Source organism: Deinococcus aerophilus (assembly GCF_014647075.1).
GTDB lineage: Bacteria > Deinococcota > Deinococci > Deinococcales > Deinococcaceae > Deinococcus > Deinococcus aerophilus.
In genome coordinates this window covers 109,371-165,162 of the sequence record NZ_BMOM01000006.1, presented here as the reverse complement: position 1 = coordinate 165,162, position 55,792 = coordinate 109,371, and the positions used below count along the sequence as shown (strand labels likewise).

The following is a 55,792-nucleotide window of genomic DNA, read 5'->3' as shown; positions in this document are numbered from 1 at the left end:
GCCGTGCGGCCGGCCAGAATGTCCCCGGCAGCATAGCGGACCGGTGGCCCGGCAGGGCAGCCCTACGCGGGGGGGGAGGCGGGCCGCACCTGGGGACGCTGCGCCGCATCGTGCAGCGCACTCCACACCTCGGCCCGCAGCCGGGCGAGGTCTACCCCCGCGTACTCGGCGGGCAGGCGGTCCAGATACACCTCGGCCTTGTAGAAGTTGCGGTGCGTCAGGCTGCCGTGGTGCCAGCGTTTGTGCAGCGCCGCCGCGAGCAGGATCAGGGCCTGAAGAAAGTCACGCTCCTGCCCGTGCGCCGTCCTCCACGGGTCCTCCCAGGCCTCGTGGGCTTCCCACCACTGTCCGGCGCCAAACCGGCGCACCCCCTCCTCAAATTCCTCTGAAAACCGCTGATCTGCGCCGCCTAGACCCATGCCCCCACCCTACTCCCACACTGCGGCCACACGATTGAAACGCAGGCCACCACGAATGAATGACGCGTTAGCCCCTGCCCATGCGCGGCATATCTACCCCCGGCGGGACGAGGCGTATAGTTCTGGACATGAAGCCTCTGGAACTGACCGACACCAACTTTAACGACGAGATCAGCACCGGCCTGACGCTGGTGGACTTCTGGGCTCCGTGGTGCGGACCCTGCCGCATCATTGCGCCCGTGATCGAGGAACTCGCCGGACAGTACGAGGGCCGCGTCAAGATCGGCAAGGTCAACGTAGACGAGAACCCCGTGACGCAGGGCCAGTACCGCGTGATGAGCATTCCCACGCTGATCCTGTTCAAGGACGGCCAGCCGGTAGAGGGCGTGGTGGGCGCACAGCCCAAGCGTGCCTTTGAAACCCTGCTCGACAAGTACGCCGGCGCGGCGTCCGCCGCCGATAACGGCAGCGCCGTCAGCGCCAACTAAAGCTCCCCTCTTCCCCATTCAGTTTGGGCCACCCGATTGGACGTGGGTGGCCCTTCCTGTAGGTCGTGCTAGAAGCGCACGATGTCCGGGGGGGTCCAGGCGTGCAGGGCCTCACCCAGCAGCACCTCACCGTCGGGCCAGTCGCCGTGTCCGCTGGCAATATTGATGTGCCCGACCTCGCCGGCCGAGACGAGTTCGGCTTCCCAGGCAGCGGCGAAAGTCTCGGCCCGTTCGTAGCGGGCGTAGGGATCATTCTCGCTGGCAACCACCAGCGCCGGAAAGGGCAGCGGGCGCAGGGGCACTGGAGCCAGCGCGCACACCGCCGGGGCCAGCTGAGGCATGTCGGGCTGCTCCGGGTCGGTCGGGGACACGAGCAGCGCTCCACGCACCCGTTCATGTCCGCCGGTCCGCGCCGCCCAGTGAACGATGTTCAGCACGCCGCAGGAATGCCCCACGAGCACCAGGTCGCCGGGAGTCGCCTCCACCACGGTTTGTAGGCGGTCGGACCACGCCGCGACCTCGGGCCGGTCCGGGTCATCCTGCCGCACACGCGCCGCGCCGAATTTGTGCTGCCACAGCGTCTGCCAGTGCTGCGGGCCGCTGTCGCCCAGGCCGGGCACGATGATCAGGGTGGGGGTCATGGGGGCAGGGTAGCAGGGACAGCAGAGCGACCGTGAGCTTAGACATCTCCTGGGTCTGCCCGACAGCGACCCCACCCGCTCCAAAAGCAAAACCCCCGCACAGGGCGGGGGGTTTTCACAACAGGTCTGAGATCAGACCAGTTCGATCAGGGCCATCGTCACACCGTCGCCGCGGCGGGTGCCGATGCGCAGGATGCGGGTGTAGCCGCCGGGACGCTCGGCGTACTTGGGGGCCACTTCATCCATCATCTTGCGGACAACGTCGTTGTCGTGGATGTCGCGGGCCACCAGACGGCGGGCGTGCAGGTCGCCGCCCTTGGCGGTGGTGATCAGTTTCTCGACGTAAGGACGCAGCTCTTTGGCCTTCGTGAGGGTCGTCTGGATGCGGCCCTCGCGCAGCAGCGCCGTCGCCTGGGCACGGGCCAGGGCGGTGCGGGCGCTGCTGTTGCGGTTGAGCTTGCGACCGGCTTTACCGTGACGCATGAGGATTCTCCTTGAAAACGCGGCCCCTTTGAAAAACGGGGGCCGGAAAGTGGCTTAGTCGCGCAGCGCCAGCCCAAACTGGGCCAGTTGCTGCTTGATCTCATCCAGGCTGCGCTCGCCGATGCCGGGCACCTTTTTCAGGTCGCGGTCGGACAGGGCGCACAGGGCGTCCACACTGTCGATGCCTTCTTCCTTGAGGGAATGCAGCACGCGGGTGGTCAGACCCAGGCCTTCCAGGGTCACGCGCGGCGAATCCATCTCGGCGGGGTAATCGCCGGGATTCAGGTTCAGCGCAGCGGGAGTGGGGGGCAGGTCATACGCGCCGGGTTGCGGCGTGCTGGGCGCGGGCGTGAACACCGGGGCCTGATACTCAGGCGCCGCGGCGGGCAGGCTCTCGACGTTGCCAAACACGTTCAGCTCGTCACGCAGAATTTCCACGGCCTTGTCCAGCGTGTCCTGAGGACCGGTGGAGCCGTCGGTCCAGACGCGCAGGATCAGACGGTCCAGGTCGGTCTGCTGACCCACGCGGGTGTTTTCCACGTGGTAGGCCACGCGGCGCACCGGCGAGAACACCGCGTCCACCGGAATGGAGTTGATGCGGTCCTTGGTGGCGTGCTTGTCGGCGGGCACGTAGCCTTCGCCTTCTTCCACGCGCACTTCCATGACCAGCTTGCCGTCCTCGGCCAGGGTGGCAATCACCAGGTCGGGGTTGACAATTTCGGCGTCCGAGGGCACCTCGAAGGCGCTGGCCTTGACCACCCCTTCGCCCTGCGCACGCAGGGTCAGGGTCTTGGGGCCGGAAGCATGGAACTTCACAACCATTTCCTTGAGGTTCAGGATCAGTTGGATAACGTCTTCCTTGACTCCAGGAATGGTCGAGAACTCGTGCAGCACGTCTTCGATGTACACGCTGGTAACGGCAGTACCGGGGATCGAGGACATCAGGATGCGCCGGATGGGGTTCCCGATGGTGACGCCGTAACCGCGCGTGAGCGGTTCCAGGACGAACTCGCCGTAATCGCCGTCCACGCGGGCTTTAAGTTGAGGGCGCTTTTGATCCACTGGGGCCTCCGTTAGCGCGAGTAATACTCGATGATGAAGTTCTCGTTGATCGGCAGCGCCAGATCTTCGCGCGCGGGCAGGCGGGCGAAGGTGCCGGTGAAGGTTTCGGGGTTCAGCTCGACCCAGGGGCTGACGCGGCGGCGCTTTTGCGCTTCCATGTTTTCCTGGATAAAGCCCATCGAGCGGCTGCCCTCGGCGACGGTAATTTCATCGCCGACCTTGACGCGGTAGCTGGGCACGTCCACTTTCTGGCCGTTCACGAGAATGTGCCCGTGGCCCACGAACTGGCGGGCCTGACGGCGGGTGCTGGCGAAGCCCATGCGGAACACGACGTTGTCCAGGCGGCGCTCGAGGAGCTGCAGGAACACCGTGCCGGTCACGCCGGGAACGTTGGAGGCTTCCGTAAACAGGTTGCGGAACTGCTTCTCGCCCATGCCGTACAGGCGGGCCAGTTTCTGCTTTTCACGCAACCGGACGCTGTAGTCGCTGGGACGGCCGCGACCACGGCGCTGGCCGTGCTGGCCGGGCGCATAGGGGCGCTTGTCCAGGTACTTCTGGACTTTCTCGGTTTCCGCGAGGTTGATGCCCTCACGGCGACTTTGTTTGGTAATCGATCCACGGAAACGACCCATTTCTTGATCTCCTCGGTACGGCGCTCCCCCTTCATGGGGTCAGCCGGGTCTGCGGCCCTCTGGCAGCCCGCCGCCATTGCTGGTGGTTGCAGCTTCAGCCTCCAGACAGGAGGCAGCGGCGGCGGGACAGGTGGGCGCGCGCGAAGTGGCGCTAAAGCCCGCGCTTAAGCGCGGAACTTCTTCTTGGGGCGGCAGCCGTTGTGAGGCACGGGGGTGTCGTCCATGATGGACTTCACTTCAATGCCGCTGGCCTGAATGGCGCGGATGGCCTGTTCACGGCCCGAGCCGCTGCCACGCACGATCACGTCAACGATGTTCATGCCGAAGGTCTGTTGGGCCTTCTTCACGGCGTCGGCGGCGGCCAGCTGGGCCGCGTAGGGCGTGCCCTTCTTGCTGCCTTTGTAGCCGATGGTGCCGCCACTCGACCACGCGACGGAGTTGCCGTCGAGGTCGGTGATGGTGACAATCGTGTTGTTGTAGCTGGCGTGCACGTAAGCACGGCCTGCACTGATGTTGCGCCGGGCGCGGCGCGGGGTCTTGCCCTTGGTGCTTTTCGCCATGGCTTACTTCCTCGCGGCCTTTTTCTTGCCGGCGACGGTCTTGCGCGGTCCCTTGCGGGTCCGGGCGTTGGTCTTGGTGCGCTGGCCGCGCACGGGCAGGCCGCGGCGGTGACGCAGGCCACGGTAAGCGCCGATGTCCATCAGACGCTTGATGTTCTGGCCCACTTCACTGCGCAGGTCGCCCTCGACCTTGTAGGTCTTCTCGACGGCTTCACGCAGGGTGGACTGGTCGGCCTCGCTCAGGCTCTTGACGCGCGTGTCGGGGTTGATGCCGGTGCGCTCCAGGATTTCCTTGCTGCGGGTCAGGCCAATGCCGTAGATGTAGGTCAGCGCAATCTCGATGCGCTTTTCGCGGGGCAGGTCAACGCCGGCAATACGCGCCATATTAACCCTGCCTCTGCTTGTGCTTGACGTTGGTGCAGATGACCAGTACGCGCCCGTGGCGGCGGATCACCTTGCAGTTGTCGCACATTCTCTTGACACTGCTGCGAACTTTCATGCTTCCTCCTCGCGCCGCCTCTTGCCGTGGCCGTCTCACGGCCCGCCCTCAGCAGCGCTCGACCCCCTGCCCGCTGTATGCAGTGCGGGGAATCTGTGGTGTTGCTCAGACGCCTTTCAGCGGCGGTAGACGATGCGCCCGCGCGACGTGTCGTACGGGCTGATTTCCAGAACCACGCGGTCACCTGGCAGGATACGGATGTAGTGAATCCGCATCTTCCCGCTGATGTAAGCCAGAATATCGTGCCCCGTATCGAGTTTGACCCGGAAGGTCGTGTTGGGCAACGCCTCTTCCACGACGCCTTCGGCCCGTACGGTATCCGACTCTTCCTTCTTCTTCTTTTCCCGCTGTTCCGGCATTCTTCGTCTCGCCACGCAACCTCCAGGCCTGATACAAGCCAAACGTAAAGCTATCATGACGTGTTCCCGGCTGGCAAGCACCCGCCCCCCCGAAATCTGACAGTTCGCCGCTGCGTCCTGATTTACTGGACATTAGCCTTGCGAACGCCAGGTTCTTTGGTGATGGAGCTCCCTTTCACAGCAGGAGCGCTTGTGGCCCGAGGCTGATGACAAGCGCCCCGAACCTCCAGACCACGCCGGACGTCTGGAACCGCTGCCTGGCCTGAAGTTCCAGCGAGGGCTCTTCTCTTCCGTTCAGCCTTTTCATGGTTTTCGCGCCGGCCGGACTCTACACTTCCGGCCATGAGCCAGACCTTTACTCCCGAACGTCCGCTGCGCGTCGCCGTGATCGGCAGCGGCCCCAGCGGCGTGTACTCCGCCGAAGCTCTGATCAAGCAGGGTGCATTGCCCGTCGAGGTCGACGTGTTTGACCGCCTGCCGACCCCCTACGGACTGGTCCGTTACGGCGTTGCGCCCGACCATCTGACCATTAAGAGCGTGACGCGCGGCTTCGAGAAGACCTTCAGCGATCCGCGCGTGCGCTTTCTGGGCAACGTGGAGTTCGGGCGCGACCTGACCCACGGGGACGTCCGCGCCCACTACGACGCCGTGATCTACACCGTGGGGGCAAGCAGCGACCGCCGCCTGGGCATTCCCGGCGAGGACCTGCAGGGCAGCATGAGCGCCACCGAATTCGTCGCGTGGTACAACGGCCACCCCGACGCCGCCGCCCGCGAACTGGTTCTCAGCGCCCACGGAGTGGCTGTGATCGGTGTGGGCAACGTGGCGCTGGACGTGAGCCGCATCCTGCTGAAAACGGTGGAGGAACTGCGGGCATCCGACATCGCTCCGCACGCGCTGGACGCCCTGGAACACAGCCCGGTGCGCGACGTGTGGATTCTGGGTCGGCGCGGCGCGGCGCAGGCCAAATTCACGACCAAGGAACTTCGCGAGTTCGGCGAACTGGCCGATGCCGACCCCGTCGTGAAACCGCAGGAAGTCGCCGTGGACGAGACGGCCGAGGCCAGTATCAGCGACAATGTGGTGAAGAAGAACCTGGAAGTCCTGCGCGATTTCGCGGGCCGTGCACCCGAGGCACAGGGCAAGTCCAGGCATGTTCATCTGCGGTTCCTGGTTTCGCCGGTGGAGATTCTGGACGACGGAAACGGCCACGTCGCGGGGCTGCGGGTCGAGCGCAATACGCTGGACGCCTCGGGCAATGCCGTGGGCACCGGCGAATATGAAACCCTGCCGGTACAGATGGTGCTGCGTTCGGTGGGCTACCGGGGAGTGGCGCTGCCCGACGTGCCCTTCAACGAGCGCGGTGGGGTGATTCCCAACGTTGAGGGCCGGGTAGAGGGCCGATCCGGCGAGTACACCTCCGGCTGGATCAAGCGCGGTCCCACCGGCGTGATCGGCACCAACCGCAAGGACGCCACCGACACCGTGGCCCATCTGCTCGCCGACGCCGGGGCCGGGCAGTTGACTCCCGCAAGCGGAGCGGGACGCACCGCCGTGGACGCCCTGCTGCGTGAACGCGGCGTGGATGTGTACACCTTCGAGGACTGGCAGGCCCTGGACGCCCACGAGGTGGCGCAGGGACAGGCCCAGGGCCGTCCGCGCGCCAAGGTGGTCCATAAACACGAGATGCTGGGCCACCGCAAGGGCTAGGCTGGGAATTCAATCAGAAATCGCTCCGGTAGGACGGCCTGCCCGTGACCTTGCCATACTTCAGGTCATGCAGGCCCCACATACAGACATTCTGGTGATCGGCGGTGGCCCGGCGGGGTTGCACGCCGCCTTCTATGCGGGCTGGCGCGGACTGTCGGTCCGGGTGCTGGAGGCGCGCGGGGAGATCGGCGGGCAACTGGCCGCGCTGTATCCCGACAAGCGGGTCTACGACGTGCCCGGCCTGCCCGCCACGCGGGCGGCGGAAGTGGTCACGCACCTGCAGCGGCAACTGGACGGGCTGGATGTCGACCTGCGTGTCCATACCCTGGCCCGGACGCTGGAGCGTGTGGGCGACGGCTGGCAGGTGGGCACGACCTCGGGGGTGTTCACGGCGGGCGCGGTGATTCTGGCGGCGGGCCTGGGAGCGCTGCGGCCCCGTGAGGCGCGGGTTCCAGGCGCTGACCTTCACCCGGACGTACGCACCGACCTGCCCGACCCCGACACGCTGCACGGGCGACGGGTTCTGGTCGTGGGAGGCGTGCCGCAGGCCACGCGGGCCGCGCTGGAACTCACGGCGGCGGGAGCGCGGGTCACCCTGACGCACCGCCGCGCCGGGTTCCGGGGTGACCCGGACGCGCTGGCCCGGCTGGAAGGTATGCAGACACAGGGACAGCTGACGGTGTGGGCCCCCGCCACCCTGCGGCGACTTACCGAATGGGGCGCGGAGTTGGAGGTCGACGGACACGAACAGAACGTCGAGGCCGACACCATTCTCGTGCTCAACGGTTACCTGCCCGACCTCTCCCCCGTTCAGAGCTGGCCCCTGAACTGGCAGGGGGACTACGTACCGGACGGCCCCGGTGGGCGCACGGCGCTGGAGGGGGTGTATGCGGTGGGGGACATGGCTCAGTCGAGCACCGACTTCAAGCTGATCTCGCTGGCCTTTGCCCAGGCGGCAGTGGCTGCCAACCACGCCGCACACCATGTCCGGCCGGAGCTGAGGATCAGGCCGGGCCACAGCAGCGAAAAACGGGCCTGAACCCGGCCTGCCAGGTCCGTTCCTCTTGCCCCCGACCTCGGTGCAATGTCAGGCGGGGCCTCAGCCCTGAGCGCTCACAGCTCACAGGAGGCCAGTGTGGGTCCGGGGCCGCAGCCCGTCGCGCCGGACGATCTGGCGCACCTCCTGACAGCGGCAGCCCCGGAACTGACACAGCAATGCCTCGGGGTTGCGGCGCAGCAGGTCTACGGTGCGGTCCACCAGATCCCGGACGCGGTACAGCCGCAGGGTGGAGCCCCCCACCCGCACCGAGCGCCCCAGAAACTCCAGCTCGGGCAGCAGGCGGTCAAAATCGGCCGAGCAGTTGGGAAAGGCCGTGGGCAACACCTGACCGTCCAGCGGGACATAACGTGTCAGCAGCGGCATGCCCGCCAGATGCTCACCGTAGTGGACGCTGGTGTTGCTGCCGAAGTCCACACCCATGAGCAGGGCATAGCCGTCCAGGTCATACAGAGCCCCAATGGGCTGGTACGGGCTGGACAGCGACTGCGCGGCGGTGATGCGCGCGGCTTCCTCCCCCAGCGCAATGAAGCTCAGGGTCGGATGAAAGGAGCGCAGGGCGTCGGCGCGGTCCACGAGTTCCTGCGAGACCCGCCCGATGTCGCGGCTGACCCGCGAGTCACGGTGAAAGCGCGAGTGGACCACGCTGCCGGGCCGGCCCAGCAGGGTGTTGTAGGTAAAGGCCGGCGCAACCAGCGTGGCCGCGCGGCGCTGCATGGTGTCCACCAGGGCCCTGGCTCCACCGTCCAGCGTGCCAAAGGACTTGAGGCTGGCGTGGACGATCATGTGCTGCGTGCCGTCCAGACCCAGTTGCGCCAGCCCGCCTTCGAGTTCGGCGGACGTTACAGCAGGCTTTCGCAGCAGGTTCAGCACAGCCCCCAGTGTATCCGCACGGCGCGGCCCAGGAATAGAGACCATGGCCCGAAATGCCCCCCCGGTTCCAGAAGCGCGAGGCAACGCAAGACAGTAAGGAGTCAGAGAGGTTCATCCGCAACGGACGGCTCTCTGACTCCCTGGCAGCACACGGTCCTGGCCCCTCCGGGCAACCGGGCCGGCGCTAGACCTTACTTCACGAACAGCATCTGGCGGTAGGTCGGCAACGGCCACAGCCGGCTGTCGATCAGGTTTTCCAGCTTGTCGGCGGCGCTGCGAACTTCACTCATGGCCGGCAGCACATGGTCGCGCATGTGGTGGGCCTTTTCATGCACCTCATCTCCGCCCAGCGCGGCATTCTGCTCACGCAACGCCTGCAGCGCGTCATACAGCTGATCAGCCACCGCACTGACTTCCTGGCTCACGCCGGCGGCGGCGCGGCTGCCCTCCGGCACCGCCTTGAGGGCCGCCAGATAGTTCAGCGCAGCGGGCAGGATCTGGCGCTGCGCCATGTACTCGGTGGTCTCCCCCTCGATGTTGACGGTCTTGAAGTAGATGTCGTACATGATTTCCTGACGGGCGGCCAGCTCACGTTCGTTCAGGATTTCCAGCTGGCCGAACAGGGCAATGTTCTTGGCGCTGCCCAGGTGCTCCACGGCGTCCAGGGTGGTCCGCAGATTCAGCAGGCCGCGCTGTTTCTCGGCCTCCTCGTGCCATTCGCTGCTGTAGCCGTCTCCATCGAAGACGATCCGCTGGTGCGCCGTGTAGGTTTCCCGAACCATCTCGGCCACCGCGGTATCCAGCGGCGTGCCGCCGTCGAGCTTGGCCTGCAACCTGGCCGTCAGCTGGCCCACCGAGTCGGCCACGATGGCGTTGAGAACCGTGATGGGAAAGGAGATGCTCTGCGAGCTGCCCACCGCACGGAACTCGAACTTGTTGCCGGTAAAGGCGAACGGACTGGTGCGGTTGCGGTCTCCGGCGTGTACCGGGATTTCCGGCAGCACCCGGCTGCCCAGACCCATCAGTCCGGCGGCCTTGCCCCGACCGCCCTGACCGCTGGCCAGACGCTCGAAGATGTCGCTGAGTTCGCTGCCCAGGAAGATGCTGATGATCGCGGGCGGGGCCTCGTTGGCTCCGAGGCGGTGGTCGTTGCTCGCACTTGCCACGCAGGCGCGCAGCAGGTCCTGATGCTCGTCAACGGCCTTGAGGACCGCCGAGGTGAAGAACAGGAACTGCATGTTCTCGTGGGGGGTGTCGCCGGGATCAAGCAGGTTCTCGCCCGCGTCGGTCGCCATGCTCCAGTTGCAGTGCTTGCCCGAGCCGTTGATGCCGGCAAAGGGTTTTTCGTGCATCAGGCAGACCAGGCCGTATTTGCGGGCGGTGCTCCGCAGCACCTGCATGATCAGCTGCTGGTGGTCGGCGGCAATGTTGCTGTTCTCAAAAATCGGGGCGATCTCGAACTGGCCGGGGGCGACCTCGTTGTGGCGGGTCTTGACCGGAATGCCCAGAGCGTACAGCTGCATCTCGGCGTCGGTCATGAAGCTCAGCACGCGGTCAGGAATCGCGCCGAAGTAGTGGTCCTCCAGCTCCTGTCCGCGCGGAGGCTTGGCCCCGAACAGGGTGCGCCCACTCATCACCAGATCCGGGCGGCGGTAGTAGTACTCCTCGGCCACCAGGAAATATTCCTGCTCGGCCCCCAGGCTGCTCGTCACCCGGGTGCCCTCGGACGCGCCGAACAGCTTGAGCGCCGGGGACACGGCCTTGTTCAGCGCCTCGATGGAGCGCAGCAGCGGGGTCTTGAGGTCCAGCGCCTCGCCCTTCCACGACGCGAACACGCTGGGAATGCACAGCGTCGCGCCGTTGGCGTGGCGGACGATGAAGGCCGGGCTGCTGGGGTCCCAGGCGGTGTAGCCGCGTGCCTCGAAGGTGGCACGCAGGCCGCCCGAGGGAAAGCTGGAAGCGTCCGGCTCGGCCTGGATCAGTTCCTTGCCGGAAAACGACATGATTGCCACGCCGTCGCCGGAAGGGTTCAGGAAGGAATCGTGCTTCTCGGCGGTGCTGCCGGTCAGCGGCTGGAACCAGTGGGTGTAGTGGGTCGCGCCCTTTTCCATGGCCCAGGTCTTCATCGCCAGCGCCACGGTATCGGCGATGCTGGGATCCAGCGTCTCGCCGCGCTCGGCGGTGGCCTGCAGGCTCTTGTAGGCGCTCTTGCTCAGGCGGGTCTTGAGCTGATCGAGCGTGAGCACATCGCGGGCAAACTGCTCGTTCACCAGCTGGCTGGGGGTGGGCTGCGGCGTGGCTTCCACACGCCAGTTGCGGGCCGCCGAGTTCACATCGAAGTCCTGGTTCATGTCGCTCCCCTTGGTGCAGGCTGCCGCGCGGCGGACAGGAGGCCTGGTCGCATCCCGGCCTTTCCTGTTCCACCGCGCGCCTGTCATCACGGGCGAGTATAGGGGGGGTGCCGGCACGGGTCAACGCACTTCTCTGAACAAGTCGCTTATGGAAAGGCCAGATTGCCCGAGATATTTGCTTAATTCTGCAATCTGTCAGTGCTATGGGCTGCGGTGGCTCAGAATCTGATAAACAAATTGCACAGCCGCGGAGTCCCTGATCACCGGCAACCCCAGGCGGTCTGGGGCGTTTCCATCTCCGCCCCTGTATCCGTCGGGACGGCCCGGGTCCATCAGGTCCCCGTCGGTATTCTGTGAACCAGCCATCTGTGCCGGAGGTACCCCCCTATGACGCCTGCCCCACCCATCCCTGATTCCACCGAGATTCTCGCGCGTCTGCACGCGGCGGAAGTTAAATTCCTGCGCCTTCAGTTCACCGATATCCTGGGCACCACCAAGAATGTGGAAGTGCCCCGGTCGCAGTTCGAGAAGGCCCTGAACGGCGACGTGACCTTTGACGGCAGCGCCGTGGAGGGCTTCACGCGGGTGGAGGAATCCGACATGCTGCTGCGCCCGGATCTGGGCACCTTCCTGATCTACCCGCCGTTTTCCCGTGAGGAGGGCGAGCGCGGCGCGGTGGCGCGGCTGATCTGTGACGTGACGCTGCCCGACGGCACACCGTTCGAGGGTGATCCTCGTCTGGTGTTGCAGCGCCAGGTGGACCGCGCACGCGCGCTCGGCTTTGAAATGTTCGTGGGCACCGAACCGGAATTCTTCCTGTTCGAGCGCACCCCCGCCGGCCTGGGCAGCACCGTTACCCACGACAAGGCCGGCTATTTCGATCTTGCTCCCATCGACAAGGGCGAACGCATCCGGCGCGAGATTGCCAACAAGCTCGTCGAGATGGGCTTCGAGATCGAGGCCGCCCACCACGAGGTGGCTCCCGGCCAGCACGAGATTGACTTCCGCTACGCCCCGGCCCTGGAAACGGCAGACCGCATTGCCACCTTCAAGTTCGTGGTCAAGCGGGTGGCGCTGGAATACGGGCTGCTCGCCAGCTTTCTTCCCAAGCCCATTCCGGGCGTCAACGGCAGCGGAATGCACTGTCACCTCAGCCTGTTCAAGGGTGGTCAGAACGCCTTTGCCGACCCGGACGGCGAATACGGCCTCTCGAAAACCGCCGAGGGCTTCATCGCCGGTCTGCTGGACCACGCCGAGGGCATGGCCGCCATCACCAATCCGCTGGTGAACAGCTACAAGCGCCTGGTGCCCGGCTTTGAAGCCCCGGTGAACATCGCCTGGAGCACCAGCAACCGCAGCGCCCTGATCCGCATTCCGGCCAAACGCGGCAATTCCACGCGCGCCGAGTTGCGCATGCCCGATCCGAGCTGCAACCCCTACCTGGCCCTGGCCACCATGCTCGCTGCCGGGCTGGACGGTATCGAGCGTGGACTGGAACCCCCGCCCGCCATCGCCCGCAACATCTTCAAGATGACCGTGCGCGAAAAACGCCACCACCGCGTCAAGGAACTGCCCACCGACCTGCGCGAGGCCATTGACGAGCTGGGCAAGGACGATGTGCTCCGGCAGGCGCTGGGCGAACACGTCATGGATCATTTCATGGCCGCCAAACGCGCCGAGTGGCGTGAGTACAGCGCCGCCGTCCATGCCTGGGAACTCGAGCGCTATCTGGACCTGATCTGAGACGGGGGCAACGCGGGCGCCCGCCACACCGGCAACCTGCCCCACCCACTCCCCTCCGACATTAAGACAGGAGGCGCAGAAAGGTCTTGGGCGACTCCACCGAACAATTGTTGCCCAAATAAACCTGTTCGGCGCAATTATTTTTGTTGAAAGCCCCTCTCCGAGGGAATCTATTCCAAATCACAGATGAGTGACGCATTGACTTCACATAAACTCATCTCTAGAATCTAGCCATCGCAACCACAGCGTCGCAGGCTTTCAAGGGCCTGCGGAGCATCTATATCTGGAGGACATATGAAGAAAACCGCACTCAGCCTCTCTGTTCTTGCCGCACTGGCCCTCGGTACGGCCAGCGCCCAGACGACCATCAAGATTGCCAGCATCAGCCCGCTGTCGGGTGGCCAGAGCAACCTGGGCACCCAGATCCGCAACGGCGCGCAGCTCGCCGTTAACGAGTACGCTCCGCAGTTCAAGAAGCTGGGCTTTGACCTGAAGCTGATTCCCTACGACGATCAGGCCGACCCGGCCACCGGCACCGCCGCCGCCCGCAAGATCGCCGCCGACAACCAGATTCTCGCGGTCGTGGGCACCCTGAACAGCGGCGTGGCCATTCCCGCCAGCGCCGCTCTGGCCCCCAGCAACCTGGCGATGGTCAGCCCCGCCAACACCGCCAACCAGGTGACCGACCGCGGCCTCGCGAACATGAACCGCATCGTGGCCCGTGACGACTCGCAGGGTCCGGCGGGCGCGAACTTCATTGCCGGCAACCTCAAGGCCAAGAAGGCCTACGTCCTGAACGACAAGACCGCCTACGGCGAAGGTCTGGCCGGCGAGGTCGAGAAGGCGCTGAAGGCCAAGGGCGTCTCCATCGTGGGCAGCGAGGGCACCGAGGAAAAGAGCGACTTTTCCAGCATCATCGCCAAGATCAAGCTGACCCGCCCCGACGCGATCTACTTCGGCGGCATCTACAACCAGATCGGCGTGTTCATCAAGCAGCTGCGCGGCGCGGGCATCACCACACCTGTGGTCGGCGGCGACGGTCTGGACAGCAGCGAGCTGCCGGTGATCGTGGGCAAGGCCGGCGCCAACAACATCTACTTCACCACCGTGGCCGCTCCGCTGGAAGCCCTGCCGGCCGCCAAGGTGTTCGCCGCCAACTTCCAGAAGTCCTTCAACCTGGCTCCCCAGGGCTTCGGTGCATTCGGCTACGACGCTGCCAAGGTCACGCTGCAGGGCATCCTGGACGCCGCGCGCGCCAACAACAACAAGGCGCCCAGCCGCAAGCAGGTTCAGGACGCCATCCGCAAGGGCACCTTCAAGGGCCTGCTGTCGGGTGAGGTCAGCTTCAACAGCGTCGGGGACCGCAAGGCCGCCACGCTGTACGTGATGAACGTCAAGAACGGCGAATTCGTGCTGGAAACCAGCCTGCCGGTCAAGCCCCCCAAGAACTGAGCGTTTTCCCCGCAGTGTCGTGGGGCCGGGCCGCGTGCTCGGCCCCCTTCTGTTAGGAACGCGCCGTGTCCACAGGACGGGTCTGTCATCCCCCCGCTTTCCGGGCGTAAACTGGGGTGGTTTTTCACATTTCGCCCCATCGTCCACGGCCCCGCAGCGATGAGTTCGGAGCGATGAGTTGATCACGCATCGGCGGGGCCGTACCGCACCGGCACCTCAACGGGTCGGGTTTTTTGAAAGGAGCTGGTTGCTTTGGATCTTGCCACCCTGTTGCCGTTTATCGTGAACGTGATCGTCGGCGGTCTCGTGCTGGGTTTTGTGTACGCCATCATCGCGCTGGGCTACACCATGGTGTACGGCGTGCTGCAGCTGATCAACTTCGCGCACTCGGAAGTCTTCATCACCGGGGCGGTGGTGGGCTTTGAGGTGTTCCGGGTCCTGCAGAACTCGGAGCTCAACGGATACCTCAAGCTGCTGCTTGCCCTGGTCGCCGCCATGATCGTCTCGGGCCTGCTCAACGTGCTGATCGAGCGGCTGGCCTACCGGCCCCTGCGCAACGCGCCGCGGCTGGTGCCGCTGATCACGGCCATCGGCGTCTCGCTGATCCTGCAAGACGTCCTGCGGGTCATCGAGGGCCTGCAGGGCCGCTTCGACCTGACGTACACGCTGCCTGCGGGCTTCAGCGACAAGTTCTGCGCCGCCGAGGGCAGCAGCTGCGCGCCGCTGGGCAACTTCCTGCGGACCATCGGCGTGGACGTTCAGCTCAAGGACGTGATTCTGGTGGTCGTGGCGCTGGTCAGCCTGACGGCGCTGAACTACGTGGTCAACCGCACGCGGCTGGGCAAGGCCATCCGCGCCGTGGCGCAGGACCGCGTGACGGCCGGTCTGATGGGCATCGACTCGAACCTGATGATCAGCGCGACCTTCCTGATCGGCGGAGCGCTGGGCGGCATCAGCGGCGTGCTGTTCGGGATGAAGTTCGGTACGGTCAACGCCTACAGCGGCTTTGATCCCGGCATCATCGCCTTCACGGCGGCCGTGCTGGGCGGCATCGGCAGTATTCCCGGCGCCGTGCTGGGCGGACTGCTGCTGGGCGTGATCCAGAACCTGATCGGCGTGATGAACATCTTCGGCAACCTGATGGGCAGCGCCAACCTGGGCACCATTGACGCCAGCTACCAGCGCATCGGCGCCTTCCTCGTGCTCGTACTGATCCTGATCTTCAAACCCACCGGCCTGCTCGGCAAGAGCAACGTGGAGAAGGTATGACGGCCGTGAATCCTGCGGGACCGGCGCCGCGCCGCCCGGTGGTCCGCCCCGACCGCACCGTGCTGCTGCTGCTGGTCTTCATCATCACCAGCGGTCTGCTGCTGGTCTCGCACAACCGTGCGGTGCTGGGCAACATGGGCAGCCTGGGCACGCTGCTGCTCAATCCCATCGTCGAGGCGCTGGTGGTGTCGCTGTTCCTGGCCAACGTACTGTTCGCCTACATGTGGAAGGCGGCAAACTGGGCCAAGCTGATTGTGGGGGTGGGCAGCCTGCTCTTCGTGCTGCCGCTGGCCGGCCGGGCCGACTCCAGCCTGCTCGACCTGAGCATCCAGATCATGATCTTCGCCGCGCTGGCCCTGGGACTGAACATCGTGGTGGGTCTCGCAGGCCTGCTGGACCTGGGCTATGTGGCCTTCTTCGCAGTGGGGGCATACACCTGGAGCATCTTTGCCAGCCCGCGCTTCGGAGAGATTCTGCGCTACTACGGTGAAAACGCCGGAGCGACCGGAGCGGGGACCCTGGCCATCGGCCTGGTGCTGGTGGCCGTGACGGCCGGCAGCATGCTGTACATCCGGGGCCTGCACGCCCGCCTGGCCACGACCCGCCTGAGCACCTGGAGCTTCGGGCTCGCCGGCTTCGGGCTGGTTGCCGGCATCGTTCTGGTCGGCCGCTCGCTTCTGGTGCTGGCCTCGGGGTCCGCGGCGGCGGTGGCCGGTGGAATCGATCCCAGCTTCTTCTGGCTGTTCCTGGCCCTGAGCATCATGACCGCGGCCCTGGTGGGTGTGCTGATCGGTCTGCCGGTGCTGAAGCTTAAGGGCGACTACCTCGCCATCATCACGCTGGGACTGGGGGAAGTGATCCGCGTGCTGGCCAACAACCTCAGCCTGTACACGGCGGGGTCCCAGGGCATCACGCCCATCGGCAGCGCGTCTGTGCCGTGGTTTAACTCCTTTGCCGCAGCGCTGGGCTTCCGGCAGGATCAGTTCTACCTGTTGTTTCTCTATGCGCTGGTCCTGATCGTGATCGCCGTGATCCTGCTCGTGAACGTGCGCCTCGACCGCAGCCGCATCGGGCGGGCGTGGATTGCCATCCGTGACGACGAGATCGCTGCGCAGGCCATGGGCGTGCCACTGATGCAGACCAAGCTGATCGCCTTTGCCACCGGCGCGAGCTTTGCGGGCGTGATGGGCATGATCTTTGCGGCCAAGCAGACCTTCATCAGCCCCGAGAGCTTCAACCTGCTGCAAAGCATCGGCGTGCTGAGCATGGTGATTCTGGGCGGCATGGGGTCGTTCAGCGGCGTGATTCTGGGCGCGGCGGTGGTGACACTACTGAATCTGCGGATTCTGCCGGGTCTGGGCGAGGCCAGCGCCAACGTGCCGTGGATTCCCCAGCAGGCCAACCCCGGGCAGCTGCAACGGTTGATCTTCGGCTCCATTCTGGTGGCCATGATGTTGCTGCGCCCCGAGGGCCTGCTGCCCAACAAGCGCCGCACCCGTGAACTGCATTCCGAACACGATCAGGAAGACGAGAGTGGCGAGGGCAATGCCAGCGGCCTGAACGCCGGGGGCGATGTGTACAGCGCCGGAATGGCCACCATCAAAGAAAACGACCGACCCGGAGGAAGCAAATGACCCGGCCTGCCAGCAGCGCCCCCAGCAGCACCGCCAACATTCTGGAAGTGCAGGGGCTGACCAAGGAATTCGGCGGTCTGACCGCCGTGAACGAAGTCACCATGAACGTTCCCGAGCGCAGCATCGTCAGTGTGATCGGCCCCAACGGAGCGGGCAAGACCACCTTCTTCAACATGATCACCGGCATCTACGCGCCCACCCGCGGCAGCATCCGGCTGGCCGGGCGCAACCTCGTGGGCCTGCGCCCGGATCAGGTCACCGAGGCCGGCATTGCCCGCACCTTCCAGAACATCCGGCTGTTTTCCTCGATGACCAGCGAGGAGAACATCATGGTGGGCCGCAATGCCCGTCTGAAGAGCACCTTTGTGGACGCCGTGCTGCACACCCGCCGCTTTCATGAATCCGAACACGAGGCCCGGGAAGCCGCGCGCATCATGCTGGACTTCGTGGGCCTGAGCCAGTGGCGCAACGAGATCGCCACGAATCTGCCCTACGGCGACCAGCGCAAGCTGGAAATCGCCCGCGCCCTGGCCACCACCCCCAAACTGATCCTGCTGGACGAGCCCGCCGCCGGCATGAACCCGCGCGAGACCGAGGACCTCAAGGCCCTGATCCGCCGCATCCGCGACGAGCTGGGCGTGACCATCTGCCTGATCGAGCACGACATGCGGCTGGTCATGACCCTCAGCGAGTACATCACGGTGCTGGACTACGGCACCAAGATCAGCGAGGGCCTGCCGCACCAGGTGCGCAACGACCCCGCCGTGATGGAAGCGTACCTGGGCCGCGGGGCCGCCGCCGGGGAATACGGCAAGGAGGAGCGTCCCCATGTCTGATGTCCATTCCACGTCTACGGCCACCCGCACGGACACCGGCACCCACGCCACTGTGCTGGAACTGAACGAAATACATTCCTATTACGACCACATCCACGCCCTCAAGGGCATCAGCATGACGGTCGGCGAGGGCGAGATCGTGGCCCTGATCGGCGGCAACGGGGCGGGCAAGACCACCACCCTGCGGACCATCAGCGGCATGATGAAGCCCCGCACCGGCACCCTGACCTACCAGGGTCAGGACATCGCCGGCAAACCCCCGCACCAGACCATGCAGATGGGCATGAGCCACGTGCCCGAGGGGCGGCGCATCTTCCCGCAGCTCACCGTCCGCGAGAATCTGGAGGTCGGAGCGTACACCATTACCGACCGCCGGCTGATCGAGGAGCGCGTGCAGGAAGGTTTTGACTACTTCCCGCGCCTGCGGGAGCGCGAGAACCAGCTGGGCGGCACCATGTCGGGCGGCGAACAGCAGATGCTCGCGATTGCCCGCGCCCTGATGGTCAATCCCAAGCTGCTGCTGCTGGACGAGCCGAGCATGGGGCTCTCGCCGCTGTTCGTGGAGGCCATCTTCGACATCATCCAGAAGCTCAACCGCGAACACAACACCACCGTGTTGCTCGTCGAGCAGAACGCGAACATGGCCCTGGCAATTGCTCACCGCGCCTACGTGCTGCAGACCGGCGAGATGAAGCTCAGCGGCAAGGCCAGCGACATCGCCAAGGACGAGAGCGTGCGCAAGGCGTATCTGGGCGACGAATAGCGCGGCCAGAAGCATCAGGCGGCGGGGGCCGGGGCGCGGTGCTCCGGCCCCCGCCGCTTGGGGCTCTCCCGAGGCTGAAGCAGATGCCGCGTCTGGAGCAAATCTTGAGGTTGTTCCGGGAAGGGGCGGTTATGTTGGGGCATGAACCCCATGCGTTTTGCAGCGGCGCTCGTGTGCGGCAGTGTATTCCTGACCGCGTGTTTGCCCGCACCGCTGGCTTTCGATCCGGCGCAGCTTCCCGCCGCGAGTGACCTGGGGGCCAGGAACGCCGGAACCGAGTGGTGGTACGTCTCCGGCGTGCTGCCCGACTCCGGGCTGGCCTTTCACTGGGCACAGTTCAAGGTGAACTACCGGGGCCTTCCCTACCACGCCTCACACATCGCCGTGACCGACCTGCGAAACAACCGGCTGTATTTTGTGGAGAACGGCGATCAGAAGGCCACCTTCGGCTTTCCTCCCCTGAGCGTTTCCCAGGGCGAGTGGAAGCTGACGCAGAACGCCGGCCCCGACGCTCCCTTCCAGCTGAATGCCGGGCCGCTGAACCTGACCCTGACCCCCGCCAGGAACGCGGTGGTTCACCCACCCGGATACTCGGGGACCGTTGAAACCGGCCGCCTGTACTACCAGAGCATCACCCGCCTGGATGTGGGCGGAACCGTTCAGGTGGGCCAGGAGACCCGCCCGGCCACGGGACAGGCGTGGCTGGATCACCAGTGGGGCGACCAGCAGCCCGGCGCGGCGGCCCGGTGGGACTGGTTTGGCCTGCACCTTTCGAACGGCTCGGACCTGATGCTGTACCGCGTGAAAAACGCGGACAATGTGGTGGTTCAGGTGGCCGCCTCGCTGGTCGGCCCCGACGGGGTGGCGCACACGGTGGAGAACGTGACCATGACGCCGGGCCGGGTGTGGCGCAGTCCCAGTGGCCGTGACTACACCCTGGGCTGGCAGGTCAGTGGTGCTGGGCTGAATCTGACACTGGCCCCCCTGCGCGATGATCAGGAACTGCTCAGCACGACAACCTCGGTGGCGTACTGGGAAGGACCGGTAGCAGGCACAGGCACCGTGAACGGGCAGGCCGTGACCGCCTCAGGCATGGGGGAATTCGTGGGCGGCGTGCTGACGAGAGAAGAAGGCGGGCTGTTCGGGGTGCCAACCGCTCCGTAGACCGTGAAGGGCACGAATCTGGTCACCGGGACGGCAGGACCCTGTGGCAATTTCCGCAGGCCCGAACGGGCTGACGATCTAAAACCTCAATAAACTTGACATGACCACACTCAAGTTTCAGAATAGGGGCAGTTTGCACAACTGCCCACTTTCTCATTCTCCGGAGGTTTCCCTTGAATCCCGAACGCTTCACCGAGGCAAGTGCCACCGCCCTCAACGCGGCCCAGCAGCTCGCTCAGCAAAGTGGACACCAGACCCTCACCGTTCCCCATGTGCTGCGTACCCTGACCGACAATGACACCGCCGCCCGCGCCATTACCGGGGCGGGAGGGGACCTCAGCACCCTGCGAAGCGCGCTGGACACCGAGCTGAACAAGCTGCCGCGCGTGCAGGGCGGCGGCGAGAGCCTGTACCTTGATCCGGCCCTGAACCGCGCCTTCGGCAAGGCCGATACCCTGGCACAGCAACTGGGCGACAGCTTCGTGGCCGCCGACGTCCTGCTGCTCGCCCTGCGCGGCGAGTACCGGGGCCAGGCGCTGCCCAAAGAAGCCGAGCTGAACCGCGCCGTCACCGAGGGGCGCAAAGGAAAAACCGTGACCAACAAATCCAGTGAAGGCCAGTTTGACGCGCTGAACAAGTACGGCACCGACCTGACCCAGCGGGCCCGCGACGGCAAGTTCGATCCCGTGATTGGCCGCGATGAGGAGATCCGCCGCGCCATGCAGATTCTGCTGCGGCGCACCAAGAACAACCCGGTCCTGATCGGCGAACCCGGCGTGGGCAAGACCGCCATCGCCGAGGGGCTCGCCATCCGGATGGTCAGCGGCGACGTGCCCGAGGGCCTGAAGAACAAGCGCATCGTGAGCCTGGAAATGGGCAGCCTGCTCGCCGGGGCCAAATACCGCGGCGAGTTCGAGGAGCGCCTCAAGGGAGTGATCGACGAGGTGGTGCAGTCCGCCGGCGAGATCATCCTGTTCGTGGATGAGCTGCACACCATCGTCGGGGCGGGCAAGACCGAGGGCAGCCCGGACGCCGGCAACATGCTCAAGCCCGCACTGGCCCGCGGTGAACTGCACCTGATCGGCGCGACCACCCTGGACGAGTACCGTGAGATCGAGAAGGACGCCGCGCTGGAACGCCGCTTCCAGCCGGTGTTCGTGGACGAGCCGAGCGTGGAGGACACCATTTCCATCCTGCGCGGCATCAAGGAGCGTTATCAGGTCCACCACAACGTCGAGATCACCGACCCCGCGCTGGTCGCCGCCGCCAGCCTGAGCCACCGGTACATCACCGACCGCCAGCTGCCCGACAAGGCCATCGACCTGATCGACGAGTCCGCGGCCCGGCTGCGCATGGCCCTGGAGAGCAGCCCCGAGCGCATTGACCAGCTTTCCCGGCGCAAGCTGCAGCTGGAGATCGAACGCGAGGCCCTCAAGCGCGAGAAGGACCAGGACTCGCAGAACCGCCTGATGGACATCGAGGACAGCCTCAAGGCCATCACCGACGAGCTGACCGAGGTGCGCGGACGCTGGGAGGCCGAGCGCGGCGAGGTCGCCGTGCTGCGTGAGAAACGCGAGGCGCTGGACGCCGTGCGCACCGACATCGAGCGGGCGCGGCGCGACTATGACCTTCAGAAGGCCGCCGAGCTGGAATACGGCAAGCTGCCGCAGCTGGAAAAGGACGTGCAGGACCTGGAACGCAAGCTCAAGGACGCCGAGTTTGCCCACATGGAAGTCACCGAGGAGGACATCGCCTCGGTGGTGAGCCGCTGGACCGGCATTCCGGTGAGCAAGCTGATGGAAGGCGAGCGCGAGAAGCTGCTGCACCTCGAAGAGCAACTGCACGGACGCGTGATCGGGCAGGACCGCGCGATCACCTCGGTGGCCGACACCATCCGCCGGGCCCGCGCGGGCCTGAACGACCCCAACCGTCCGCTGGGCAGCTTCATGTTCCTGGGACCCACCGGCGTGGGCAAGACCGAGCTCGCCAAGGCCCTGGCCGAGGACCTGTTCGACAGCTCAGACGCCATGGTGCGGCTGGACATGTCCGAGTACATGGAAAAGCACACCGTCGCCCGCCTGATCGGCGCTCCTCCCGGATATGTGGGCTACGAGGAGGGCGGCCAGCTGACCGAGGCCGTGCGCCGCCGCCCCTACAGCGTGCTGCTGCTCGACGAGATCGAGAAGGCGCATCCGGACGTGTTCAATGTGCTGCTGCAGGTGCTGGACGATGGCCGCCTGACCGACGGGCAGGGCCGCACGGTGGACTTCCGCAACACGTTGATTATCCTGACGAGCAACGTGGGCAGCCCGCTGATTCTGGAGATGCAGGCGCGCGGCGACGACGCCTCCGAGATCCGCGACGCCGTGCTGGAGGAGCTGCGCGGTCATTTCCGCCCCGAGTTCCTCAACCGTGTGGACGACATCATCGTGTTCGACGCCCTGACCGCCGCCGATCTGGGGCGCATCGTGGACATTCAGCTGGGCGGCCTGCGCAAACGCCTCGCCGAGCGGCGCGTGACACTGCACATGAGTGACGCCGCGAAAGCCAAGCTCGCCGAACTCGGCTATGACCCGGCCTTCGGCGCACGGCCCCTCAAACGCGCCATCGCCCGCGAGATCGAGACGCCGCTGGCCCGCGAGATCCTGCAGGGCCACGTGCCAGACAGCAGCGTGCTGAGCGTGGACTACAGCGATGGGCGCTTTCAGTTCGACACCGGCGTTCTGAACTGAGCTGAGGTCAAGAAGGCCGCCGCCCGCAGATGGGGCGGCGGCTTTCCTCCATGACCACACAAGAAACGCTTAAATCCGGGAAATCGTGGGGGTCAGGCTTTGGCCGCCTGCCACACCATCCCTACCGCTTCCTCCACGCTCTTCACGCCAGGGTGGCCGTCCAGACCGGGCGGCACGATCAGGCGTTTGTACCCGGCGCGGCCCGCTTCCTCGGCGCGGCGCAGCGAGGCCACCGTGCTGCGAACCTCGCCGGCCAGCCCGACCTCGCCGAAGACGGCCACGTTCTGCGGCAGCGCACGCCCCACCACGGCGCTGTATACCGCCAGCGCCACCGCCAGGTCCAGGCCCGGATCGGGAACCTTCAACCCGCCCGCGAGGTTCACGTACACGTCCAGGCCGCCCAGGGTCAGGTCCAGCCGGCGTTCGAGAACGGCGAGCACCACATCCACCCGGCGTGGGTCCAGGCCCACGACCACGCGCCGGGCATTGGGATACGGCGTCTTGCTCGCCAGGGCCTGAACCTCCAGCAGCATGGGACGCTGGCCGTCCACCGTGGCGGCGACCACGCTGCCGGGCACACCCACCGGACGCTCGGCCAGGAAGGCGGCGCTGGGGTTCTCCACAGCGATCAGACCCTTGCCGCGCATCTCGAAAACGCCCAGCTCTCCGGCCTGCCCGAAGCGGTTCTTGACGCTGCGCAGCAAGCGGAAGGCGCCCACCGTTTCCAGAAAGACCGTGGTGTCCACGATGTGCTCCATCACCTTCGGGCCGGCCACCGTGCCGTCCTTGGTGACGTGGCCCACCAGCACCGTGGCAGTGCCGGTTTCCTTGGCGGCGCGGGTAAGCATGGCTGTGCCGTCCCGCACCTGGGCCACGCCGCCGGGCGCGCCCTCTCCCTCCACGGTCACGGTCTGAATGCTGTCCACGATGCACAGCGCCGGCCGGTGCTCATTCATCAGGGCAGCGATGTGTTCGGCGCGGGTGTCGCGGGTCAGCTGAATGTCCGCCGTGACCCCGAGGCGGTCGGCCCGCAGCCGGATCTGCTCGAGCGACTCCTCGCCGGCCACGTACAGAACCGTGCCGCCGCCGCGCGCCACCCGGTCGGCCACCTGCAGCAGCAGCGTGCTCTTGCCGATGCCCGGCTCGCCGCCGATCAGCGTGACCCCGCCGGCCACCAGCCCGCCGCCCAGCACCCGGTCAAGCTCCACGATGCCCGACGAGGTGCGCGGCTCCTCGCGCCGCCCCACGGTGGACAGCGCCGTGAGCTTGCCCCCGGTGACGCCGCCGTAGCCCCCGGCCCCACCGCCGCGCGCCTTGCCGCCGGTCACCGTGGGCACTTCCTCCTCGAAGGAATTCCATGCCTGACAGTTCGGACAGCGGCCCAGCGGTTTGGCCGACTGGTAACCGCAGGACGTGCAGACGTACTTGGTGGTGACCCGGGCCATCCTTAACCGTTCTTGGACACGCTGATTTCCGGTGTGCCGGCCTCAGCCGCTTTGGCGTCGGCAGCGCTCACGCCGGGGCGCCCGTCCGCGCGCCAGTACGCGCCGTCGGCGGTGGACAGGTACTCGCCCTCAAGCAGTTCGGTGAGCAGCACCGAGGGGTCTTCCAGGGTGCTGTGGTCGGCCAGCACACCCTCCACCTGGCCCTGGTTGTAGGAGACGCCCGGTTCGAACAGGCCGGTCAAGTAGTCCAGAATGGCCATCTGGTGCGCGCGGCGGCGCTTGCTGGGCCATGCGGTGATGCGCCCGTGTTCATCCTGAAAGTCCGTGATGCTTTTGGTCATGTGCCCATGCTACGCGCTGGGAGCGGACGGCAGAGGACAGAGGGCACAAAACAGGCCTCGGAAGGCCCCCCTCCGTCCCCCTGTCCGCCCCCGGACAACACCGGCAGGGTGCAGTTCAGGTACAGACCGCTCATGATCAGAACGGCCACCAGACCCAGCAGCAATAGAACCACGATCCGCTGGGCCACGGGCCGCCTGACGGCAAACCCGAGGTACAGGGCAGCGACCACACAACCCGCCAGAAACAGCAGGCTGCCCAGACTGAGGCTCAGAGGCGCAGATTTGAGGCACTGCTCGATGGTCAAGTGATTCGGTCCTTTGCCTGCGGTGCCGGGGAAGAAGTCGGGGCAGCCGTTCACCGGCGCAGCCAAAGCAGTGGGGGGGCGGAGGGTTGTGCCCCCTCCCCCGCTGCTTTCACCAGATCAGGCCAGAATCTGCGGCGGCGCGGTGGTGCCGCGTTCGAACTCAACTCCACCGTCGCCCAGAACCACGCGCAGCTCTTCCACACCCTGACCGATCAGCTCCAGCGACAGTGGGTCCTCGATCTCCTCGCGGACCAGGGTGCGCAGCTGGCGCGAGCTGCCCACAGCGTGCTTGGGACTGCGGGCCTTGAGCTTGCTCACCAGCCACGGAGCGATGGCCGGGTCGAAGGTCACGTTCAGATCGCGGCTGGCCAGCTCCTCGCGCATCTCGCCCATCAACTGCTGGGCCACGCGCACCAGTTCCTCCTCGCCCAGCGGCTTGAAGCGGATCACGTCGTCCAGGCGGTCCAGGAATTCCGGGGTAAAGATGTGACGCAGCGGCGCGTTGTTGTCCGGGGTCACCGGGCTGAAGCCCACCGTGGGACCGACGTTGAAGCCGGTGTTGCTCGTCATGATGATGATGGTCCGGCGGAAGTCCACCGCACGCCCCAGCCCATCGGTCAGGCGGCCGTCGTCGAGAACCTGCAAGAAGGTGTTGTAGACGTCCGGGTGCGCCTTCTCGATCTCGTCGAGCAGGATGACGCTGAAGGGCTGGCGGCGCACCGCCTCGGTCAGGCGTCCCCCCTGTTCAAAGCCCACGTAGCCGGGAGGCGAGCCGATCAGCTTGCTGATGCTGTGGCTTTCCTGGAACTCGGACATGTCCACCCGGATCAGCGCCCGCTCGTTGTTGAACAGGCTGCGCGACAGCGCCCGGGCCAGATGCGTCTTGCCCACCCCACTGGGGCCCACGAACAGGAAGGAAGCGGCCACGCGGGTCCGGCCCCCCAGCCCAACGCGGGCGCGTCTCAGTGCCGAGCTGAGGGCCTTGATGGCGTCCGGCTGGCCGTACACCTGATCCTCGAGCATGTGTTCGAGATCGCCGAGCTGTTCGGCACTTTCCTCGCTGTAGATGCCGCCCATCGAGTTGATGACACTCTCGATGTCCTCGCGGGTCACGTAGGGTTCGCCGTCCTCGTTCTCGGCCACCGGCAGCTCGATGCTCATGTTCAGGCGCACCCGGGAGGCGGCCTCGTCGATCAGGTCAATGGCCTTGTCCGGAAAGTTGCGTCCCGGCAGGCTGCGCTCTCCGATGCGCACAGCGAGTTCCAGTGCCGCGTCGGGAATCTGCACGCCGTGGTGTTCCTCGTACTTGGGGCGCAGGCCACGCAGGATCTGCAGCGTTTCGGCGGGGCTGGGCTCCAGCACGATGACCGGCTGGAAGCGGCGTTCCAGAGCAGCGTCCTTCTCGATGTAGCGGTGGTATTCGCCGGTGGTGGTCGCGCCGATCACCTGAATCTCGCCGCGGCTCAGCGCGGGCTTGAGAATGTTGGCCGCGTCCAGCGTGCCTTCCGCGCCGCCCGCGCCGACCAGGGTATGCAGCTCGTCAATGAAGGCCATCACCTTGGCATTGCGCAGTTCCTCGATGATCTGGCGCAGCCGTTCCTCGAACTCGCCGCGGTACTTGGTGCCCGCCACCACACCCGACAGGTCCAGGCTGATCAGCCGGACGCCGTGCAGGTTGGGCGGCGTACGCTTCTCGTGGATGGCGAGGGCCAGCCCCTCCACGATGGCGGTTTTGCCCACGCCGGGATCACCGATCAGGACCGGGTTGTTCTTGGTGCGCCGGGTCAGGATCTGGGTAACGCGCCGGATCTCCTCGCTGCGGCCGATCACGGGATCGAGCTTGCCCTCACGCGCCCACTTGGTCAGGTCACGGCCGTACTCGTCCAGAAAGGGAGTCGCCACGGGCTTGGCCGGCTTGCCGCCCGAGCTCTCGCCCTGCGCCAGGATGCGCCAGCGGATGGTATCCACATCCTTGGTCAGCTCCTGCAGAATGCGGAAGGCCACGCCGTCACCCTCGCGGATGATGCCCAGCAGAATATGCTCGGTGCTCGTGACCTGGGCCCCCAGGCTGCGTGCCTCGCTGGAAGCGAGTTCCATGACCCGGCGCGCACGCGGGGTGATGCTCGGCGCGTCATTGAGGCGGTTGCCCTCGCCGCGGCCGATGATCTCCTCCACGCGGCGGCGCAGACCGTCCAGGCTCGCCCCGAATTCGGTCAGAATGGTCGCGGCAGTTCCGCCCTCACGCATCAGACCCAGCAACAGGTGTTCGGGGCCGACCATCGCGTGGCCCAGGCGGTTGCCTTCCTCGCGGGCATAGTGAAACACGAGTCGGGCGCGGTCGTCGTATCGGTTCATGGAAGACCCCCAGGGGGCGGAGGCGCGGACGTGATCGCGCGTGGCTCGGTGCAGAACAGCGGGTACAGCACAGGAAATGCAGGTGTACAGGTCTGAGTCTAGAGCATCACCGGTGTGTGTGACGCGCCCAAACTTACGTTCTGACCTGCCCATACTGTAGGACTGCACACCTGACGCCCGTCTTTCAGGGCCCCTCTGGCGTCATCCGCTAGCCTGGGCCGCATGACTTCCAACGACGATTCCCTGCGTCCACCCGGATCCGAGGCGGCCACCTCCCACCAGGCCCGCGAGGTGCTGTTCGGCTCGCAGCATGACCGCATCCTGGAGCGCCTCACAGCACTGGACGCCGACCTCGCCGGCTACATCCGGGACTTCGCCTACGACACGGTGTATGACCGGCCGGGCCTGGATCTCCGGACCAAGGAACTGATTGCCTGCGCGCTGCTGGTCTCGCTGGGCAGTCCCCCGGAACTCAGAACCCACCTGCGCGGAGCGCTGAACGCCGGGGCCACCGAGGATGAGGTCCGGGGAGCACTGATGATGTGCGTGCCATATCTGGGCTTTCCGCGCGCGGTGGCCGGCTTTGAGATGCTGAACACCCATCTGAAGGCCGGGGAAAGCAAGAAAGGGGAACGCCAGAAAAAGGGGTGAACGGGCCGCAGCCTGTCCACCCCCTTTTTCTGAAGTCCGGCTCAGAACATGTACTTGATGCCGATGCGGGCCTTGAAGCTGGTCCCGGGACGGATCACGCGACTGCCGTTTTCTGCGTAGCTGGCGTCGCCCGTCTCGTAGCGGTCCGAGAAGGTCGTGCCGTCGGCGCGCACAGTGTTGACATTGATGGGGCCGTTGAAAAAGTAATCCGCTCCCAGATCCCCAACCAAGCTCAGGTTACCGGTCAATGCATAGCTCGCCATCGCACCTGCGCCCAGGCCAAAAGCATTGGTCGAGTAGGTGGTGTTGCCGCTGCTGCCATAGTCCTCAGTGGCCTTGAACATGCCGTAGCGGACTCCACCGTAAACCATGGTGTCGACGCCGGGAGCGACTTCACCCAGACCGTAGGTGGCATCTGCAGAAACAACCGTCTGGCTGCCGTACTCGGACGCACGGCCCGCTTGCTTCGCGGCTCCAAACGTCTCGTTGGGCCCGGACAGACCGGGGATTTCCGGGCTGGAATCGTTGATGGAGTCGCTGGGCTTGGTAAAAGCCACCCCGACCTTCACGCCCACCGGGCCCACCACATTGGGAGCGTGAACAAATACTGCGCCGCTCAGGCCGCCCGCATAGCCGCCGGTCAGGCCGAGTTCGAGGTTGTTGAACGTCTGCGCGCCGGCGGTGGCGGCAGCAGACAGAACGGTTACAGCAATCAGTCGCTTCATGAGATGTAGCGTGGTGGATCAACATGAGGGGCACTCATGAACTGGTTGATGACGAATTTATGTTGCGGAGGTGAGTCCTGCAACCCGCCCGGTGACGCCTCAGCGTTTCTGTACCTTCTCCCTATCCAGGGGCAGTGCTTATGGCTCAGAATAGACGGGTTTGACCTTCCTTCGCTCGCAGATGCCGGGAAGTCCTGCTAAACTTGTACCGAGTTTAATTATCTGATCGCAGGGTCCACTCCTGCCCCACCGGCGGAAGGCGTTCCCTCATTCTGGAGGTTTCATGAAAATCTTGACCCTTGTCAGACAGGTTCCCGATGCGGAGGCCCGCATCAAGATCAATGGACAGAGCGTCGATCTGGAAGGCACCACCCTGGTGATCGACGGCATGGACGAATACGGCGTGGAAGAAGCGCTGCGCCTGCGTGAAGGCGGCGCGAATGTCGAGGAGATCGTGGCGCTGGCGGTCGGACCCAAGAAGGTCGAGGACGCGCTGCGCACTGCTCTGGCGATGGGTGTGGACCGCGCCATTCATGTCGAGACCAACGAGCGGTATGACGCCGTGGCCCTCAGCAGGATCGTGGCGCAGGTGGCCGGGGCCGAGGGCAGCGACCTGATTCTGCTTGGCGGTCAGGAAGCCGACTGGGACTCGCAGGCCCTGGGCGCCGCCAGCGCCGAGCGCCTGGGCTGGCCGCAGCTGACCTGGACCAATGAGCTGAGCGCCGACGGCGACACCCTGACCGGACGCCACGATGTGGATGACGGCAACGAGGGCTTCAAGGTGGCCCTGCCCGCCGTGGTCACCGCGCAGCAGGGTCTGAATGAGCCGCGTTACCCCACGCTGCCCAACATCATGAAAGCCAAGAAGAAAGAGCTGCGCAAGGACGAACCCTCGACCTACAGCGTGCAGCCCAGCGTGAAGTACGTGAACGCGGAAATCCAGACCCGCGCCCGCCTGAACAAGATGATCGACGGCAAGGATCCGCAGGCCGCCGCCGAGCAACTTCTCGATCTCCTGCGCAACGAAGCGAAGGTGCTGGCATGATTCTGATTGTTGCTGAACACGCCGGGGGCAAACTTGGCAAGGCCACCCTGGAAATGGTCACTGCCGCCCGCGAGGCCGGGCGTGAGGGACCAATCACGTTGCTCGTGCTGGGGCAGGACGTGGCCGCAGTCGCCACCGAGGCCGCCGCAGTCGCCGATCAGGTGCTCGTGGGCGACCTGCCCGCACTGGCACAGTACAACCCGGAAGTCTGGGCCGCCGCTGTGGCCCAGATCGCCCGCGAGGGCGAGGCGAACACCGTTCTGATCGGCGGCAGCCGTTCGGGCCGCGAGTACGCTCCCCGCGTCGCCGTCAAGCTGGACGCCCCGTATCTGGAAGACGCCACCAAGCTGAGCGTCAACGGAAACGCCCTGCAGGCCCAGCGCTACACCTACCTGGCCCGCGTGACCGAGACGGTGGAAGCCGAGGGCCCGGTCATCGTCGTGACGGTCAAGCCCGGCAGCTTCGCTCCGGCGGCCCCGGCCAGCGCGGCCGGCGAGCAGTACGACATCGAGCTGGACCTGCCGACCCCCCGCACCGAGATCACCGGCAAGAGCGTCGAGAAGACCAGCCGCGTGGCCCTCACCGAGGCGGACGTGATCGTGACCGGCGGACGCGGCGTGGGCAGTCCCGAGAACTTCGCGCAGTACGTCGAGGGTCTGGCCGACAACATCGGTGCGGGCGTCGGCGCGACCCGCGCGGTGGTGGACGCGGGCTGGCGGCCCTACGCCGAGCAGGTCGGCCAGACCGGCAAGACCGTGCAGCCCAAGGCCTACATCGCCCTGGGGGTCAGCGGCGCGGTGCAGCACCTCTCCGGCATGGGCAAGAGCAAGAACATCATCGCCATCAACAAGGACGCCGAGGCGCCCATCTTCAAGGTGGCCGACTACGGCATCGTGGGCGACGTGAACCAGATCGTCCCGGCATTGATCGCCGCCAGCAAGAAGTAACACAGCACTGCGCAGATGGGAGGCGGGAAGGGAAACCTTCCTCGCCTCTCTGCCTTTTTACTCTCTTCCCTCTGGGGACGCCCCCCAGGTTCCCCCGCCACTTGAGCGTCCATTCACACTCTTCTCTCACCACGCAGCCATGCCGGACACTGGGGCATGAGCAGAGCCCAGCGCTCCAGTGAAGCTTCTGAATCGCCCGTCGTGATCGTGACCGGAGCGGCCCGTGGCATCGGGCGGGCCATTGCCGAACTGTATGCCGAACGGGGCAGCCGGGTCCTCAGTGTGGACCTGTCCCTGCCGCCTACCCTCAAGGGTCAACGCCGCGTCCGGGCGGATGTCAGCAGCGCCGCCGGACGCGAGCGCATCGTGCGGGCGGCGCGGGAGCTGGGCGGCGTGAACGTGCTGGTCAACAACGCGGCGTATCAGGATGCACACGGCAGCGTCCTGGAAGTCAGCGAGCGCGGCTGGGCCCGGACCCTGAACGTGAATCTGACCGCGCCCCTGCTGCTGACCCGCGCCCTGATTGACCTGATGGGCGCGGGCAGCGCCGTGGTCAATGTGGCCTCGGTGCAGGGCCTGTTGGCCGAGCAGAACAACGCGGCGTACAACGCCAGCAAGGGCGGGCTGGTCAACCTGACCCGGGCCATGAGCCTGGATCTGGCTCCGCGCGGGGTCCGTGTGAATGCCGTGGCGCCGGGGGCCATCAGCACCGAGGCGGTTTTGCAGGCCATCCAGGACAGCCAGGACCCCGAGAGCACCCGCCGGGATTATGAAGACCTCCACGCCCTGCGCCGCATGGGGACCCCCCAGGAAGTGGCCCAGGTCGTCTACTTTCTGGGCAGCGACGCGGCCAGCTTCATGACCGGAACCATCGTGCCGGTAGACGGCGGCATGACCGCCAGCTTCATGATGGCGGGGCGACCGGTCTGAGCCGGTTCGGACCCCTCAGAGCCGACGTCTGCGCCACGACAGCAGCACAATGATCAAGGTGAAGGCGGTCAGGCTCAGCACCGGAATGGTCAGAATTCCGTTGAGGCCAGACAGCGCCCCCGCACCCCACAACGGCCACGGCGTGTTGCACGGAACCACCGTGGGGTCGGCCAGGGCGCTGCAGGCCTTGAGGGTGGGAATCACGCTCCAGTCTTCCAGATTCTGAATCAGGGCCACGATCCAGCCGGCCGCCGCCAGCGGCAGCACATAACGGCGGACGGCCAGATCACTTCCCAGCGCAGCCACGCCCAGAATCACCGACAGCGGATACATGGCGATGCGTTGATACCAGCACAGCACGCAGGGCCGGAAGCCCCGCACTTCACTGAAATACAGACTGCCCAGGGTGGCGACGAGCGCCACCACCCAGGCCAGGTACAGGCGGTTGTCGCGGGACATGCCTACTGAAGGGCAGCTTCAATGGCGGCTTCGGTGGCCGTCTGCAGCTGATCAAGGCCACCGGTCTGGACGACTTCCTTGCCATTGACGAAGACGGTGGGCGTGTGGTTGACCTTCGCGTCCATGGCCTGTTTCTCGGCGGCGTCTACGCGGGCGGCGGTCGCGTCCGTATCCAGGCAGGTGGCAAACTTGGCCTGATCGACGCCCTCCACATTGGTTGCCAGATCCTTCAGGCGCGTCTTGGTGGCCCAGACGGTGGATTCATCGCCCTGAGCACGGAAGAGGACCGCCTTGTAGGCGGTGAAGGCCTCGTTGCCGCCTTGGTCGTAGACGCAGTACGCGGCCTGGGCGGCCAGCTTGCTGTCGTCGGTAGGCAGCCGGGCGTTCTCGGCCAGGAAGGGCCAGACCAGCGAGTACAGCTTGATCTTGCCGGTTTCCACGTACTTGCTTTCCAGCGCGGGCGCAACGCTGGCCTCGAACTGCTTGCAGACCGGACATTTGAAGTCCTCGACGACCACCACGTTCACGGGCGCGTCCGCCTGACCGTCATACGGAATGCCGTCCAGATTGAAGCTGGCATTCAGGGCAGCGCCGGCAGCGGGCTTGTCACGCACGGCGAAGATGGCCAGGACGATCAGCACGGCGGCCAGCAGTGTGCCGACCACCAGGATGGTGCGGTTGGGGTTGTTTCCCTGAAGTCTGGTCATGTTGCCCATCAGTCTACCGTCTGAGGACCAGACAGGGGCGCGGTCCCTCCCGGCGCCTGTACTGCCGTGTCCGTTTCAGGCCACAGATGTGGAGGTGGGAGCCGCAGACCGGGAGCGGGCCGCCCGCCGGCGCAGGTACAGACCGATTAGCTGCCGCACGAAGCTGAAGCCCAGTCCCACCGCCACGGCGAGCAGCGCGGACCGCAGAAACGTATCGTTGGAGGGCAGCTTCATCTCGGGATCAAACTTTGTTCCGAAACGGGCCACCGCCAGCAGGGTGCCGGCATACAGCGCTCCCGCGAAGGGCAGCACGAAGGGCCCGCCCGAATGTTTGACGAGCAGCAGCGCCGTCAGCGCGCCGCCGACAAGCGGCAGGATGATCAGCCACTCCGCCGGGGGCGGATTGGGACTGACATACCCCAGCCCACCCAGCGCCACCCCCAGATAGCCGAACCAGCCGCCGAACTCGTCGGCCAGGACCACCAGCAGCGTCCACAGCAGCAGATCGTTGGGCCACTCCCCGGGCGTCCACATCACGTAGGCCAGCCCGAGCAGCAGCGCCCAGCCCCCGAACAGCCGCAGAAAAGTCAGGAACCCGTTGCGGTAGGGCTCCTCGGCGTCCTCCCCGCTCGGTGGGGGCAGGGTGGGCGCCGGGGGAATGAAGGTGGGGGCGGGCCGCCCCACAAACGTGTCCTTCTCCACTGCCTGGGCGCCCGCCTCCGGCACGTCCTCATCCTGCGAGAAGTACACCTCGCCGCCCGCACCGGCCCGGGCCACCACGGTCTCCACCGGGTCCCCCGAGGCGGCCTGGCCTTCACGGTGCTGCGGCGAATCGGGATGCTCGGGCGCGGGCGGTTTGGTCATGCTGCCCCTTTCTTAGCACGACTCTGGGTCCGGGCACCCGCGGGCTTGGCGCGGCCCCGGCTGCCTGCAGCCACCAGAACCGCTTCCGGCTCCTCCTGTGCGGCTGCGATGATGCCGGGCACACGGCCGAGGTACTCGCCGGTGAAGCTCGTGGGATGCGCCGCGAGTTCCTCGGGGGTACCGGTCGCGACGATGGTGCCGCCGCGCACGCCTCCCTCCGGGCCCAGGTCGATCAAGTGGTCGGCGCACTTCATCACGTCCAGGTTATGCTCGATGACCACCAGCGTGTTGCCCCCCTCCACCAGGCGCGACAGCACCTCCATCAGTTTGCGGACGTCCTCGAAGTGCAGCCCGGTGGTGGGTTCGTCCAGGATGTAGATGGTCTTGCCGGTGGCCCGCTTGGACAGCTCGGAGGCGAGCTTGATGCGCTGGGCCTCGCCGCCCGAGAGGGTGGTGCTCGGCTGTCCGATGCGCATGTAACCCAGGCCGACGTCCAGCAGCAGCTGCATCTTGCGCTCAATGGTCGGAATGGCCTCGAAGAAGGTGTGGGCGTCCTCGACGGTCATGTCCAGCACGTCGCTGATGGTCTTGTGGTTGTACTTGACCTCCAGCGTCTCGCGGTTGTAGCGCGCTCCCTTGCAGACCTCGCACGGCACGTAGATGTCGGGCAGGAAGTTCATCTCGATCTTCATGACACCGTCGCCCTTGCAGTGCTCGCAGCGCCCACCCTTGACGTTGAACGAGAAGCGTCCGGCCTGATACCCGCGCCGGCGCGCCTCGGGGGTGCGGGTGAACAGGTCGCGGATCTCGGTGAAGACCCCGGTATAGGTCGCCGGGTTGCTGCGGGGCGTGCGGCCGATCGGAGACTGGTCAATCTCGATGACCTTGTCCAGATGCTCCATGCCCTCGATGCGGTCGTACTTGCCCGGCGTGGTCTTTGCGCCGTTGAGTTCGCGGGCGAGCGTGGCGTGCAGGATGTCGTGAATCAGGGTGCTCTTGCCGCTGCCCGAAGGACCGGTGACGACCGTCATGGTGCCCAGCGGAATCTCGGCGTCCACGTTCTGCAGGTTGTGCTCGCGCGCTCCGAACACCTTGAGCTTCTTGCCGTTGCCGCGGCGCCGGACGCTGGGCACCTCGATCTTCAGCTCGCCGCGCAGGTACTTGCCGGTCAGGCTGTGGGGGCTGTCGCGGACTTCCTGCGGCGTGCCCACCGCCACGACCTCGCCGCCGTGGACGCCCGCCCCCGGCCCCATGTCCACCAGGTAATCGGCCTCCATCATGGTGTCCTCGTCGTGTTCCACCACGAGCAGGGTGTTGCCCAGGTCACGCAGGTTCTTGAGGGTCCCGATCAGGCGGCCGTTGTCCTTGGGATGCAGTCCGATGCTGGGCTCGTCCAGCACATACAGCACCCCGGTCAGCCCCGAGCCGACCTGGGTGGCCAGACGGATGCGCTGGGCCTCGCCGCCCGACAGCGTGTTCGCGGTGCGGTCCAGCGACAGGTAGTCCAGCCCCACGTCCACCAGAAATTTCAGGCGGGTGCGGATGGCCTTGAGGATCGGGGCCGCCACCGCCTCACCAAAGGCGTTGAGCGCGTATTCGTAGTGGCGGGGCGCATGGGCACGGGCCGTACCGCCCAGATGACCCTTCAGGAAGGGGGTGATGGCGCTGTGATCCAGCGTGCTGTGCTGCAGGCCGCCAAAGAAGGCGTCGGCCTCCAGCACGCTCATGCCGCCCACCTGCGCGATGTTCAGGCCACCGGCGCGCACGGCCAGAATCTCGGGCTTGTAGCGCGTGCCGCCGCAGGTCGGGCAGGGCCGCATCTCCATGAGTTCCTCGAGCTTCTCACGCATGAAGTCCGACTCGGTATCGGCGTAGCGCCGTTCCAGATTGGGAATCACCCCCTCGAACTCGGTCATGAAGCGCATGGTTTCCTTGCCGCCGCGGCGGTACACCACCTCGAAGGGCTGACCGGGGCCGTGCAGGATGGCATGTTGCGCGGCGGCCGGCAGGTCGCGCCACGGGGTCTTGAGGCTGAAGTCCAGATGCTCGGCCAGGGCCTGCAGCTTGTCCCAGTAGTACACGCCGCCGCCGGTGCCCTTCTTGCTCCACGGCAGGATGGCTCCCTCGGCCACCGACAGCTTCTCGTCAACGACCAGTTCGGGCGAGAATTCATTCTTGCTGCCCAGGCCCGCGCAGTCGCCGCAGGCCCCGTAGGGCGAGTTGAAGGAGAACGAACGCGGCTCCAGTTCCTCCAGCACGCTGCCGTGTTCCGGGCACGCGAACTTCTCGGAGTACAGTTCCTCGTGGGCGCCGCCGTCCTCGCCCGCATCAGGAAGCAGGACGCGCAGCAGGCTCTCGCCCCGGCGCAGGCCGAGTTCCACGCTCTCGGCGATGCGGCTGCGGTCGGTCTCGCGCAGGGTCACGCGGTCAATCACCACGTCCACGTCGTGCTTCTCGAACTTCTCCAGCTTGAGCTTCTCGGCTTCCTCCAGCTCGTACAGCGTGCCGTCTACCCGCACCCGAGCAAAGCCCTCGCGGCGCAGGTCACCGAACAGCTTGCGGTACTCACCCTTGCGCCCGCGCACCACCGGAGCGAGCAGGATCGCCCGTTTGTCGCCAAACTCGCGCAGCAGGCGGTCGGTGATCTCGCTGGGACTCTGCTTCTCGATCTTGCGGCCGCAAATCGGGCAGTACGGCGTACCCACGCGGGCGTACAGCAGACGCAGGTAATCGTGGATCTCGGTCACGGTGCCCACCGTGCTGCGCGGGTTGTGGCTGGTGGTGCGCTGGTCGATGGAGATCGCGGGCGACAGCCCGGTGATGCTCTCCACGTCGGGCTTTTCCATCAGGCCCAGGAACTGGCGCGCGTAGGCCGACAGGCTCTCCACATACCGGCGCTGGCCCTCGGCGTAGATGGTGTCGAAGGCCAGCGTGCTCTTGCCGCTGCCCGATACCCCGGTAATCACGATGAACTGGTCGCGCGGCAACTCCACGGTGATGTCCTTGAGGTTGTGTTCTTTTGCGCCGCGCACAATCAGGTTGTTCTGCAAGTTGATCGCTCCTTGTTGGATGAGCCATCTGGTGACCCGCTGATTCTTCCCCAAACGCGGCCAGCACAGAAAAAAGGGCCGCGAAGGATTCTGCCAGGTGCGTAAGGAAGGTCATGTCCTTCGCTCTAAAACGGGACATTCTAGCAGATCAGGTGCGGCTGGAACCAGGGTGGCCGCGTGAATCTGCTCCTCAGGGAGCGCGGGCGCATGAGGGCCGGCCCGGTTCACCGCCGCGGGACAGCCCGCCCGGTTCGGCCCGCCGGATCAGGACTCGCCGGGTTCGCCTCCCAGCGGGGCAGGCTCCAGGTTCACCGGGACCTGGGTATGCCGCCATTCGGCCAGACGGATGTCGTTGCGGCCCTGCTGCTTGGCGGCGTACATGGCCTGATCTGCCCGCGCCACGGCCCGGTCCGGGTGCTCGCCCGGCTGCGCGGTGGCGACCCCGAAACATGCGGTCACGCCCATCACCTCGCCGTGCCGCTGCTCGCGCAGCTTGTTGCGCAGCACATTGAGGGTGCTTCTCGCCTCCTGCTCAGTCAGCGGGGGCAGAATCATCAGAAATTCCTCACCGCCCCAGCGCGCTGCCACGGCTCCCTCGGGCAGGTGGGCGCGCACGGTATCGGCCACGCCGCGCAGCACCAGATCGCCGGTGGCGTGGCCGTGCGTGTCGTTGATTCGCTTGAAGTGGTCCAGATCAAACAGCACCACCGTGTAAGTGGCCGCAGTCCGCGACAGCGCCCACAGCCGCTCCTCGGCGGCGCGGCGGTTGGCCAGGCCGGTCAGGGGATCGGTGTAGGCGGCGGCACGGGCGGCAAGCAGCCGCACCCTCTGCGCGCCCAACGTCGCCTGGATCACGATCAGGACCGTGCCCGTGAGCAGGAACTGCAGCGACGCTCCGGTCAGCGACATGCGGGTCTGGGCCGGCACCGTGTACAGCAGATGCCCTACACAGATCACCACCGCGGCCGCCAGCACAATCCCTACCACCTGCAGCGCCCGGCCGGTCGGATACGTCACGAAGGCTGCCGTGTAGATCACAGCGAACCAGTACGTGTTCTCCGAGAGGCTCAGGGCGCCGGGGGGCAGCACCCGGAACTGATGGTCCAGGGCGAGCAGAACATACACGCTCACCACCAGAAACGCTCCATTGAAGGCGGTGCGGACGTGGATCTTTCCGGCCGCCAGGAGTACCTGCAGCCCCAGCAGGATGGTGGCCAGCAGCGGCAGTGCCCAGACATCCAGGGGGTCGAATGCCGGACTCTGGCTCCACAGCGCCGCCGCGCAGGCCAGCAGGGCGAGCAGCACCAGCAGCCTGAACATGGACCGCTGGCTGCTTTGCCAGGAAGCCAGCTGAGGAGACCGGGGGGGTGAGGAGCGGGATTTCAGCAAGGGGTCTCCACGGACGCATCCACCGGGCGTTCCAGTGCCGGTCGGCTCCTCAGACCGCCCCGAACTTCCCCATCAGCGACCTATCCCATCATTCTGCGAAATGAAACACAGTCATCAATGTGAAGAAATACACACTCGGATCCTTCGGCCGTCGGGGTAGGCTGGGGTAACGGCGCCCTGGCCTTCTCCCCCGGGGGGCATCAGCTCACGGCAGGGGAAGGTTCCAGCACCTCATGATGCACCCGGCAGCGGGCCTCATAACTTTCCTGGGCACCCACCAGCACCACAGGGTCATCAAAGCGGGCGGGCTGGCCGCCGATCAGGCGCTGTGAGCGGGTGGCTGGAGCGCCGCAGACCGTGCAGATGGCGGTGAGCTTCTCCACGCTCTCCGCGCGGGCGAGCAGCTGGGGCATGGGGCCAAACGGCTCGGCACGGAAATCCAGGTCCAGACCCGCCAGAATCACCCGCACGCCCAGATCGGCGAGTTCCAGGGCCAGCTCGACCACTGCCGTATCAAAAAACTGCACCTCGTCAATGCCCACCACGTCTGGCAGCGGCAGGCGGTCCACTCCCAGCAGCCGGTCGGCGCCGCTAAGGTGTTCACGAATGTCGGCCACGTGGCGCACGGCCAGCGCCTGAACGCTCCGTCCCGCGTGGCTCGCCACGGCCGAGGCGTGGTAACGGTCGTCCAGCGCGGGCTTGAAAACCTGCACGTTCTGCCGGGCAATCACTGCCCGCGTGACCCGCCGGATCAGCTCCTCACTCTTGCCGCTGAACATGGGGCCCACCACGACTTCGAGGTGTCCACCGGAATAGGGAGATCTGAGCATGCTTTGGCGGATTGTATCAGTCTCTCTGCGCCGCGCCGGAATGTCCTTGCCCGGCCCATCAGACAAAAAACTTCGCCCCACCACATGGGCAGGGCGAAGCAGAAGTGCGGACTTACTTCTTCTTGGTGCGGTAGCTGTCGCCGAAGCGCTTGTTGAACTTGTCGACGCGGCCCTCGGTGTCGACGAAACGCTCCTCGCCGGTCCAGAAGGGGTGAACGCCGCTCCAGACGTCCACGTGAATCTCGGGGCGGGTGCTCATGGTTTCCATGACGACCTTGCCCTGGTAGATGATTTTGGTAGGAACGGCTTTGGGGTGGATGTCTTTCTTCATGTCGGTGCCTCCTCCGCCACGTCTTCCACCAAACGATGGTGTGCGTAGCGGGCAACCCTGACAATATACACCCCTGCGGGCCGGCAGGGGAAGGGCCGCACCCGGCTTCCGGAGCCCTCCACCCTTGGGATGACCCTGCGGCCCCCCACATCACGTAGCCTGAGCACAGATGCACGATCTGACGTCCATAATTCTCTCCGCCTCCTATATCGGGATCTTTGCCATCGTGTTCGCTGAAACCGGGCTGCTGATCGGGTTTTTTCTGCCTGGCGACAGCCTGCTGATCGCGGCGGGCCTGCTGGCGGCGGCCCCCGGCAGCGACCTGAACCTGTGGGGCGTGATGGCAGCGGTGGTGGCCGGCGGCATCATCGGGTGCTCGGTCGGGTACTGGATCGGGCAGCGCTTCGGGCCTGGGGTGTTCCGCCATCAGAACTCGCGCTTCTTCAAGCCCGAATACGTCGCCCAGGCTGAAAAGTTCTTCGTGCAGTACGGTGCGCTGGCAGTCATCCTGGCCCGCTTCGTGCCCATCGTGCGGACGCTGGTGCCCACGCTGGCCGGGGTCAGCCGCATGCCGTTTGCGCTGTTCACGCTGTACAACGTCATCGGGGCGCTGCTGTGGGGTGTGGGGGTCACGGGGCTGGCGTACTACCTCGGCGGCCTGATTCCCAACCTCGACCATTACATTCTGCTGATCGTGGGCGTGGTGCTGGTCGTCAGCGTGATTCCCATCCTTCTCAAGGTGCTGCAGGCGCGGCGAAGCACTCCTCGCCCCTGAAGCGCGGGTTGCGGCACGGTGTTGCCGCGCGGGGCTCTTTAGCCTGCGGCCATGACCGCCTCCTCTGTGCCCTCTGCGCCCTCTGTGTCCAGAAAGCCCGCGCTCAGCGCACAGCAGCCTCCGCCGCTCCATCTGCCCGAGCTCGCGCGGCGGCTGGCGACGGAATACCTGCCCGAGCCGCCCACGCCCCGGCGCGCCGCCGAGCCGCTGGACGGCCTGATCCAGACCATTCTCTCGCAGCAGAACACCGCCCCCATCACCCGGCGGCAATTTGAGGGTCTGAAGGCCGCCTACCCACGCTGGGAAGCGGCGCTTGCCGACGGACCAGACGGCATTGAGGCGGTGTTGAGGGCCGCCGGCGGCGGGCTCGCGCGGGTCAAGGCCGGCTACATCCATGCCCTGCTGGCGGAGCTGGACGAGACGCGGCCCAGCCTGTCGCTGCGAGAGACCCGTGACCTGAGCGACGAGGCGGCCCGCGCGCTGCTGGAGGGTCTGCCGGGTGTGGGCATGAAGACCGCGAGCTGCGTGCTGCTGTTCGACCTCGCACGGCCCGCCATGCCGGTGGACACCCACATCCACCGGATTGCCCGGCGGCTGGACCTGGTGCCGGCGGCCTGGAACGCGGTCAAGGTGGAGCGCTGGTTTGCCGAGGTGCTGCCGCACGACTGGGCCACGCGCTACACCTTTCACGTCGCGGCGATCCGCCACGGGCGCCAGACCTGCCGCGCCCGCCATCCGCAGTGTGACCGCTGCGTGCTGCGCGACCTGTGCCCGTCGGCGGCGCTGCTGGGGCCGGGGGAAGCGGGAGCCGGGCAGACCGCTATGCTGCGCCCATGAGCGTTCCGTTCCGCCCCCACACCGAGCCCCTGACCGAAGAGCTGGCGGCGGCTGCGCGGCTGGCCCGCGAGGCCGGGGCGCTGCTGCTGCGCCACCTGGAGGCGGGACTTGAGGTGGAACACAAGACCAGCGCGGACGACCCGGTGACCGCCGCCGACCGTGAAGCGTCTGCACTCATCACGGCGGGGCTGGCCGCCGCCTTTCCGGAGGACGGCCTGCTCAGCGAGGAGGAGACCGACGGCGCGGCGCGGCTCTCGCGGGAACGGGTGTGGATCATTGATCCCATCGACGGCACCAAGGAGTACGTGGGAGGCAGCCCCGACTACTGCGTCAGCATCGGGCTGGCGGTGAACGGCGAGGCGGTGCTTGGGGTCGTGTATGTGCCCGCCACCGACGAACTGTTCACGGGGGTGGTGGGATACGGCGTGCAGAAAAACGGACAGACGCCCCAACGCCCGCCGGGGCCGTGGCGCGTCGCCGTCTCGGACACTGAGTACCGCCGGGAGCTGCATCGCCACGCCTTACCGGGCATGCTGCCCAGCGGCAGCATCGCGCTGAAGCTGGCCCGCATCGCCGCGCTGGAGGCCGACGTGACCTTTACCATGTCGCCGCGCAGCGAGTGGGACATCGCCGCCGGGGACGCGCTGCTGCGGGCAGCCGGCGGGAAGGTGCGCCGCCGCGACGGCGGCCCCGTTCACTACAACCGGCCCCAGCCCCACCTGGAACAGGGCCTGATCGCCGGCCTGCCGGGCGCGCTGGAGTGGCTGGAGGCAGAACTGGCCGCCCACCGTTTGCCCACCGCGCACCTGGGCTTAAGCGACGATGCCCCCGTGTGGGCCGCCCTGGACCACGCCGATCAGCACGCCCTGCGCGGTCACCCCGGCGTCCACCTGCGGCACGCGGGCCAGCATGTGCTGGCGCTGCTGGTGGTGGACCCCCACACCCGGCAGGTTGAGCGGGCCGAGGGCGACGCCTTTCACCTCGAGCGCCTGACCCGCGACGTGACCCGCGCCCTGGGACCCCTCGGACCGGGCGCGCGTTAATCTGTTCAGAATGTCGGACCCGGCCTCCACACCCCCTGCCCCCACCGACGGCGGGACCGGCGGGCGTGTCCAGCTCAAGCCGCTGCTCTCGCTGAGCAGTGCCGAGTGGCACGTCTTGCACGGGTTTTTCAGGGACCGCGAACTCGCCGACTGGAACGACGCCAGGCCCATCCGGTTGCCCGAATGGCTGTTCCGGCGTGTGATGCAAGACGAGGAGCGCGGCGGCGAGCGCGCGGGCTTCGGCATCCTGGACGAGCACGGGGCCCTGATCGGCAGTGCCGAGCTGTACGACCTGCGCCCGTCCGCACCGCTGACGCCCACGACCGGCACCCTGGGCGTGATGATCGGGTATCCCCGGCTGTGGGGCCAGGGCTACGGCCGTGAAGCGGTGGACGCCCTGCTGCGCTGGGCCTTTGTGGACCTTGAGCCGCCCCTGAACCGGGTGCGCCTGACCACCTTCGGCCACAACCGCCGCGCCCAGCGGGCCTTCGCCGCCTGCGGCTTCCGCGAGGTGGGCCGCACGCCGCGCGCGGGCCGCACCGACGTGCATATGGAGATCACCCGGGGGGAGTGGCGGGCGCGGCCCACCGGGAAGGTCTCCCCCACGCCGGACGCTGGGGCACAATAGGCTCCATGCGAGTGCTGCTGCCCGATCTGCCCGAATTCCACGCCCTCACCCGCTCCGACGAACACGGGGTGCCGGGCGCGGACTTCGCGTTCTACTCGGCCGACCACGTGCCCGCCGGGGAAGCCCAGGGGGCAGTGCTGTGGCTCGCACGCGGCGAGACCCGCGAGAAACTGTTGCAGACGCCGGGATTGCAGTGGGTGCTGACCCTGACCGCCGGCATTGACCACGTGCAGCCGCATCTGCCGGAGGGCGTGGCGCTGTACAACGCCAGCCGCCTGCACGACCGCGCCGTGGCCGTTCATGTGGTGGCGGGGATGCTCGCGGCCATGCGCGGCCTGCACCGCTTCCGGGATGCCCAGCACGAAGGCCGCTGGGCGTCCTCGCGGCTGCCCTCGGAATCGGGCCTGCACACCCTGGACGGCCAGCGGGTCGTTCTGTGGGGTTACGGCCACATTGGGCACATCGTCGAGGACCTGCTCGCTCCCTTTGGGGCGCAGGTCAGCGGCGTGCGCAGCAAGACACCCGACACGGAGCGTGACGCCCTGCTTGCCGGGGCCGACTGGGTGGTTCTGCTGCTGCCCAGCACCCCCCAGACGCGCGGCATCGTGAACGCGGACGTGCTGGGCCGCTTAAAACCGGGCGCGTGGCTGAGCAACCAGGGACGCGGCAACCTGATCGTGACGGGCGACCTGCTCGCCGCACTGAACTCGGGGCAACTGGGCGGCGCGGTGCTGGACGTCACCGACCCCGAACCCCTGCCGCCGGAGCATCCGTTGTGGCGGCAGCCCAACGTGCTGATCACACCGCACATCGCGAGCACCACCACCGATCTGGTGCAGCGGGGTGCGGGCCTCACACGCGACTTCCTGCTGACCCTGCAGCAGGGTCAGGAACCGCAGGGCCGCGTGACAACCGGCCAGACGTACTGACACTGACGCGCCACACAGCGCCAGGGCCGGAAGCTCTGCTCCTCAGCCCGGAACGGGGCGAGCGGCAAAAGCCACTGTGGGGATGGCCGGCAGGTCACGCGCATGGTCGTTGATCAGGCCGCCGCCCAGCAGGCGTGGGCCGTCGTACAGCACCGCGCTCTGGCCGGGCGCCACGGCAAACTGCGGCTCGGCAAAGCGCAGCTCGAAACCGTGTTCATCGGCGTGAACCACGTGGGCACGCACCGGCCGGGTGCGGTAGCGCACCTGCACGTCCAGCTCGCGCGGCAGGTCGGCAAGGTCACACAGATAATTGGCCCCCGAAGCCCGCAGACCACTCCACAGACAGTCCTCATAATCGCCCACCCAGACCGTGTTGCTGGCCGGGTCCAGATGAACAACGTGCCGGACCCGGTGCGAGTGGTACAGGCCGAGGCCCTTCTTCTGGCCCAGCGTGTAGAACTGCGTGCCCAGGTGTTCGCCGACCACCTCGCCGCTGGCGATCTCACGGATCCAGCCGGTGGCCTGCGGCAGATGCTCGGCCACGAAGTCCTGCACCTTGCCCGGCACGAAACAGATGTTCTGGCTCTCGGGCTTGCGGGCGGTCAGCAGGCCGCGCTCCTCGGCAATCTCACGCACGCGCGGCTTTTCCAGCTCACCCACCGGAAACAGGATGTACGGCAGGGCGTCCCTGGGCGTGCCCCACAGAAAGTAGGTCTGGTCCTTGCGGGGATCGTCGCCGCGGTGAAACTCCACCTCGGGGCCGTTGTCCACCCGCTTGACGTAGTGCCCGGTCGCCACGTACCGGCAGCCCAGCATCTTGGCCTTCTTCACCAGTTCGTCAAACTTGACCTTGGTGTTGCAGTTCACGCAGGGGTTGGGGGTGCGGCCCTGGGCGTATTCCTCGAGAAAGGGGCCCACGATGTGCCGCTGAAACTGCTCGCGGTAATCCAGCAGGTAAAACGGCACCCCCACCTGTTCGGCCACCCGCCGGGCCTCGTACGCAGCGTCGGGCGAGCAGCAGCTGTCGAAGGTATCGGTGCGCTTGTCGTCCGGCCAGAAGCGCATCATCGCGCCCACCACGCTGTAGCCCGCGTCCTTGAGCAGCGCCGCCGTTACGCTGCTGTCCACACCGCCCGACATGGCGCACAGCACCCGCTCTCCTGTTCCCTCTGCCCGCATCGTCATACCGCAGGCGAGCCTAACAGGTCCGGCCCCACGGGCGGCGTGAGGGGAGCGGCAATTGCCTTTTCCTGAACGCACGCCATCTGCACCAAAGGTTTGATTTCTGTCACGCGGGCTGCTCTATCATGGCGGGCATGTCGTATACCATCCTCGTCGCCGACGATGAACCGGCCATCCGGACCATGCTGGAAGTCATTCTGTCGGCAGACGGACACCGGGTGGTTGCCGCCGCTGACGGCAAGGCGGCGCTGGAGTACCTGCGAGACCACACCCCGGACGCCATGCTGCTCGACGTTCAGATGCCGCACATGGACGGCTTCGAGATCTGTTCACGGGTCAAACGCATCAAGCGGCTGCGCGATACTCCGGTGCTGCTTCTGACCGGCTTCGACGACGACCACACCCGCGATCAGGCCAAGCTGGTGGGTGCCGACGACATTGTCTACAAACCGCTGTCCGGCAAGAACCTGCGCGGACGCGTCAACCAGCTGGTCGAGGCCCGCCGGCGTTGAGCCGCGCGCCTGACCGCCCGAGGTGGCTTTCTTGATTGTTCTGCGCTTTCTTAAATTTCTGTCCTCCTTCGTGATTGCTGCGCTGCTCGCCGGCGCGGGGGTCGCCGCCACCTACGGCCTGAAGTGGTGGCGCGAGCTGCCGGACTACCGCCAGCTCGACAGCCTGACCCGCACGCTGGGCGCGGAAACCAAGGTGTTTGCCCGCGACAACACGCCGCTGGGCAGCCTGATTCCCAAGGTGGGCGAGCAGGCCATCAGCCGCACGCTGGTCAACCTGTCCGAGATCAGTCCTTTCATGGTCGCCTCGCTGATCAGCAACGAGGACCGGCGTTTTTTCGAGCACTACGGCATTGACCCCTACGGCCTGGGGCGGCAGGTTCAGCGCCTGGCCGCCGGCGAGAGCGTGCAGGGCGGCAGCACCCTGACCAACCAGCTGATCAAGAACACCCTGCTGTTGCAGGAATACCAGCAGGCCCGTACCCCCGACCGTAAGATCAAGGAGTGGCTGCTGAGCGTGCAGGTCGAGCGCAGCTTTACCAAGGCGGAAATCCTTCAGGACTACCTGAACACCATCTACTGGGGCGACGGCGGCCCGGTCGAGCTGTACGGCATCCACTCGGCGGCCCAGGCCTACTTCCGCACCACGCCCAAGAACCTGACCCTGGCCCAGAGTGCCTACCTCACGGTGCTTGTGCCCAGCGCGGGGCGCTACTTCAACTACAAGGAGATGCGGCCCCTGATGAAGGTGCTGCTTGCGCGCATGGTCGAGGACAAATGGATCACCCAGGCGCAGTCGGACGCGGCGTGGAAGGAGAACCTGCAGCCGCGCGGCTGGAAGGTGCTGTACAACGCGCAGGGAGACATCACCAGCGCCAAACTCGTGGACCGCACCCAGAAGGAACTAAAGGCCGTGACCTTCAACCGCGCGCCGCATTTCATGGGTCAGGTGGAGCAGGAACTCGTGCGCCGCTTTGGGCGGGAAAAGGTGTACGGCTCGGGTGGACTGCGGGTCTACACCACCCTGGATCCCAAGGTTCAAAACGCCGTGGAGACGGCGAGCCGCGAGGCCACCGGCCTGCCGCCCGGCGCGACCCTGGGGGCCACCATCATCGACCCCTACAGCGGCGAGGTGCTCGGCATGATCGGGCAGAAGCTCAAGGGCAACGAACCGCCCGCCGACTGGAACAACGCCGCGCAGGGCCAGCGGCAGATCGGTTCCACCATCAAGCCGCTGCTGTACACCACCGCGCTGTCCACTGGCCTGACCCAGGACCACCGCGAGGACGACAAGCCCATCCAGTTTCCCTGCCCCAGCTGCAAAGACGGCGTGTATGCGCCGCAGAACTTCGAGAGCCAGACGAGCTACCGCAGCATGACCATCCGCGAGGCCCTGGACCGCTCACTGAACCTCGTGACCGTGCGCCTCGCCGACCGCATCGGGCTGCAGACCTTCTTCGGCAAGCTGCGTGAACTGGGCGTGCCGCCCAACGACGGCACCGGGCTGGCGGCGGCGCTGGGCGCAGTGGAAACCACCCCGGTCAAGATGGCGGCGGCCTATGCCCCCTTCGTGAACGGCGGGCAGTACCGGGAACAGCGCTACATCACGCGGGTCACCAATGCGCGCGGCGAGGTGCTGTACGACGTGACCATGAGCCCGGTGAAGGCCACTCCTGTATGGACACCGCAGATCGCGTGGATGGGCCTGGACATGATCCGGGGTGTGGTGAACGACCTGACGGCCCGGCAGGGCGGCCTGGCATGGCCCGCCAAGTTCGGTGACTGGCCGGTGGGGGGCAAGACCGGAACGTCCAACGGTCCCAAGGATTTCTGGTTTGTGGGCACCACACCCATGTACACCGGGGCCGTGTGGGTGGGCAAACAGCAGGGCGGCCTGATGCCCCAAAACTACTACTCCGGCCTGGTCAACGCCCCCATCTGGCGGCGCATGATGGAACTCGCCCACCAGGGCCTGAGCGTCCGGACCTTCAGCGAACCCCCCGGTATCGTGTACACCGCCGCGCCGGATCCGGGCTACCTGCCCGGCGTGCAGCTCGCCGGCCTGGACCCCAACTACAGCGGCGCGGCCAACACCGCCGTGCAGGCCGACGCTCCGCCCCCGGTGCAGTACAACGAGGCGCGGTACGCGGGGGTGTCCAACGATCCCAAGACCATCCTGATCAGTCTGGACCGCACGACCAACCGCTTGGCCACCGAGTTCACGCCGCCGGAAAACATCGTTCAGCGCCGGGTATACGTTGAGCAGCTGCCCGCCTACGCCCCCGACGAGAACCCCACCCCCCTCACCGATGAGAAGCCCGATCCTGCCGCTGTGAAGGCCGCCGGGAACCAGGGGGGAGCGCCGCAGGTGGGTGAAGTCCCAGCGCCCGCCAAACCGGCACCGTCCAGCCCCTAGCCCCGCGCCCGTCTCCGCTGTCTTTTCTCTCTTGCTTTTTCACTGGCGCTCTCACCGCTCCGTCATGCAACCTGGCGGGGCGGCGCGGCATGATGGCCACCATGACCCGCCGACATGCCCCGCTGCTGACGCTGCTGCTCGCCCTGGGCACCCTGCCTGCCCTGGGGCAGGCCGAGGCCCGCGTGCGCCTGGGCGCGGCGCTGCCCGCCCATCCCTGGACCAGCGATCCGGTCGCGGAGGGGCGCGAGGTCGTGGTGGTGTACAGCCACGACTGCGGCGATCTGGGTGACCTGTGGGCCGCCGTGCTGGACAGTGGCCTGCCCGTTCGCGCCGTGAATGCCGAGGGCGTGCCCTCCCCCGCCCCGGCGGGCCTGAACGTATGGCGCGGCGATGACGCCACCGCCTTCGCCCGCGCCCTGAAGGTAAGCGCCTATCCCACCGTGCTGCTGGTGCAGGAGGGACGCATCCTGAATGCCTGGGAAGGCGACTTCACGGGAGAGCTGGAATAGGCACCTTCGCCGCGTCTGCAGGAAGGACGCCCGCCCCTCCACGAGCCGCTAGACTCGCGGCATGACCCTGCCCGCTGGCTCTCCGACGCTGACCGTCGCGTTTCTGGCGGGGCTGATCTCCTTTCTCAGTCCCTGCGTGCTGCCACTGGTCCCCAGTTATCTGGGCGTGATCGGCGGGGCGCGCGCGCCGTTGCTGCGGGCGCTCGGTTTTATTGCGGGCTTTGGCCTGGTCTTTATCGCACTGGGAGCCACCGCCAGCACGCTAGGGGCGCTGCTCTCCCCGTACAAGTACCTGCTGGGCCAGATCGCGGCGGGGCTGATCATCTTTTTCGGGCTGGTCATGCTCGGCGTGATTCGTCTGCCCTTCCTGATGCGCGACACCCGCGCCCTGGCCGATGCGGGCGGTTACGGCCCGGTCGCGCTGGGAGCGGCTTTTGCCTTCGGCTGGAGTCCGTGCCTGGGACCGGCGCTGGGCAGCATCCTGGGGCTGGCCGCAAGCACCTCCAGCCTGGGCGCGGGCGTGACCCTGCTCGCCGCCTACACGCTGGGGCTGGCCGTGCCGTTCCTGCTCGCCGCCCTGCTGTGGCACCGCCTGAACCTGCGCCGCCTCAACCGGTACGCCGGCATCTTCGAGAAGGTGGGTGGAGCCGTGCTCGTGCTCGTTGGCGCGCTGATGCTGACCGGGCAGTTCACGCGGCTGGCAACCTTCTTCTATGAGGTGATGCCCGCGTGGCTGAGGGTGTAGACCTTCCGGTAAGGCACGTTCTGCCGGATCCGCCCACCGCGGCCGGCGCTCCTGTGTCGTACGCCCTGCAACTGCGTGACCTGTGGCTGCGCCTGGGCCGCGAGGTGATCCTGCGCGGGGTGACGCTGGACGTGGCAGCCGGCGAGGGCGTGACCCTGCTCGGCGAGAACGGAGCGGGCAAGACCACCCTGCTGCGGCTGCTCGCCTCGGGACTGCGGCCCACGCGCGGCGAGGGACGTGTCATGGGCTTTGATCTGCGCGACGGCCGGGCGGTGCGGGACCACATTCACCTGATGCCGGTGGACGCGGGCCTGTATCCGGACCTGAGCTGCGCCGAGAATCTGGCGTTTGCTCTGAAGATGCACGGTCAGAAGGGAAACGAATCGGCGGCGCTGCGGCGCGTGGGGCTGGAGGCCGCCGTCCACCGCCGCGTCCGCTTTCTCTCGGCGGGAATGCGCAAGCGGCTGGCCCTGGCCCGCGCCCATCTGCTCGCCCGCCCGCTGACCCTGGTGGACGAGCCCTTCGCCAATCTGGACACCGCCGGACGTCAGCTGGTGCTGGAGCTGCTGGGCGAGCTGCGGGCCACGGGCGTCACCCTGTTGATCGCGGCCCACGAGCCTGAGCTCGCCCAGCAGGTGGCGCCGCGTGCCCTGCGGCTGGCGGGAGGGGTCCTGCATGAGGTGTAGCACGTTCAACGGACAGGGCGGCGCATGAACACGGCCCTTCATCTCGCGGCCAAGGACCTGCGCGTGGCCGGGCGCACGCGCGACACGCTGCTCGCCACCGCCTTTTTTGCCGGTCTGGTGCTGCTCGTACTGGGCCTGGCCCTGGGAGGCAACACCGGACGCAGCGCGGCCCAGACGGCCGGGGTGGCCTCCGGAGCCGTCTGGACTGCGCTGGCCCTGGCGGCGGCGGTGGGCGCACAGCGGGCCTTCGCGCAGGAGCAGGAGGCCGGAGCGCTGGAACAGTTGACGCTGTATCCAGGGCCGCACGGAGCGCTGTACCTGGGCAAGCTGCTGGGCGTCCTGGGGCCGCTGCTGCTCGTCGCGGCCTTCACGCTGCCGGCGGGCCTGCTGCTGTTCGGGGCGGCGGGCGCGGACTGCGCTCCGGGCCGGGCCTGTGCCGGCACACCGTGGCTGCTTCTGGCAGTAGTCACCGTGCTGGGCGTGGTCGGCTTCGCGGCCGGAACCACCTTCTACGGCTCCATCACGGTCAGCCTGCGGGCGCGCGAGGCGCTGCTGCCCGCGCTGGCCTTTCCCATTCTGGTGCCGGTGGTGATCGCCACGGTGCGGGCCACCTCGGGCCTGTTGGAGGGTCAACCGCTGGCCCAGATCGGCCCGTGGCTGACCTTCCTGGTCGCCTTTGATCTGGGAACGGTCATCCTGGCCACGCTGCTGTTTCCCTACGCCGTCGAGGGCTGAAGCGCTGTAGAGGTAGGCCGTCAATCCACCCCCAGCGCCCTGAGGGCGTCTGCCAGATGGCGGCGTTCCTGCTCGGCCAGGTCGGTTTCACCGTGCAACTCGTGCCAGCGAATCAGGTCCTCGCGGCTGTCGGTGTCCAGCGGATCGGTGGCGATCAGCGCCCGCAGGGCGTCGCGGCGGTGGATTTCGGCCGCCGGCTGGGCGTCGGCATGCAGCCGCAGGGCGTCGTGCAGCAGACGCTCGGCCTGGGCGCGTTCCTCGGACAACTCGGCGGGCAGGTCCGAGAGCACCGTCAGGGGAGCGGTCATGGGACGCAGCAGGGTGGCCAGTCCGGCGAGGTCCTGACTCTGCAGGGCGCGGCGCAGCTCGGCGAGGTCACTGTGCACCGGAAACAGCAGCGACATCAGGCCGCGCTCGCTGCCCACCAGCGGCACTCCAAAGGTGCTGCGCAGGTGGTACACCGCCGTCTGAAGGCTGGCCAGCGGATTCTTGGCCCCGGGCCAGAAGCGCTCGGCCAGCACCTCCCGCGACTGCGGATGCTCGGCCAGAGCCAGCGCAACGAGCAGCGCCGCACTCTTGCGGGTCGGGAAATCTCCCAGCTGCACCTGACGTCCGGCATGGGTAAAGCGCAGCGGCCCCAGGGTCTGGATGCGCAGAGGAAACAGGGCGCGGGTGGGCGGGTCCTGGGCCAGGCTGGCAAGCGGCGCGGCGGCGCGGCTGCCCAGCAGCGCCAGATAGCCGTGCTGCCGGATCAGCTCCAGCGCTTCTTGCAGATCGTCCGGCGTGGCCCGGTACAGCAGGGCAGTCACGAGTTCCAGCCGGGCCTCCTCCTGCCGCGCCGCCTCGATCACCGGATCAATCCCGGCCTCGCCCAGCAGGGCCTCCTCTAGCTCGGCCCGCAGACCCAGCGGACTGGCGTGATGCAGGATGATCCGCGCCTGTTCCGGCTGCCCGAGTTCCCGGTGGGCGCGCACCCGCAGCAGGGCCGTTTCTGCTTCCAAACTGCGGTCATCGGTCTGGATGCGGTCCAGCGCCGCGAGGGCCTGGGCAGCTTCGCCCATCTGCAGGGCCAGAATGGCCTGCACCCGGTGCAGCCAACCCGCCGTAAGGCTGGAAAGTTGACGCTCGTTGAGCCCTGCGGCGGCCTGAAGATGGTGCTGGGCCTGATCGAATTCGCCCAGATAGATGTGGGATTCGGCGAGGTTCAGGTGGCTGAGTGCCGCCTCCTGCACGAAATCCGGCAAAGAGAGTTGCAGTGCCTTGCGATACGGCACCAGGGCTTCACGCAGCTGCCCCCGCCCGAAGTACAGAGAACCCAGGGTTTTTAAGCTGTAGGCCTCACGCGGAAGATCACCCGCCTCCCGGAACGCCGCCACGGCGGTGTTCAGACTCTGCTCAGCCTCTGCATGTCGCCCGAGCTGTACGAGCAGGGTTGCGCGGTTCTGGCTGGCCTCTCCGGCCGTCAATCCGCCCGCCTGCACGGCGTGGGTGAAGTCGTCCAGGGCCCCGTCCACCTCGCCCTGCATCGCCCGCACCACTCCACGGGCATTCAAGGTCAGCGCTGCCGCTGCTCCCGTCAGTCCGTCCAGAGCGCGGGTATACAGCGTCTCGGCCCGGTCCAGATCACCGGCCACCCGGGCGAGCAGGCCCGCGAGGTACAGCGCCTCGGGTTCTGTCCGCCAGCGTTCCGGCAGGCGCCGCAGCTGAGCGCGCAGGGCCGCCTCACCCTGGCCCGCACGGGCGGTCTGGACCAGCAGCGACAGATGCTCGGCCCACAAGGACGCGCCGGCCAGCACCTCCAGCGCCCCGGCCGTGTGGTCGGTGTCATGCAGGGCCTGGGCCGCCCGCCGGGCCAGCCGGGGGTCCGGGTCGGGGGCCAGCCAGCGGCGCAGCAACGGCGGAAAGGCCCAGCCGCCCACCGCCGGCCACAACCATCCACCCTCCACGAGCGCCTGCCACTCTGCAGGACTCACCTCCAGGGCCGCGGCCACCACCGGCGTGACCAGCGGCGACACCGCCAGCACCCGGGCCGCCGGGCGCCGTTCTTCAGGAGGCACAAAGGGAGCCAGAAGCACGCTCGCCGGGACCTGCCGGTAGGCCTCCGGGTCGCCGGGCCGTTGCCGGGCCAGCTCCAGCGCGGGAGGCCAGCCGCCGCTGCCCTCAAAGGTCGCGGCACGTTCGGCCGCCGTCTGGTCGGGCAGCGCCAGGCTCCAGTCCTCGGCGGTGTAACACAGGTCTGCCCCGCTCAGGACCAGGATGTCCTCGGGCGCGTGCGGCAGATGCTGCAGGTCCGAACGGCCCGCCGGAAGCCACAGCCACGCGCCCTCACCCGCAGGCGGCGGAGTTCGCCAGACGGCCCGGCCCTGCGCCTCGGCCCAGGCCATCAGTCCCGGCAGATTGGCCCCCACCTCCACGGGCGCCACGACGCCGGCCCACTCCCCTTGCAGGCGCGTCAGCAGCCGGGTGGGTAAGGGAAGAAGGAGCATGAACCGAGTATAAAGCGGCCGTCTGCCGGGCCTCCGTCGCCGCTTACAGGCGGGCCCGGCTGTGGGGCCGGCGGGTCAGCGCCTCCCTGGTCACACTTCGGGCACATTTCTGTCCGCGCTTTATCTGGCTTTGTGTTTTTTTTGAGAACCACCTGCTCAAATGACCTCAAGCACCTACAGTATTCAAAGGAGTCCCCCATGAAGAATTTTTCCAAGCTTGGCCTGGGTTTGACCGTCATTCTCGCTTCCTGCGGGCAGAGCACTCCTCAGGGTTCCGTCTCCCCCACCGCCGCCCAGTCGGGCGGACTGAAGACCCAGGCCACCACCCTCTCGGCCTGCTCGGCGCTGTACGCCTCGGGCCCCAGCGGCGTGCAGGTCGACAGCTCGATGCGCTACGGCCAGGTCGGCACCCTGATCCTGTCTTTCGCCGACAACGTCAGCAAGGGCCGCGCCATCTCCTGGATGGATTCCAATATGGATGTGGATCTCGGGAACGGCCTGGGGGCCTTTGACGTGCTGCCGATGGTGGCGGTCAAGACCCTGATCACCCAGGACCTGATCGGTCAGCTCAAGGCCAATCTGCCCGGTCTGGAGTCCATCTACCAGGACGCCCCGCTGCAGTACAAACTCGCCGAGAGCGTCAAGTTCATCGGGGCCGACACCGCACAGAGCACCTACGGCGTGACCGGCAAGGGCATCGGCGTGGGCATCATCGACTCGGGTGTGGACGGTACCCACCCCGATCTGGACCACATCGCCAAGAACGTGAAACTGGTCGGCCCCCTGACCGACACCCCGGCGGGCGGCTACCTGTACGTGGACCTGCCCAACACCGACACGAGCAGCGGCCACGGCTCGCACGTCGCGAGCACCATCGGCGGCAGCGGCGAGGCCTCTGCCGGCAGCGCCCGCATGCGGCGCGGCGTGGCGCCCGGCGCAACCCTGGTGGGCGTCGGCGCGGGCGACGGCCTGAGCATCCTGTACGCGCTGCAGGGCTTTGACTACCTGATGAAGCCCGACATCCGCGAGACCTACAACGTGCGCGTGATCAGCAACTCCTGGGGCAGCAGCGGCGAGTTTGCGCCGTACAACCCCATCAGCATCGCCGCCAAGCGCGCCTACGACGCGGGCATGGTCGTGGTGTTCGCCGCCGGCAACGAGGGACCGAACGCCAATACCCTGAACCCCTACTCGGCCAGCCCCTGCGTGATCAGCGTCGCTGCCGGAGACAAGCAGGGGTACCTCGCCAGCTTCAGCAGCCGTGGCCGCCCCGGTGACGCACTGGTTCACCCCGACGTGACCGCCCCCGGCGTGAAGATCAGCGCGGCGCGCGGCCTGACCGGTCTGGCCGCCACCACCGTGCCCGATACCGACAACCCCCGCTACTCCACCATCAGCGGCACGAGCATGGCGACCCCGCACATCAGCGGTGTGGTGGCCCTGATGCTCGAGGCCAACCCCAAGATGAACCTGGACAGCGTGCTCGCCGCCTTCAAGAAGACCAGCCGCGCGATGTACTACGTCGCCACCGCCACCAACGGCTTTGACCCGGCCCAGGTGGTCGTGAAGCAGCGCGAGGAGTGGGAAGTGGGCTACGGCTACGTGGACGCCAACGCCTCGGTGCGCGAAGCCGTGCGCCAGAACCCCACCCGCTACTCGGTCCAGACCACGACCCTGCCCGGCTGGAGCGGCACCGTGAACACCGCCGCCTGCGCCCCCACCGCCGGCTGCGTGCAGAATGCCGAGGACACCCACGTCCTGAACGTGCCGGCCGGCTCGAGCGTGCTGCGCGTCACCACCGATTGGGGCAACCCCGCCTTTGACCTGGACCTGGAGGTCTACAACCCCGCCGGTCAGCTGGTCGGCTCCAGCGCCCAGGGCACGAGCACCAACGAGGCCGTGAGCATTCCCAACCCGGTGGCCGGCAACTGGCGCGTGGTGCTCAAGGGCTACCTGAACGCCCCCACCCCCTACAGCGGCACCGCCGAAGTGGACCGCATCGTCAAGCAGTAAGCACCGCCGCCTCCATAACCACATGCACAGACCCCGTCCCCGTGGCGGGGTCTGTGCTGTGCTGCTGAAGCATCTGTCTGGGCCGGGGCCTCCAGAACAGCGGGCGGCCAAGACAGGCACAGAATGCGCCAAGTGATCTGCTCCGTCAGCCCCGCCCCGGGGACACACGCACTTGTCCAGCTCGGACCGAAGCGCGATGCTGACAGCACCGAGGACGGTTGGCAGAGGCGTCACGGTGACGCCTCTGCCCAGCCTCCACAATGGAGAGCGAAATGAGAAGAGACCTCACGACGATGCTGCTGGGCGCGGCCACCCTGGTCACGCTGGCCACAGCGATTGTTCTGGGCCTGGCCGCGCCGCTGGACCTCAACCAGGGATCGCTGGTGCGGCTGATGTTCGTGCATGTGCCCAGCGCGTGGCTGAGTTACCTGGCTTACGGCGGCACCGGGTTGTTCGGGCTGCTGTACCTGATCCGGCGCCAGCGGCGCTGGGACCGTCTGGCGCTGGCGAGCGCAGAAATCGGCGTGCTGTTCACGGTGGTGACCATCGTGGGCGGCATGCTGTGGGCCAAGCCGACCTGGGGCGTGTACTGGGTGTGGGACGCCCGGCTCACCACCACCGCCCTGAGCCTGGTGGTGTACGGCGGTTACCTGCTGATCCGCACCCTGATCGACGATCCCGAGCGCCGAGCCCGCGTGTCGGCAGTGGTGGGCATCGTGGGCACGCTGTACGTGCCGGTCAACTACATGGCGGTGGAGTGGTGGCGCGGAGTCCACCAGACCCAGACCCTCAAACTGCTGGGCAAGATGCGCTTTGACGCCGCGCCCATCTACGGCTGGGTCCTGCTGGTGGCCGTGATCGCCTTTACCTTCCTGTACCTGTACCTGCTGCGGGTGCGGGCCGTGCTGGCCGCCCGGGAGGAGGCCCGCGAGGAACGTGAACTGATGGAAGACCTGCGCGGTCAGAACAGCGCCCTGGGAGCCGCCCGTGGATAAGTACAGCGTGTATGTGATCGTCGTCTATGCCGTGACCTTCGTGCTGTTGCTGGGCTACCTGCTGTGGGTGTGGGCGCGGCTGCGCGCCGTCCGGGACGAACCGGGTGAGGCTCCCCGGTGACCCGGCCCGCGCCCCAGGCTCCGCTGCCCCGCGCCCGTCAGCGCCGCCGCAATCCGCTGCCGGTAGTACTGGGTGTGGCGGC

Annotated in this window: 54 protein-coding genes (1 of these 54 running past the window's edge); 30 read left to right on the top strand and 24 right to left on the bottom strand. The window is 66.8% G+C overall.

Annotated features, from left to right (window positions below; all coding sequences use genetic code 11):
- Positions 1–62 precede the first annotated feature (62 nt).
- Positions 63–419: a DUF309 domain-containing protein gene (locus IEY21_RS06105; RefSeq protein WP_188902390.1), complete on the bottom strand. Its 357-nt coding sequence runs from the start codon at positions 417–419 to the stop codon at positions 63–65.
- Between the two features lie 128 nt (positions 420–547).
- On the opposite strand from IEY21_RS06105, the gene trxA reads away from it, so the two are divergent.
- Positions 548–907, top strand: coding sequence for a thioredoxin (gene trxA / locus IEY21_RS06100; protein ID WP_188902387.1), 360 nt, complete (start codon positions 548–550; stop codon positions 905–907).
- A gap of 68 nt (positions 908–975) precedes the next feature.
- Here trxA and IEY21_RS06095 read toward each other — a convergent pair whose 3' ends face one another.
- The 8 genes from IEY21_RS06095 to infA form a co-directional block, all read right to left on the bottom strand.
- Entirely contained in the window at positions 976–1,548 is a 573-nt protein-coding gene (locus IEY21_RS06095) for an RBBP9/YdeN family alpha/beta hydrolase (RefSeq protein ID WP_188902385.1), read from the bottom strand.
- A gap of 132 nt (positions 1,549–1,680) precedes the next feature.
- A complete protein-coding gene (gene rplQ / locus IEY21_RS06090; RefSeq protein WP_029476425.1) occupies positions 1,681–2,031 on the bottom strand; it encodes a 50S ribosomal protein L17 in 351 nt (116 codons plus the stop codon).
- Positions 2,032–2,085: 54 nt separating this feature from the next.
- The gene (locus IEY21_RS06085) at positions 2,086–3,093 is read right to left on the bottom strand and encodes a DNA-directed RNA polymerase subunit alpha (protein ID WP_188902383.1); all 1,008 of its coding nucleotides are present in this window, start codon (positions 3,091–3,093) and stop codon (positions 2,086–2,088) included.
- An 11-nt stretch (positions 3,094–3,104) separates the two neighbouring features.
- Complete coding sequence (gene rpsD / locus IEY21_RS06080) at positions 3,105–3,725, bottom strand: 30S ribosomal protein S4 (RefSeq protein ID WP_188902381.1); 621 nt, start codon at positions 3,723–3,725, stop codon at positions 3,105–3,107.
- A gap of 164 nt (positions 3,726–3,889) precedes the next feature.
- Positions 3,890–4,285 carry a 30S ribosomal protein S11 gene (gene rpsK / locus IEY21_RS06075; protein ID WP_046843186.1) on the bottom strand — a complete coding sequence of 132 codons (396 nt, stop codon included), beginning with the start codon at positions 4,283–4,285 and terminating at the stop codon, positions 3,890–3,892.
- Positions 4,286–4,288: 3 nt separating this feature from the next.
- Positions 4,289–4,669 carry a 30S ribosomal protein S13 gene (rpsM, locus tag IEY21_RS06070; RefSeq protein WP_188902379.1) on the bottom strand — a complete coding sequence of 127 codons (381 nt, stop codon included), beginning with the start codon at positions 4,667–4,669 and terminating at the stop codon, positions 4,289–4,291.
- 1 nt (position 4,670) lies between these two features.
- Positions 4,671–4,784, bottom strand: a complete 114-nt coding sequence (rpmJ, locus tag IEY21_RS06065; protein ID WP_011530969.1) for a 50S ribosomal protein L36 — start codon at positions 4,782–4,784, stop codon at positions 4,671–4,673.
- A gap of 116 nt (positions 4,785–4,900) precedes the next feature.
- Positions 4,901–5,143 carry a translation initiation factor IF-1 gene (gene infA / locus IEY21_RS06060; RefSeq protein ID WP_029476435.1) on the bottom strand — a complete coding sequence of 81 codons (243 nt, stop codon included), beginning with the start codon at positions 5,141–5,143 and terminating at the stop codon, positions 4,901–4,903.
- A 342-nt stretch (positions 5,144–5,485) separates the two neighbouring features.
- Here infA and IEY21_RS06055 point away from each other — a divergent pair, with 342 nt between their 5' ends.
- Together IEY21_RS06055 and IEY21_RS06050 are read left to right on the top strand one after the other, a co-directional pair.
- A complete protein-coding gene (locus tag IEY21_RS06055) occupies positions 5,486–6,853 on the top strand; it encodes an FAD-dependent oxidoreductase (protein ID WP_188902377.1) in 1,368 nt (455 codons plus the stop codon).
- 67 nt (positions 6,854–6,920) lie between these two features.
- Positions 6,921–7,892 carry an NAD(P)/FAD-dependent oxidoreductase gene (locus IEY21_RS06050; RefSeq protein ID WP_188902375.1) on the top strand — a complete coding sequence of 324 codons (972 nt, stop codon included), beginning with the start codon at positions 6,921–6,923 and terminating at the stop codon, positions 7,890–7,892.
- Between the two features lie 81 nt (positions 7,893–7,973).
- On the opposite strand, the gene IEY21_RS06045 is transcribed toward IEY21_RS06050, so the two are convergent.
- Positions 7,974–8,783 carry an AAC(3) family N-acetyltransferase gene (locus IEY21_RS06045; RefSeq protein WP_188902373.1) on the bottom strand — a complete coding sequence of 270 codons (810 nt, stop codon included), beginning with the start codon at positions 8,781–8,783 and terminating at the stop codon, positions 7,974–7,976.
- A 191-nt stretch (positions 8,784–8,974) separates the two neighbouring features.
- Positions 8,975–11,134, bottom strand: coding sequence for a glutamine synthetase III family protein (locus IEY21_RS06040; protein WP_188902371.1), 2,160 nt, complete (start codon positions 11,132–11,134; stop codon positions 8,975–8,977).
- Between the two features lie 387 nt (positions 11,135–11,521).
- Between IEY21_RS06040 and glnA the strand changes: the two genes are divergently transcribed.
- The 8 genes from glnA (at position 11,522) to clpB (ending at position 22,727) form a co-directional block, all read left to right on the top strand.
- Positions 11,522–12,877 (top strand): type I glutamate--ammonia ligase, encoded by a 1,356-nt coding sequence (glnA, locus tag IEY21_RS06035; protein WP_188902369.1) that lies wholly within the window; start codon positions 11,522–11,524, stop codon positions 12,875–12,877.
- A 294-nt stretch (positions 12,878–13,171) separates the two neighbouring features.
- Positions 13,172–14,329: a branched-chain amino acid ABC transporter substrate-binding protein gene (locus tag IEY21_RS06030; protein ID WP_188902367.1), complete on the top strand. Its 1,158-nt coding sequence runs from the start codon at positions 13,172–13,174 to the stop codon at positions 14,327–14,329.
- Between the two features lie 252 nt (positions 14,330–14,581).
- Positions 14,582–15,598: a branched-chain amino acid ABC transporter permease gene (locus IEY21_RS06025; RefSeq protein ID WP_188902365.1), complete on the top strand. Its 1,017-nt coding sequence runs from the start codon at positions 14,582–14,584 to the stop codon at positions 15,596–15,598.
- A complete protein-coding gene (locus IEY21_RS06020) occupies positions 15,595–17,232 on the top strand; it encodes an ABC transporter permease subunit (RefSeq protein WP_188902363.1) in 1,638 nt (545 codons plus the stop codon). Before IEY21_RS06025 ends, IEY21_RS06020 begins: the two co-directional genes overlap by 4 nt.
- Entirely contained in the window at positions 17,229–18,068 is an 840-nt protein-coding gene (locus IEY21_RS06015) for an ABC transporter ATP-binding protein (RefSeq protein WP_188902361.1), read from the top strand. The genes IEY21_RS06020 and IEY21_RS06015 overlap by 4 nt, the downstream gene beginning before the upstream one ends.
- Complete coding sequence (locus IEY21_RS06010) at positions 18,061–18,831, top strand: ABC transporter ATP-binding protein (RefSeq protein ID WP_188902359.1); 771 nt, start codon at positions 18,061–18,063, stop codon at positions 18,829–18,831. The genes IEY21_RS06015 and IEY21_RS06010 overlap by 8 nt, the downstream gene beginning before the upstream one ends.
- A 141-nt stretch (positions 18,832–18,972) precedes the next feature.
- Complete coding sequence (locus tag IEY21_RS06005) at positions 18,973–19,995, top strand: lipocalin-like domain-containing protein (RefSeq protein WP_229752920.1); 1,023 nt, start codon at positions 18,973–18,975, stop codon at positions 19,993–19,995.
- Positions 19,996–20,168: 173 nt separating this feature from the next.
- Positions 20,169–22,727 carry an ATP-dependent chaperone ClpB gene (gene clpB, locus IEY21_RS06000; RefSeq protein WP_188902357.1) on the top strand — a complete coding sequence of 853 codons (2,559 nt, stop codon included), beginning with the start codon at positions 20,169–20,171 and terminating at the stop codon, positions 22,725–22,727.
- A 92-nt stretch (positions 22,728–22,819) separates the two neighbouring features.
- Here the strand turns inward: clpB and radA are convergent, their stop codons facing one another.
- The 3 genes from radA to IEY21_RS05985 all read right to left on the bottom strand — a co-directional run bounded on the left by radA (position 22,820) and on the right by IEY21_RS05985 (position 27,173).
- Positions 22,820–24,172: a DNA repair protein RadA gene (gene radA, locus IEY21_RS05995; protein ID WP_188902355.1), complete on the bottom strand. Its 1,353-nt coding sequence runs from the start codon at positions 24,170–24,172 to the stop codon at positions 22,820–22,822.
- Between the two features lie 2 nt (positions 24,173–24,174).
- Positions 24,175–24,513, bottom strand: coding sequence for a DUF2087 domain-containing protein (locus IEY21_RS05990; RefSeq protein ID WP_188902353.1), 339 nt, complete (start codon positions 24,511–24,513; stop codon positions 24,175–24,177).
- Between the two features lie 422 nt (positions 24,514–24,935).
- The gene (locus IEY21_RS05985; RefSeq protein WP_188902351.1) at positions 24,936–27,173 is read right to left on the bottom strand and encodes an ATP-dependent Clp protease ATP-binding subunit; all 2,238 of its coding nucleotides are present in this window, start codon (positions 27,171–27,173) and stop codon (positions 24,936–24,938) included.
- A 222-nt stretch (positions 27,174–27,395) separates the two neighbouring features.
- Here IEY21_RS05985 and IEY21_RS05980 point away from each other — a divergent pair, with 222 nt between their 5' ends.
- A complete protein-coding gene (locus IEY21_RS05980) occupies positions 27,396–27,824 on the top strand; it encodes a carboxymuconolactone decarboxylase family protein (RefSeq protein WP_188902350.1) in 429 nt (142 codons plus the stop codon).
- Positions 27,825–27,865: 41 nt separating this feature from the next.
- On the opposite strand, the gene IEY21_RS05975 is transcribed toward IEY21_RS05980, so the two are convergent.
- Entirely contained in the window at positions 27,866–28,549 is a 684-nt protein-coding gene (locus tag IEY21_RS05975; protein ID WP_188902348.1) for a hypothetical protein, read from the bottom strand.
- 283 nt (positions 28,550–28,832) lie between these two features.
- Here IEY21_RS05975 and IEY21_RS05970 point away from each other — a divergent pair, with 283 nt between their 5' ends.
- From IEY21_RS05970 to IEY21_RS05960, 3 genes are all read left to right on the top strand, one after another.
- A complete protein-coding gene (locus IEY21_RS05970) occupies positions 28,833–29,594 on the top strand; it encodes an electron transfer flavoprotein subunit beta/FixA family protein (RefSeq protein WP_188902346.1) in 762 nt (253 codons plus the stop codon).
- Positions 29,591–30,541 (top strand): electron transfer flavoprotein subunit alpha/FixB family protein, encoded by a 951-nt coding sequence (locus IEY21_RS05965; protein ID WP_188902344.1) that lies wholly within the window; start codon positions 29,591–29,593, stop codon positions 30,539–30,541. The genes IEY21_RS05970 and IEY21_RS05965 overlap by 4 nt, the downstream gene beginning before the upstream one ends.
- Before the next feature lie 156 nt (positions 30,542–30,697).
- Positions 30,698–31,471 (top strand): SDR family NAD(P)-dependent oxidoreductase, encoded by a 774-nt coding sequence (locus IEY21_RS05960; protein WP_188902342.1) that lies wholly within the window; start codon positions 30,698–30,700, stop codon positions 31,469–31,471.
- 15 nt (positions 31,472–31,486) lie between these two features.
- Here IEY21_RS05960 and IEY21_RS05955 read toward each other — a convergent pair whose 3' ends face one another.
- From IEY21_RS05955 to rpmE, 7 genes are all read right to left on the bottom strand, one after another.
- Positions 31,487–31,930 (bottom strand): disulfide bond formation protein B, encoded by a 444-nt coding sequence (locus IEY21_RS05955; protein ID WP_188902339.1) that lies wholly within the window; start codon positions 31,928–31,930, stop codon positions 31,487–31,489.
- A gap of 2 nt (positions 31,931–31,932) precedes the next feature.
- Positions 31,933–32,637 carry a DsbA family protein gene (locus IEY21_RS05950; protein WP_188902337.1) on the bottom strand — a complete coding sequence of 235 codons (705 nt, stop codon included), beginning with the start codon at positions 32,635–32,637 and terminating at the stop codon, positions 31,933–31,935.
- A gap of 75 nt (positions 32,638–32,712) precedes the next feature.
- Complete coding sequence (locus IEY21_RS05945; RefSeq protein ID WP_188902335.1) at positions 32,713–33,501, bottom strand: hypothetical protein; 789 nt, start codon at positions 33,499–33,501, stop codon at positions 32,713–32,715.
- The gene (gene uvrA / locus IEY21_RS05940; RefSeq protein ID WP_188902333.1) at positions 33,498–36,551 is read right to left on the bottom strand and encodes an excinuclease ABC subunit UvrA; all 3,054 of its coding nucleotides are present in this window, start codon (positions 36,549–36,551) and stop codon (positions 33,498–33,500) included. Before uvrA ends, IEY21_RS05945 begins: the two co-directional genes overlap by 4 nt.
- Before the next feature lie 264 nt (positions 36,552–36,815).
- Complete coding sequence (locus IEY21_RS05935; protein WP_188902331.1) at positions 36,816–37,871, bottom strand: GGDEF domain-containing protein; 1,056 nt, start codon at positions 37,869–37,871, stop codon at positions 36,816–36,818.
- 269 nt (positions 37,872–38,140) lie between these two features.
- A complete protein-coding gene (locus IEY21_RS05930) occupies positions 38,141–38,770 on the bottom strand; it encodes a thymidine kinase (RefSeq protein WP_188902329.1) in 630 nt (209 codons plus the stop codon).
- A gap of 112 nt (positions 38,771–38,882) precedes the next feature.
- Positions 38,883–39,101, bottom strand: coding sequence for a 50S ribosomal protein L31 (rpmE, locus tag IEY21_RS05925; protein WP_014685754.1), 219 nt, complete (start codon positions 39,099–39,101; stop codon positions 38,883–38,885).
- Positions 39,102–39,270: 169 nt separating this feature from the next.
- Between rpmE and IEY21_RS05920 the strand changes: the two genes are divergently transcribed.
- Genes IEY21_RS05920 through IEY21_RS05900 form a run of 5 tightly spaced genes read left to right on the top strand, consistent with a single transcriptional unit; the run spans position 39,271 to position 43,313 of the window.
- Complete coding sequence (locus IEY21_RS05920) at positions 39,271–39,876, top strand: DedA family protein (protein ID WP_188902327.1); 606 nt, start codon at positions 39,271–39,273, stop codon at positions 39,874–39,876.
- 51 nt (positions 39,877–39,927) lie between these two features.
- Positions 39,928–40,713 (top strand): endonuclease III domain-containing protein, encoded by a 786-nt coding sequence (locus tag IEY21_RS05915; RefSeq protein WP_188902326.1) that lies wholly within the window; start codon positions 39,928–39,930, stop codon positions 40,711–40,713.
- Positions 40,710–41,756, top strand: coding sequence for a 3'(2'),5'-bisphosphate nucleotidase CysQ (locus tag IEY21_RS05910; protein WP_188902324.1), 1,047 nt, complete (start codon positions 40,710–40,712; stop codon positions 41,754–41,756). Before IEY21_RS05915 ends, IEY21_RS05910 begins: the two co-directional genes overlap by 4 nt.
- 10 nt (positions 41,757–41,766) lie before the next feature.
- The gene (locus IEY21_RS05905) at positions 41,767–42,384 is read left to right on the top strand and encodes a GNAT family N-acetyltransferase (RefSeq protein ID WP_188902322.1); all 618 of its coding nucleotides are present in this window, start codon (positions 41,767–41,769) and stop codon (positions 42,382–42,384) included.
- Between the two features lie 5 nt (positions 42,385–42,389).
- A complete protein-coding gene (locus tag IEY21_RS05900; RefSeq protein WP_188902320.1) occupies positions 42,390–43,313 on the top strand; it encodes an NAD(P)-dependent oxidoreductase in 924 nt (307 codons plus the stop codon).
- Between the two features lie 42 nt (positions 43,314–43,355).
- Here IEY21_RS05900 and mnmA read toward each other — a convergent pair whose 3' ends face one another.
- Complete coding sequence (gene mnmA, locus IEY21_RS05895) at positions 43,356–44,498, bottom strand: tRNA 2-thiouridine(34) synthase MnmA (protein ID WP_188902318.1); 1,143 nt, start codon at positions 44,496–44,498, stop codon at positions 43,356–43,358.
- A gap of 122 nt (positions 44,499–44,620) precedes the next feature.
- Here mnmA and IEY21_RS05890 point away from each other — a divergent pair, with 122 nt between their 5' ends.
- From IEY21_RS05890 to IEY21_RS05865, 6 genes are all read left to right on the top strand, one after another.
- Positions 44,621–45,007 (top strand): response regulator, encoded by a 387-nt coding sequence (locus tag IEY21_RS05890; protein ID WP_188902316.1) that lies wholly within the window; start codon positions 44,621–44,623, stop codon positions 45,005–45,007.
- A gap of 34 nt (positions 45,008–45,041) precedes the next feature.
- Positions 45,042–47,420, top strand: a complete 2,379-nt coding sequence (locus IEY21_RS05885) for a transglycosylase domain-containing protein (protein WP_188902439.1) — start codon at positions 45,042–45,044, stop codon at positions 47,418–47,420.
- Positions 47,421–47,521: 101 nt separating this feature from the next.
- Positions 47,522–47,929, top strand: coding sequence for a penicillin-binding protein (locus IEY21_RS05880; protein ID WP_373290485.1), 408 nt, complete (start codon positions 47,522–47,524; stop codon positions 47,927–47,929).
- Between the two features lie 61 nt (positions 47,930–47,990).
- Entirely contained in the window at positions 47,991–48,674 is a 684-nt protein-coding gene (locus tag IEY21_RS05875; protein WP_188902314.1) for a cytochrome c biogenesis CcdA family protein, read from the top strand.
- Between the two features lie 53 nt (positions 48,675–48,727).
- Positions 48,728–49,360, top strand: a complete 633-nt coding sequence (gene ccmA / locus IEY21_RS05870) for a heme ABC exporter ATP-binding protein CcmA (RefSeq protein ID WP_229752919.1) — start codon at positions 48,728–48,730, stop codon at positions 49,358–49,360.
- Between the two features lie 24 nt (positions 49,361–49,384).
- Entirely contained in the window at positions 49,385–50,095 is a 711-nt protein-coding gene (locus IEY21_RS05865; RefSeq protein ID WP_188902313.1) for a heme exporter protein CcmB, read from the top strand.
- A gap of 20 nt (positions 50,096–50,115) precedes the next feature.
- Here the strand turns inward: IEY21_RS05865 and IEY21_RS05860 are convergent, their stop codons facing one another.
- The gene (locus IEY21_RS05860) at positions 50,116–52,581 is read right to left on the bottom strand and encodes a tetratricopeptide repeat protein (RefSeq protein ID WP_188902311.1); all 2,466 of its coding nucleotides are present in this window, start codon (positions 52,579–52,581) and stop codon (positions 50,116–50,118) included.
- Positions 52,582–52,779: 198 nt separating this feature from the next.
- On the opposite strand from IEY21_RS05860, the gene IEY21_RS05855 reads away from it, so the two are divergent.
- From IEY21_RS05855 to ccmE, 4 genes are all read left to right on the top strand, one after another.
- Complete coding sequence (locus IEY21_RS05855) at positions 52,780–54,594, top strand: S8 family serine peptidase (protein WP_188902309.1); 1,815 nt, start codon at positions 52,780–52,782, stop codon at positions 54,592–54,594.
- 272 nt (positions 54,595–54,866) lie between these two features.
- Positions 54,867–55,589: a cytochrome c biogenesis protein CcsA gene (ccsA, locus tag IEY21_RS05850; RefSeq protein ID WP_188902307.1), complete on the top strand. Its 723-nt coding sequence runs from the start codon at positions 54,867–54,869 to the stop codon at positions 55,587–55,589.
- A complete protein-coding gene (ccmD, locus tag IEY21_RS05845; protein ID WP_188902305.1) occupies positions 55,582–55,710 on the top strand; it encodes a heme exporter protein CcmD in 129 nt (42 codons plus the stop codon). The genes ccsA and ccmD overlap by 8 nt, the downstream gene beginning before the upstream one ends.
- Positions 55,707–55,792, top strand: the beginning of a protein-coding gene (gene ccmE / locus IEY21_RS05840; RefSeq protein WP_188902303.1) for a cytochrome c maturation protein CcmE. It continues 382 nt past the right edge of the window; 86 of the gene's 468 nt are visible here — the first part of the coding sequence; the start codon lies at positions 55,707–55,709; its stop codon lies beyond the right edge, outside the window. The genes ccmD and ccmE overlap by 4 nt, the downstream gene beginning before the upstream one ends.

Coding starts and splice junctions, on each gene's coding strand:
- IEY21_RS06105 (WP_188902390.1), bottom strand. CDS start 419: ATGGGTCTAGGCGGCGCAGATCAGCGGTTTTCAGAGGAATTTGAGGAG.
- trxA (WP_188902387.1), top strand. CDS start 548: ATGAAGCCTCTGGAACTGACCGACACCAACTTTAACGACGAGATCAGC.
- IEY21_RS06095 (WP_188902385.1), bottom strand. CDS start 1,548: ATGACCCCCACCCTGATCATCGTGCCCGGCCTGGGCGACAGCGGCCCG.
- rplQ (WP_029476425.1), bottom strand. CDS start 2,031: ATGCGTCACGGTAAAGCCGGTCGCAAGCTCAACCGCAACAGCAGCGCC.
- rpsD (WP_188902381.1), bottom strand. CDS start 3,725: ATGGGTCGTTTCCGTGGATCGATTACCAAACAAAGTCGCCGTGAGGGC.
- rpsK (WP_046843186.1), bottom strand. CDS start 4,285: ATGGCGAAAAGCACCAAGGGCAAGACCCCGCGCCGCGCCCGGCGCAAC.
- rpsM (WP_188902379.1), bottom strand. CDS start 4,669: ATGGCGCGTATTGCCGGCGTTGACCTGCCCCGCGAAAAGCGCATCGAG.
- rpmJ (WP_011530969.1), bottom strand. CDS start 4,784: ATGAAAGTTCGCAGCAGTGTCAAGAGAATGTGCGACAACTGCAAGGTG.
- infA (WP_029476435.1), bottom strand. CDS start 5,143: ATGCCGGAACAGCGGGAAAAGAAGAAGAAGGAAGAGTCGGATACCGTA.
- IEY21_RS06055 (WP_188902377.1), top strand. CDS start 5,486: ATGAGCCAGACCTTTACTCCCGAACGTCCGCTGCGCGTCGCCGTGATC.
- IEY21_RS06050 (WP_188902375.1), top strand. CDS start 6,921: ATGCAGGCCCCACATACAGACATTCTGGTGATCGGCGGTGGCCCGGCG.
- IEY21_RS06040 (WP_188902371.1), bottom strand. CDS start 11,134: ATGAACCAGGACTTCGATGTGAACTCGGCGGCCCGCAACTGGCGTGTG.
- glnA (WP_188902369.1), top strand. CDS start 11,522: ATGACGCCTGCCCCACCCATCCCTGATTCCACCGAGATTCTCGCGCGT.
- IEY21_RS06030 (WP_188902367.1), top strand. CDS start 13,172: ATGAAGAAAACCGCACTCAGCCTCTCTGTTCTTGCCGCACTGGCCCTC.
- IEY21_RS06020 (WP_188902363.1), top strand. CDS start 15,595: ATGACGGCCGTGAATCCTGCGGGACCGGCGCCGCGCCGCCCGGTGGTC.
- IEY21_RS06015 (WP_188902361.1), top strand. CDS start 17,229: ATGACCCGGCCTGCCAGCAGCGCCCCCAGCAGCACCGCCAACATTCTG.
- IEY21_RS06010 (WP_188902359.1), top strand. CDS start 18,061: ATGTCTGATGTCCATTCCACGTCTACGGCCACCCGCACGGACACCGGC.
- IEY21_RS06005 (WP_229752920.1), top strand. CDS start 18,973: ATGAACCCCATGCGTTTTGCAGCGGCGCTCGTGTGCGGCAGTGTATTC.
- radA (WP_188902355.1), bottom strand. CDS start 24,172: ATGGCCCGGGTCACCACCAAGTACGTCTGCACGTCCTGCGGTTACCAG.
- IEY21_RS05990 (WP_188902353.1), bottom strand. CDS start 24,513: ATGACCAAAAGCATCACGGACTTTCAGGATGAACACGGGCGCATCACC.
- IEY21_RS05985 (WP_188902351.1), bottom strand. CDS start 27,173: ATGAACCGATACGACGACCGCGCCCGACTCGTGTTTCACTATGCCCGC.
- IEY21_RS05980 (WP_188902350.1), top strand. CDS start 27,396: ATGACTTCCAACGACGATTCCCTGCGTCCACCCGGATCCGAGGCGGCC.
- IEY21_RS05975 (WP_188902348.1), bottom strand. CDS start 28,549: ATGAAGCGACTGATTGCTGTAACCGTTCTGTCTGCTGCCGCCACCGCC.
- IEY21_RS05970 (WP_188902346.1), top strand. CDS start 28,833: ATGAAAATCTTGACCCTTGTCAGACAGGTTCCCGATGCGGAGGCCCGC.
- IEY21_RS05965 (WP_188902344.1), top strand. CDS start 29,591: ATGATTCTGATTGTTGCTGAACACGCCGGGGGCAAACTTGGCAAGGCC.
- IEY21_RS05960 (WP_188902342.1), top strand. CDS start 30,698: ATGAGCAGAGCCCAGCGCTCCAGTGAAGCTTCTGAATCGCCCGTCGTG.
- IEY21_RS05955 (WP_188902339.1), bottom strand. CDS start 31,930: ATGTCCCGCGACAACCGCCTGTACCTGGCCTGGGTGGTGGCGCTCGTC.
- IEY21_RS05950 (WP_188902337.1), bottom strand. CDS start 32,637: ATGACCAGACTTCAGGGAAACAACCCCAACCGCACCATCCTGGTGGTC.
- IEY21_RS05945 (WP_188902335.1), bottom strand. CDS start 33,501: ATGACCAAACCGCCCGCGCCCGAGCATCCCGATTCGCCGCAGCACCGT.
- IEY21_RS05935 (WP_188902331.1), bottom strand. CDS start 37,871: ATGTTCAGGCTGCTGGTGCTGCTCGCCCTGCTGGCCTGCGCGGCGGCG.
- IEY21_RS05930 (WP_188902329.1), bottom strand. CDS start 38,770: ATGCTCAGATCTCCCTATTCCGGTGGACACCTCGAAGTCGTGGTGGGC.
- rpmE (WP_014685754.1), bottom strand. CDS start 39,101: ATGAAGAAAGACATCCACCCCAAAGCCGTTCCTACCAAAATCATCTAC.
- IEY21_RS05920 (WP_188902327.1), top strand. CDS start 39,271: ATGCACGATCTGACGTCCATAATTCTCTCCGCCTCCTATATCGGGATC.
- IEY21_RS05915 (WP_188902326.1), top strand. CDS start 39,928: ATGACCGCCTCCTCTGTGCCCTCTGCGCCCTCTGTGTCCAGAAAGCCC.
- IEY21_RS05910 (WP_188902324.1), top strand. CDS start 40,710: ATGAGCGTTCCGTTCCGCCCCCACACCGAGCCCCTGACCGAAGAGCTG.
- IEY21_RS05905 (WP_188902322.1), top strand. CDS start 41,767: ATGTCGGACCCGGCCTCCACACCCCCTGCCCCCACCGACGGCGGGACC.
- IEY21_RS05900 (WP_188902320.1), top strand. CDS start 42,390: ATGCGAGTGCTGCTGCCCGATCTGCCCGAATTCCACGCCCTCACCCGC.
- mnmA (WP_188902318.1), bottom strand. CDS start 44,498: ATGACGATGCGGGCAGAGGGAACAGGAGAGCGGGTGCTGTGCGCCATG.
- IEY21_RS05890 (WP_188902316.1), top strand. CDS start 44,621: ATGGCGGGCATGTCGTATACCATCCTCGTCGCCGACGATGAACCGGCC.
- IEY21_RS05880 (WP_373290485.1), top strand. CDS start 47,522: ATGACCCGCCGACATGCCCCGCTGCTGACGCTGCTGCTCGCCCTGGGC.
- IEY21_RS05875 (WP_188902314.1), top strand. CDS start 47,991: ATGACCCTGCCCGCTGGCTCTCCGACGCTGACCGTCGCGTTTCTGGCG.
- IEY21_RS05865 (WP_188902313.1), top strand. CDS start 49,385: ATGAACACGGCCCTTCATCTCGCGGCCAAGGACCTGCGCGTGGCCGGG.
- IEY21_RS05860 (WP_188902311.1), bottom strand. CDS start 52,581: ATGCTCCTTCTTCCCTTACCCACCCGGCTGCTGACGCGCCTGCAAGGG.
- IEY21_RS05855 (WP_188902309.1), top strand. CDS start 52,780: ATGAAGAATTTTTCCAAGCTTGGCCTGGGTTTGACCGTCATTCTCGCT.
- ccsA (WP_188902307.1), top strand. CDS start 54,867: ATGAGAAGAGACCTCACGACGATGCTGCTGGGCGCGGCCACCCTGGTC.